We start from the raw sequence: 56,556 nt of genomic DNA, 5'->3' as shown, positions 1-56,556 counted from the left end.
CCATGTCTATAGAAGGACAGAAAGCATGGGTATTATTTCATAACCGTGTAGAACAAGAACTTAGAAGTGGAGGTGATTTTTATGAGGTTCGTGATGTAGCGAGCAAAATTGCAGATAACGTAGCCCGTTTAGCTGCTCTTTTCCATCTGTTTTCAGGAATAGATGGGGATATAGGTCTGGATGCATTAGAGTCGGCAATACAGATTGCTACATGGCATTTAAATGAATCAAAACGTTTTTTTGGTGAACTTGCTTTACCTGAGGAGATAGTAAATGCAATTCGATTGGATAAATGGTTAATTAATTATTGTCGTATGCATGGCTCAAATATTGTTTCACGGCGTGAGATTCAAAGGGGTATTACTCCTGTGAATTTACGTCAAAAGCAAAATCTCGAGAATGCTTTAAACGAATTAATCGAGGCTGATCGTATATTGGTAATATCAGAGGGACGGTGTAAAACTATTTATTTGAACCCAGCACTTTTAAGGAAAATAGTAGATAGCGACTGTCGCAGTCATATATTATTGGTTGTTAAATTATTAATAGTTTTAGGCAAGAAAATAAACATTCAGGAGAGTTTATAATGAATTTACTTGGAACAGAGGATAAACCATTTTCAAATGACTCTTTAAAGGAAAAATTTACCAGGCAGATTCTTCACGAGAGCGCATTGGCCAGCAATAATATGAAAGACACTGGTTTTAATTTAGAGCACGCTAAAGAGGAAGCTAAGAGTGCTTTGCTAGCGTTAGGTGCAAATAATAATGGATTGGAGTCAATGATTGCCGCACAGATGTTGTCTATTCATAAGCTGCAGCAAAAAACAATGTGTTATGCACAAAACATTAATAACTTTAAGTTAGAACAGTATTACATTAATTCTGGCGTAAAATTGGCCAAATGCTTTGTTCAACAAGCAAACCTATTAGCCAAATTACAAGGTATGGGTGGTCAAAAAATAACCGTTGAACGAGTGGAGGTACACCAAGGTGGCCAAGCTATCGTGGGTAATATTCATAGGGGTGTGGGTAATAAGGAAAAAACATGAAAACGACCTCTTGTACCGTAGAAAAAATTTATGCTTTTAGTAAGGCACCAAGATGTGATGCAAGATCAAAGCGTAATGGTAAACCTTGTAAAAACCCAGCTGTTAAAGATAAAAAGCGCTGTAGGCTTCACGGTGGAGCCGTAGGGTCTGGGGCTAGATATGGGAATACTAACGCTTTGAAGCATGGAGAAACAACTGGTGAAGCTAAGGCATTCAGGAAAGAGATTAGACAGGCAATTCAGCGTAGTAAAAATTTTCTCAAAGATCTTGTGTAGCTAATTAAATTGGATTTCAATTTTGAAATTAGCTTAATGATGGGAGGGGGTATCCGGTTTTTTGCGACCAGGGCGCTCATCCGGTGGGGCGTAATATTCTCAAGTCTTCTGCCAGCGCATTTCAAATAATGATCATAATTTGAACTTTCGTGCGTGTTTGGCGTTTTTTGTTTGCGATTATAACCATTTCATAAAAAACACTGTTATTTACAACCAAAAAGTGTTTTTAGCAGCTTTTAGATTTTTTACTAGCTAAATCAAATACATTGATATTTAATTGTAACCAATGTTTCTATACAGCCATATCTTGGATCAAAATTTTGGCATTCAGATGTGCCTCTGTTAAAACGCTCTGCAGACCGATAACCCCAAGATTTGCATCGTGCAGTAGCTTCAGTAAGTGCCTTATCCCACTGAATTTCAGGTTTCTCAAATAAGCCATAGTTGAATGACATTTCAATTATTCCATCTGAACGGCTGCCTCCCGAGGCTTGGGGGACTTTGATTGTTGCACATCCATTGAGAGAAAGAGTAAAAAGGAATATCAATGTTAATTTAAGAAAATTCATACAGGCACCTTATAAATCATACGTTCATGTAATAGTTACGGTTTAATTTAATACTTAAGACTTCAATATATTGATTTTATAATTTAGAAAATATTTTGTTGGATAATTCATCACCATTTCTTCTTTCTTGAGGAGTAAGGATTTCCTGCATCATTTCAATTTCTTGCTGAACAGTTACATATTTCCGTCCTGGAATTTTATTAGTTCCCATTTTCCCAGCTATTTGCATCCAAGCATAAGCTTCAATCAAGTTATTTGGCGTATGAACTAGTGAACCGTATATACTTGCTACGGCATAGGCGCATAGGCCTTCTTTCATATGTGCACAATGCTTAAACTGTTCGATAGCTTTTTTCTTTTCTGGATCATTACCAAATCCTGCAGAATATAAAGCACCCAAATAGAAGGAAGCTGACCAAGCAAGCTTGCCATCCTCTGATCTAAATTCGCAATCTGCATTACTAAGATAATGGAATGCTTTTTCATTATCCTCTTTACGAAAATAAGCGATACCAGTATTTAATGAACAATATTTATTTCCTCGGTTTGCGCATGCTTCTACTGATTTCATTAAAGCATCCTCGTTGAGATGAGATATTTTTGCACCCCCTAAAAGATTATTATATTCTTCAAAATCTTTTAGTGGTGCTTCAATAGCGAATCCAGCAAAACTAATTGTGGCCAAAACAGCCGTTAATAAATTTTTCATATAGACCCTAAAAATCAAATTTAGCGTTTAAATATGGCATGAGCTTTTGTGGCGACATTGCCTATTAGTGAAAGCATAATAATGAGAATAAATGGCCCAAAATATAGTAAAAATGCTGATAGCCAAGACCAATTCCACGCATCAACAGCCCCATACATCCCTACCAGAGTTCCAATGATAGGAACTTGAGCAATAAAAAATGCTAGGATTGTGGCAATAACCCCATGCAGTCCATACCAAATTTCAAGTCCATCAACTATTGCAAAAAACTGCCAAAATCCTATGATTAAATAAATTGGCCAAAGCATTTCAAGCTCCTCTTGTATTAAATAGATTATTTATGCGAACATGAGTTAGTACAGCATGTATTCCCAACGCTAAAGCTACTAAAGCATCCCAAATAGCCCATATCTCTCGAGAAAAATAAATTGGAATTACTGGATTAAAAAGAACAGTGATAAATGCCAATATTACTACGAATGGTGTAATAGATTTGGTATGCGAATACTCATTAATGGTTAAGTAGCCTGCACAACCTGTAACAACTATCCTCAGGAGTCTATAGTAGCCATATGGCCACGGTAGGAATGACAACAGAAGCATACTAACTGGCACTAGCCAGATAACTTTATTTTTCATAAAAAGGAGCTCTTCTAATTAAAATAGTAAAAGTATTTCTCTCTTTTGCGGAAAGAAATTTAGTTTTCCTTGTTTTTATTAAAAGACGATCCGGTCCAATTTAAAGCAGTATACTTAATTAATTTTCTTTTGTATAGGATTACTAAGTATCGAAAATGTTTAAAAACTTAGATTCTCTAAGTTAATTTATAACGATCATAATTTTCGATGACTGATTCGCCTCTCTGTAGAAGGTTAAAAGAAGCTCGCTTAGCAGCTAAATATTCCCAAAAAAAATTGGGTATAGCTGCTGGTATGGATGAGTTTTCTGCAAGTGCGCGCATGAATCATTATGAGATTGGTAGACATACCCCTGATTATTCCACTTTAAATCGTATTGCAACAGTACTTGGGCTTCCTGTAGCTTATTTTTATGCTGATTCTGATGAGTTAGCAATGTTGATTAAGGACTTTAGAAGGCTAGCTGAGACTGATAGAGCTTCAGTTGTAAAGTTGGTTAATTCGTTATCCAATTCTTAAAACCTGGATTAGGATCTACGGTAGCGATATGGTTTACATCTGATCATCTTATACAATGCTATTTTCAATTGAATTGCTAAAAGCTGAAGTAATTTAAAGTTTTAGTGATACCTGATTGATATTATTTTTATCAAGGTAGTCCATTAGCCAAATAATATTCTCTTTAGAACGAGCCAAATTATATTTTTTAATAGAGAAAGTTTTGGGTAAGTGTCCTTTTTCTATACCCTCGTAATAGTCATCAACAGATGGAAAGCGACTGTTTCTTAGGTAAAATGAGCAAGGCTTAGTGAAATAAGTGAAAGTTCCCTCTTGGGCTTCTGCTCTAGGATTATCAATAAGATGGCTTTTAGGCATGACAATCATGGGTGATGGTTCTTCCGATAGTTTTTCATAGACAAATATTGAGAGCTGACCATGATTTTCTAGAGGATTTTTACCAAGAGCAAAGTATATGGATTTCTGAAAATTAAATGTCCAGTCCAATGCAGCTGTTGATGCGCCATAATGTTGTGGATAAGTTTCATCTATTCCAGCTAACTCCTCATCTAGGACACCACCTCTAATTAATTTTCCATCTTCACTAGTTAAGGTTAATAATCTTGGTAAAGTAGTTTCAATGAACCAAATAAAGTTTTCTTGTGTTGTCCAGAATAAGGAGTCCCTAGCGGCTAAGCTTTCTTTGTCAGTTATAATGCTTCCCAGCTTATCTTCATGATATTTATGTAGGTGATAATTATAGATCATTATTATTTGGTAAAGTCTAAAGAGGGGCTTCAAGTTTTCAAATGCGAGAATTTTTTGTGGTGTCACAATAAGTGAATTGTAGGGTGGAAGGTTGTCAAACACTGCTTTTTCTAGGCTGCTACTGTTTATCCAAGGTTCCAGCAAGTCACGAGAGGGATATCGATTGACCAACTGAGTTATATTATTTGGGCGAGAAAAATTTGGTAGTAACCTAAATGTGAAATCTGATTGACCTCGAAAAAGTGTATCTTTTTTTTCAGATTCTAACCAAAGCTTTTCTATCAATTCATTGGCGGTTGCTACTTGTATCCCCTTTATGAGGGCCAGATTAAAACTCATAATTCTAATTTTCTTCCTAGGAGGCTGTTTATAAGTTTCATATTCTCGAGGTTTTGTGTTCTTGATTAATGCCTTCGGGAATGAGTTGAGCCTGCTTACCTCAACTTATAAGCGGTAAAGAGTTCTAAGTAAACCCCTTTATTATGTCTACATTGCGTCTACATGACCTTTTTAAACTTTCTAAAACTACTCGTAACTACTTGATTTTATTGGTGGGCCCACTAGGACTTGAACCTAGGACCAACGGATTATGAGTCCTGTGTTTTTTATAAAAATATTATTAAAAATCAATAGTCATAAGAAGATAAGCCTTTCTGTGGGGCGGCAGTGGGGCACTAAAGAATAATCAATGACAATACATAGTAACAAATTGCAATAATATTTTCAGACAACATTTCCATCTATAAAATTGTATGTTATCTTTGCCAAGCTTTTATGGAAATTGTTATAGCAAAGAGAGTTTTGATTTAAATTAAGTCCAAATGAGGAAATAGTTTCAAACTTGTTTGTTAATTCAAATTTCTAAAGCATTATTTGTTTTAATAACTAAAATGATATGGAAATTATGTTTAATTGCACTTCCTTGGTTAATATACCGGCCTATGATGCCAGTAATAACGGTTTAATTATCGAATTCAAACTCACAGCAACTTCAAGCGATAAACTTCTAATTAACACACGTGGAAAAGTAGCAGAAGCACTTCAACGAAATTTCAAACGCATTATTGAAATAATGTCATCAATGAAAAAATCATGGGAACATTTTGAGTCAATTAGTTACTTATTGGAATGTAATAACGATCACTTTATTGTGAAAGATTCCAAGAGTTCAAGTATGGCGTTAAGCATTGCTTTGATTAATATCAATAGAGCTATACAAGGGAAATTGCCAGTATCTGGGCTTTCAGGAACGGGTGTTCTCAGAATAGATGGGGTGTTTGATAATGCTCATCAAGAAGAAAAAAAATATCTTGCAGCAAGAAACTTAAAAACAATCAATAAATTTATTACTCCAAAAGAGAGTAGAAATCTATTTGAGCTAGAACATTTGATTAATCAGTTTTATTAAAAAGGAGTTAACTATGAAGGTAAATCTAAAAAAATTAGCAGCAACTCTTTGCTTAACAGGGAGTGTTGCAACTGCAAACGCGGGCGTATGTAATATTGTTCCAGGAAGTGTTACCTGTGGCCATGGTACAGTAGAGAGTTTATCTGGCAATGGAATGGTTACCGTTAATGGAACAACTGTTTCCGGTGCAACGCTTGTTAATGGTTTATTAAATGCGGATGATGCGAACTTCTATTCTTTAGATGTAAATGGAAGCGCCAAATTAACGCAATGTACTATCAATGATGTAGCGAGTATTAAAGGGTCTTTAACTGCGTCGTCAACAAAGTTTGAAAAGACACTAGATGTATATTCCAGTGAAACACGTTTTATAAACAGTAAAGTAAGTAATGATTTACATTTAGGACATACTGATTCCAGAAAACAAGTTGTTTATTTGGATAACTTCTCTGAAGTATCTGGCGATATCATTTTTGATGATGGTGACGGAGAAGTGATTTTAAGAGGCCAATCAAAAATTGGTGGAAAAGTAATTGGTGGACATGCCGTTTCAAAATAATGATTTAAGGATTTAACATGACTGGAAGTATAAATAAAAACACTGAAGTTGAAATATTCTTTGGTATGTATAGTGATGGAAAAGAAGGTGGTAGTGATGGTAAAGAAGGGAGCAAGGATGGCGGTCACGATCATCTTTTTGCTTTTCCAACAAATCCTAATGATGTAGAAAAAATTGATTACCAATTCTAATTCCATACATCAAAAAAGCATTGTAATTGTCTCCCATTCTTTGGATGAGACAATTACACAATGCATTAAAAATAATATAAAAAATCTTGAAGCCGACATTAAAATAATTGTGCTTCAAGAACTTATATCTGGTTATGAAATTTTTGATGAAGTTAATGATGTTGGCACAAACATTAAATGGGTTAAAGGACTAAATCAAATATCCAACACAGATTATTATCTTTTAAATAGAGTACTGTATGTACCCAGTTCTCTGTTTACCAATTTTACTAAAGTCGATCAGGAATATGCTCAGCGTGAGTTTGAAGCTTATATTGGCTTTTCTTTTAATGCTTTTAATGGAATTGGAAATCATCTAGCTAATGGCACCTGTGTTGATAATGTGTCATTACCCAAGCAATGGAGCGTAGTTGCTAGAGAATTTGAAATGAACGTCCCTAATTATTATTGGGGTCCATGTGCTTACAATCAACTGAATAATAAAAATAGATTGGTTTATTCGAAAATATTTAACTTCCTAAATTGGTCGATCAATTCTAAACCGATAGAGGAAAATCATATTTTTTGTTTTGAAAAACCAGAGGGATATCCTGTATTTATTCTTTCAATTGGGGACAAATATTTAATTACAGCGGATATTAGCTTACCTAATGAGTTAAAAGATAAGTTGAAATTTTTGGCTAAAAGTATCAACCAATTTTTTAACCATTTTATTTCGGAAATATTAATTTTTATTCATGGTGAGAATCTAATTTTTGGTTGCATAAACCCTGATATTATCAGGTCAAATAAAAATAAAGAGTTTGAACATTTTGTTTGTACTAATTTAGTTAGCGAGTTTTATAAATGCATCAACTAGAAACCTTTATTAGCCCAAAATACCGCCCCGATGTGCTTGGTGGTCGATTAGATAAAGAGCATAAAGCAATTTTTAATATCACAAGCGAAGACGTAAATGAGCCGATATTAACTGTAAATGCTATCTGCTTTGGACCGAGAAAAGATAATGTATTGATTAACTTAGAACATGTAATAAATCGAGATGATAATATTTTCATATTTTATTATGAAGACATCCATTATCGGTGGTCTTATGTTCATAGCAATAATGAGAGCTATTTCTTATTTAAGAAAAATGATATCGAGCAGTATAAAATTAAACCCACTTATCTATATATTAGAGGATGTTATGTAGATCCTGGCGATAGATATTGGCTTTTGCTCGGTGACTTTTTTAACTTTGTTGAATTGTGGGATGGAAAAGTTCTTTGTCCACCTAAAAAGCAACTGTCTAATGAATCCAAGTTATATCAACTAAACAATAGCTTGCGAAAAGCAGCAAATGAAAACTCCTCTATTTCCTTGGGTTTTAGTTACGTTATCAAAGGGAAAAAGCAGCTTAATATATTAGAACAAAATAAATCTTATATTGTTAAATCTCTTTCTGGAGTTAGATCTATTGTAGTAGACGAAAAAGACTATAAAGGGTGGTGTGCCAATAACATAAACAATATTCCAGTGTTATTTCAGGAAAAAGTCAATGGAAATGATTTAAGAGCGCATGTAATTAATAAACAAATTTTTGCTAAGCGTTCTAATGCAAAAGAAAATATTGATTATAGGTATGACTCAAATTTTTTTAAGCTGTCTGATGTTGAAAATTTAGATGAAGAATTGCAGAGTTTTTGTTTGGCAGTAACTGATGAAGAGGATAATAAGCTATTAGGTATAGACTTTATCCAAACTGATTCTGGTTATGTTGTTTTAGAAGCAAATCCTTCCCCTGGATGGTCTGCTTATCACCCTTTTAACGGTATAGATGATGAACCATTTATTACCAAATTACTAAGAGTTCTTAAGAGTGATGAAATTTAATAAACTGGCTAAGCTAAAAACAATTACAACATGTATTGTATTTGTTAAGTATTTATTGTGGTGTTTATTTTTTGTTCTCCAAGGTAAAGCAATAGAGCTCGCTATTGAAAAAAGGGAGATTCCCAGGCAGATTATCTGTACTTTAATAGGATATATTTTTGTAAAAATTCTGGTAATGATTTGTGATATTTTTCAAAAATTTTTAATGGAGCGATATAAAAACGTCGAATTAAGACAGCAGTGGAATTGCCACATGCCCGAATATATTTATAGCGACAATCAAAACAGTAAAAGCAGTATTAATGTATTATTTTTTGACTATCTTCCTAGAATGTTTGAGTTAGAAATTTCTTTGGTAACAAACACAGTAATTATATGTAGTGTTTTTACATTAACGATCACCGCATTTTTATATACAAGGTTCTATGTAGGCATTATTGCATTATTTCTAATATTTATCCTGAATTATTTAAGTAAAAATATATACGTTAAAAAAATTGACGATTCCCAGAAAGACACGTATTACAGTAAAATAAAAATATTAAATTGGGTTGAACAATATTTTTTTTCTTATCGAGAAATATCAAAGAATTGGCAGGGAATTACTAATTCCTCTTGGAAAAATGAGGTTTACAATAAATACTTCATTTCTAAAAAGGCTCAAATTGTCTTTTATTTTTATCGTGATCTATTAGCGCAATTATTAGTTGAATTACCTTTTTTACTTAATACATCCATTGTTATTTTGGGCGTATATTACAAGTATTTATCTTTAACGCAACTTTTTGTTTGGGTAGGTTTTTCTCAATTTATGATCAATGCTTCAAATGCTTATTTAGAAAATAAAATAAATAAAAAGCAGTTAATGACTTTGAATGACCAAACTAAATCAATATTAGAAGGTTTTGATACCAAGTCATTAGACAATGAAAGACATGTTAAAATAGATGATTTTTTATCCCATGAAGTAATAATGAAAGATGGGGTAATCAATCGGCTATCTTTGGAACCAGGCTTGTACCATATAAAAGGAGGTAATGGCTCTGGAAAATCAACGTTAATGAATATTTTTTTGGGCTATGAGCGTGGAAGGTATGATTTTAAGAATAAAAATCTGTCTTCTTTTATTGCAAAAATAGAGCAAAAAAATGTTCGAGTGATTGATAGACACCCAATTATTTTTGAAGATTTAACCGATTTTAATAGTCAAATATGCGGTCCGATAATTTCTCAAGTACAGTGGAAAAAAACAGTCACCTATTCTTTAGGGCAATTGCTTGATGCTAACCAGGCTAATGAATGGATGAAAATATTTATTTCTTTGGAAGCTGAATATACTATTCGTAAAGATAAAGTCTTGTCTTCGGGTGAAAAGGTATTGCTTTCTTTTATGCGGTTTTTATCTTCTTGGAATAACGAAGTTAATTTATTAATCATTGATGAATGTGATTCTTTTCTGGATCAAGAAAAGAAAAAGCTTTTTATTATGACTATAAATGAGCTAGCTTGCCATATGGCAATTTATATTAGTTGCCATGAGACTGTACTGAGTAAATTTTTGAACGATTCTTTTATATGTTCAAAGCCAAATGTGGTGAGTTGTGAGAATTAAAAGCATAAAGAATTGTTTCCTAAGATTTAGAGTGAAAAGTAGCTGATGAATAAAATAAATGCGTTTTTGCTAGCGCTGGTAACTCAATGTTCCATTGCGGGGTTAATTTTCTTTGGGGTCTTTTAGATCCTTTAGTAGGGCTTTGGTTTTTAGGAATTTATTTTTTTGTATTTGGATTTTATTTGATGTACCGTTTCTTTCTGCGTAACGCCATTACAACAAGAAATAAATTTTAAGCCCAATAAATGGACTAATGGATTTTTATTTATTCATTTAACTGAACCGGTTTATTATCAAGTGCCCCTCAAATGCCCCATTAAGGAAAAAATAGTATAAATAATCAATTAAAATCAGGGTAAAATAAAAATAAATCATCGGATTACTTATCCGATGTTGTTATTTGTTGCCACTTATTGTAATCTCTTGCATCTCTAATCTGTTATTGAGAGTTGTTATGGCAAATATTGAAAAGAGAGTCAATCAGGATGGCAAAGTGACTTATCGAGTGAAGGTACGGTTGAAAGGTTTTCCAACTCAAAACGCCACCTTTGAACGTTTAACTGATGCGCGTAAGTGGGCACAAAATACTGAGTCGGCTATTCGTGAGGGTCGACATTTTAAAACCACGGAAGCCAAGCGAAGAACCTTGAGTCAACTAATTGAGCGTTACATTGAAGATATTTTACCCAGCAAGCCAAAGAATAGTAAGAACACATTGCTACATTTAACTTGGTGGAAAGCAGAACTTGGTTCATTCAGCCTTGCAGACATTTCACCTGCCATGATTGCAGAAAAGCGCGACCATTTGGCTTCAGGGATTACCAAACGAAATACAAAACGCTCTCCATCCACAGTTGTGCGCTATATGGCTGCTTTATCTCATGCGTTCACTATTGCAGTAAAAGAATGGGGGTGGCTCGAAGACTCACCAATGCGCCGAGTGACCAAACCTAAAGAGCCTCGTGGGCGTGTTCGGTTTTTAGCTGATGAAGAACGTACACGTTTACTTGAAGAGTGTAAAAACAGTGACAGTGAAACACTTTATTTGGCTGTGGTCTTAGCCTTATCTACAGGTGCGAGGCGTATGGAAATTTTAGGGCTGCAATGGCAAGACATTGATTTGCAAAGAGGCTTTATTACTTTACATGAAACAAAAAATGGCGAACGTCGTGCACTACCTCTAGCGGGCCATGCGCTTGAGTTAATGAAGCAACATGCAAAAGTGCGTCATGTAAATTGCTCGTTTGTATTTCCAAGTAAAAATTTCAAGAACCCCATTGATTTACGTACTCCTTTTGAAAACGCTCTAAAGCGTGCAGAGATCATGGATTTTCGTTGGCATGATTTACGGCATAGCTGTGCGTCATACCTTGCAATGAATGGAGCCAGCCTTGCTGAAATTGCAGAAATTCTTGGACATAAGACTTTACAAATGGTGAAGCGATATGCGCATTTGTCTGAGGCTCATACAAGTAAGGTGGTGGCGAAGATGAATGAAAAAATATTTGGAGTCTAATAGATGTGGGATTGTGAGCTTCATTCAAAATGGGTAAATGATACGCTGGATCAATTTGTTGTAACGCCTGAATTATCTTATGACAATGCTATTGCCTTATTTGATGCTTGGGTAGAGTTGGTTCAAGCAAAGATTGCAAAACAAGAAGAGTTTACTGCGTCTGAATTTTTATTGGCTTGTATTGGATATTTTATTTTTTATGACTTGAAAGATGAAAAATACTGTTTATCTTCTGCGGTAGATGAGCGCAATCGTAGCATCATGCACCACAGATCATTAAATTCTTTGGATGTTGTAGAGATAAAAGAGCGATTTAAGAACATTTCGATCAATTTAATTAGAAAATTATCTGCACATTGCGATCTTAACGAGAAAAAGAGTGCATTTTTTTTATTTGAATTAATCAATGAATTACAACATGAAGGCAAATTTGATCGTTATATTCAACGCGATCGACGGATGTATATTGCTTCAAAGGGTAAACCGCGAGTGATCGCTGGTAAAACACAAGACATCGGATCAATGCATTTAATCCCACCTGAGTTTATCCAATATGTATTGTACGTCCATTATGGCCTCGATCCAAAAATAGTAAAAGATGGTTTGCCAATGGTAAATAGATGCGCAGCAGAAGATGCTGCAAAGAAACTAGGCATCGAAAAGCATAACTTGATCAAAAAATGTTTTGATAATGGAATTGGTGTCTATATTAGTAGCAGCAAGTATAAGTTGAATCATTGTTTGGGTTCTGTGCATAAAGAAATCATAGATGCTAAGGCAGATCCTACCTATCTTTATCCACATCTTGGGCTTGTACGTTTATTTCAATCTGAGATAGAGGCACTTTATAAATCTCCAATTACAACGAATGGTCAGCAATGGCGTAATATCGAATTACAGCCTTCCCTGGCTGATTTAATCCAAGGCTATGCATGGTCTATCGAGCTGCGTGGGGTACAACAAATAACTATAGATGATTTATGGTTTATTGAAGATGAGATACTGGGACATAAACCTGAAGAAGCAACGAGGAGAGCCAATAAATCTAAGACAACGTGTAATGTATATCAAGTTAATGGAAAAAAATCTGCCAAAGCACGAAAAGAAACAGCCATAAATGAATGGGAGCGTGTGAAACCAGCACTCTTGAATATTGCGAAATCTTTAAAAATGAAAGTAACGGCTAATAAAATTGCGCAAACAGCAGTAAAGCGTGACATTATCCAGAAGTGCCAGCTATCTGGTGTGGCAAAAAAAATTCGAGTGGATAGCGATTTTACTCCGTATTTCAAATCCAAAGTCTCTTGATATCTATCTCGGCAACTAAATTTCGGAATGAACAATTTTCGGCGCGAAGACTCGGCTCATTCCGAAAAATATTTTTATGTGTATATGATTATTAATTTAAATTAAATCAATTGGTTATCAACAAACTGTGTGGTGGCTGATAATTATTCGGAATGAACATTTACAGGTTGTTGCCGTTTTTGCCTACTGACTGTGAATTTTAATTTTGGAGAAAATCATGTCAGTACAAAACAATCTACAGGTGTTTTATCCCAAACCTTTAGTTTCTGTAAAAAAAATGCCTGAGCTTTATCCTGGGTTTACACAATCCTCCATTAGATGGCTCATTTTCAATGAAAATAATAATGGATTTAAACGTTGTGTAAAACGTATTGGGAAAAAAATTCTTATAGACCTCGAACAATTTGAACTGTGGGTTGATAGTCAACAGGGAGATGGCAATCATGGCCTATAAAATGAGTGACCCAGTCGGACAACTGGGTAATCTTAAGCAACTTAAGCCTCCCTATGATAATTCAGCTTCGACCCAAAGAAAACGAATTTTAAGTTACCTGAAAAAAAATCACAGGATATCAACCATAGAAGCTCGTGAAAAATTAGGGATTTTACATCCTTGCGGGCGCATTAAAGAGTTACGTGCACAAGGCTATTGGATTGAAACTCACTGGACAAATGAACTTGATTCTAATGGTGTAGTACATCGAGTTGGTCTGTACATTTATAGAGGACGCAAGGAGGTAGCTCATGGAAGATAATCGTTCACAAGTACTAGCAGCGCGATGTAAAGAGTTGCAACGAGAGCTGTCACTCATACAAGCACAGCAAGATACCGAGCATGATCTAGCAGAGGAGCTTAAGCATCATCTTTGGGTAGAAGCAAAGCAGGTGGATGAATTGGTTAATCGTTTACTGGGAGGGCATCATGGCAAGAAATAGGATGATAAAGCCAGAGTTTTGGACAAGCGAGCAGGTTTTAAACTGCTCGCGTGATGCCCGTTTGTTGTTTATTGGTCTTTGGAATTTTGCCGATGATCATGGTGTTCATCCAGCTTCTTTTATCACAATAAAAGCTGAGATTTTCCCAGCGGATGACTTTTCTATTGATGAAGTTAAAAAACTGATTAATGAGCTGATTCAACAAGGATTATTGCGGGAATATAGTGTTGATAGAAAATCCTTTTGGTTGGTGACTGGCTGGCATTTACATCAGAGAATTGATAAACCACGTTCCCGTTATCCTTTACCAGAATCAGATTTAAAATTTCTCTCATACGGAGAAGATTCTGCGAATATTCAGCGATCCGTCAACGATACTTCGACGACTAATCGGCTACTTCTCGGTGCAGAAAAGAAAGGAAAGGAAAAGAAGATAAAAGAAAAATACATACGTGAAGTTGAAACTTCACCTGTTGATGCTTTTGAATCAACTTATTCTGCCAGCATAGAAGAAATATTTAGTTACTGGCAAGAAACAATGAATCATCCTCAGGCCAAGCTCGATAAAAAACGTAAAGGTGTCGTTCATAAGGCTCTGCAGTTGGGTTATAGCGTTGTTGATTTAAAGAAAGCGATCAATGGTTGTGCGCAAACTCCTTTTAATATGGGACAGAATGACCGGTGCCAGACTTATGATGATATCAGTTTAATTCTCCGTGACGCAGAGCATATTGAGCGTTTTATAAATAACGCTACCAATCCGCCCAATGAAAAACAAATCAATAATACGGACAATAATATAATGTTAGGAGTACTTTAATATGATGATGGCTAAAGAAATATCACAATGGCTTGCTCAACAGGCTGAGGACATTGCGAAACATTTATTACCCAATGGAAAACGACAAAGCAATGAATGGTGTATTGGTAGCATCAATGGGGAGGCTGGTGAATCTTTAAAGGTACATCTTGTTGGTGATAAAGCAGGAGTCTGGTGCGATTTTGCCACGGGTGATAAGGGTGATCTACTTGATTTGTGGGCAACAAAACGCAATTTAACGATCGCTGAAGCCATTAAAGAAGTGAGCCATTACCTTGGTATATCAATACCAAAATTTGAGGGTCACAAGCCCTTAAATTTCGTTAAACCGGTAATGAAAAATCTATCTCCGCCACTCAATCAAACTTCGCCCATAATGAGTTATTTAATTAATGAAAGGCAACTAACCCCTGAAACAATACAAGCCTATAAAATTGGTAGTCAGAATAATAAAATTATTTTTCCTTACTGGCGGGATGGTGAGCTCATTTTTGTAAAACAGCTTGATTTAGAGCGCGTTAATGGAAAAAAACAAATAGCGGTAGAAGCAAATTGTGAGCCTTGCTTATTTGGCTGGCATTTAATACCAGCTAACGCGCGCAAAGTGACCATTTGTGAGGGTGAAATCGATGCGATGAGTTTGTATCAATATGGGTTCCCAGCACTTTCAGTTCCCTTTGGTGGGGGCGGTGGCAATAAACAAAAATGGCTTGAGTATGAATTTGATCGGTTGGCAATTTTTGATGAGATCTACCTATGTTTTGATAACGATAAAGAAGGACATACAGCTACTTTAGAATTAGTTGAGCGATTAGGTCGTCATCGTTGCCGTATTATTAAACTGCCATGCAAAGATGCAAATGAGTGTTTGCAAGCGAAAATTACTCAAAAAGTAATAGAGCAATGCTTTCATACCGCGTTTACGCTTGATCCTGAGGAGTTAAAGTCAGCTCATCAATTTGTAGAGCAGGTAATTGATGTGTTCTACCCACCACTTGGGAGCCATCAAGGCTATAACCCGCCTTGGGAAAAAACAAAGGGCAAAATATTGTTTCGACCTGCTGAGTTATCACTGTGGACGGGCATAAACGGTCATGGTAAGAGTCAATTTCTCGGACAAGTTGTACTTCATTCCATGAAAGAAGGAGCTCGTGTTTGTATTGCAAGCCTTGAAATTATGCCCAAAAGACTACTGATGCGCTTAGCACGCCAAGCAGGTGCATTGGAAAAACCCAGTATCGAATATATTCATGCGATCCATAGTTGGTACGAAGATAAACTGTGGCTTTTTGATTTAGTAGGCAATGCAAAATCTAAACGATTATTAGATGTTTTTCTTTATGCTCGCCAACGGTATGGCATTAATGTATTTGTAATTGATTCATTTATGAAGTTGGATATAGCGGAAGACGATTACAAGGCCCAGAAAGCATTTATGGAGCAACTTTGTGATTTTAAAAATCAGAATAATTGCCATATTCATATTATTGTTCATCCACGAAAAGGAGCTGATGAAATGCAGCCTCCCGGTAAATTGGACAATAAAGGTACAGGTGCAATCAGTGACTTAGCAGATAATTGCTTTACAGTATGGCGAAATAAATACAAAGAGATCCTGAAGCAAAAGCAGGCAGTGGGTGAGGAACTAGATAAAAAAGAATTAAAAAAACTTAACGAATCTGACTGTCTTTGGTGTTGTGATAAGCAGCGTAATGGAGAATGGGAAGGGAGATTTGGATTTTGGTTTCATGGTGGTTCTTTACAGTATCTGGGCAGACCGGATCAAAAGCCTATTCGAGTAGTGGATTATTCGAGAAGTATAACTGAAGCTTAGTCATCGGAATTAATATTAGCTGGATTTTCTAGTTTAGACAGCGGGGGGATAAGCTCCCCAACGTCAACATTTAGTATAAAAGCAATTTTTATTAAATTCTGGATCGAAATATTTTGTTCGCCACGCTCAACTCGCCCCATATAAGTTCGGCCCAAAGTAGCGGCAGCAGCAAGCCCTTCCTGAGAAAATCCTTTGGAAGCTCTTATTGTTCGTATTTGATCGCCTAACTTTATAAGGTTTACGTGTTTTCTTATCATTCAACAAGTAAACCGATTGCACCTTATAAGTTCCACACCTAATAAGTGGTATTACTTCTGTTTTTGGTGTATTATTGCGCCGAAGTTCAAAAAAAGAGCATTCCAATAATGCCCCATAACAAAATACAGCTTCTTAAGCGTCTGTCATAAAGACTCGAACGCAACTCAATAATAATAAAAATAAACACGGACTTGTTTTAGCAGGAATATCCCTGAGAGGGTCACTATTGTCTAAATTTTGTTAATTGAGGAAATTTGAATGATTAAGAAGTTAATGGATAATCTTGGTTACATATCAAAAAATGATTGCTTCAAGATGATGCATATAGATGGAAAAGGGTATTTAGAATCGACCAAATCAATTAATTGCTCGACAGTACCTATGTTAATTGCCTGGCATTTATTTGAAGCAGTAATTGAGTTGCTAGAAAACAATATTGAACAATTTAATGAAGAAAATACACCTTATATTCTTTGGCGTAACCAAGGAATTATAGACCCACCAATGGCTTTCGGCTTATTAATGACTTACATAATCAACCATCCTGACGAAAATCACTTATCTTTATTCAATCTTGCCATTAGATGCGTGAAGGCGTCGGAATTTAATGCATCAAAAAATTGAGAAAACCATGGAAATACTAGATCTAGAAGATAAATGGTTCTACAGACTTGTTAAAGTTATGTACATCTTTTTTTTAGCAATAGGATTTATTGGGGTACTATTTATGGGATGGGGTTTAAAACCATATCCATATATCAGCTATGAAGACAGTTATTTAGTCTGTCTTCATGGGTTACATTCATTCAAAGACGCTGAACTATACCTTCCTTCCGACTCAATAAAATTTAGTTCTTATTATGATAAAAAAGCCCGAGGTTTATGCATTAATAATGCTATTAAATATATTAACAATAGAGAGGCTATTAGCAAAAAAGAAAAAGGCATTGATCTTTTAAAAGATGAAATGACACCAGCTTTAGCGCGAGCTGAATTAAAGAGGCGAAAATTACTTCGTCCTACAGATCCAATTGGGCATTATGAAATCAATTTAGAGTATAACAAAACTGGAAGCTGGATAAGCGCAATAAAATTATGGTTTTTGGGTTCTTTGATTGTTTTTTTTATTTTTACTCTAATTAAACAATCTCTACTCTACATCGTGTATGGCAAAAAATTTACTTTAAATTGGTAGAAGAAAATATGAAAGAAAAAAACAGAATAAGCAGATTTTTTAAGTGGTGGGAATGATGGACGCAGTTACTGAGCACTGGTTGGAAACTAAAATATTTTATCGATTTCTAAAAGTATCGCATGTATTTTTCATAGCTATTTTGTCATTCGTACCCATATTAATTAGTGCAGAGCCCTTTATTGAGCATAACTGGGCTAATGCGTTAATGATTCTAATTATTGGGTTGGGTGCAAGCTACTTTATTCCAACATTAATTAAACACTTGTTACTCTATATTGTATATGGCGTAGAAATGGTTTATTGGAATAAATTTATTGCAACAACAAGCACGATACATAAATACATTATTCAAACACTCAATAAATATCCTAAAATTATTTACCTCTCAGGAATTTGTATTTTTTATGCACTGGCTTTTTTAATAGATGATTCTTTTTTTACATTAGTGGGTTTTTGGATGTTCGGCTTTCCACTAATTAAATTTATTCTTTTATGTAAAAAAGCATTTATAGACAAAAATTATGACGCTAAAGGTAAGCTCTGGGATATTTGGGAAAATACAATAACCTATACAATATTAGCTTGTGTTGTCGCTATTTATACGATTTGGAAAGACCCAAATCTTCATTATGTTTTTGAGGCCATATTAAAATATATCAACTATATTTGGTATTTCTTTGGTATATGCTACTGGATTTATATTGTTTGGTTGCTAATAAAATCTTTGACAAATGGAGCCCCAAAAGCCGCGTTTAAGATCTTATTTTCAAATTTAATAGCAGTAGCACTATGGGTAATGATTTTTTATTTCTACGATATAATTAAAAACACAGACTTTCATTTATGGAATTTTAAGTCTCTCGTAAGTTATTTCTCATAAACAAGTGCGGCAATTTTCTACAGTAGAATTTACATCAATTCAGCTCATTAAGAAGCTCTTTACTTAACTGAATAGTTTGCCGCACCTGTTGTTTAAAAGCCCTAGCCTCTGCCGTATTGCCACCATGTACAAGAGCATTAGCGTTACCTAGTGGAGCTCCTGACCCTTTTGCTCCACCATGAAGCCGACAACGTGATTTGCCTTTCATAGCAGGGCAACGGCACGGTTTGCCATTACTCACTTTAGCCCTTGCGCCACACCTTGGTGCCTTATTAAAAGCAAACATATTTTCTCGGTCTATGAGGTTGTTTTAATATTTGCATCTGAACGCCCCATATTGCCCTGAATATTCCCTACTACTGCCTGACCTCCCTGATGTACATCAACACGCTCAACAATTATTTTTTGCCCTCCAACGCCGCGTAGTTTAGCAAGCATGTTTGCTTGTTGAACAAAGCAATTCGCTAACTTTATTGCAGCATTGGTATAGTATGTCTTTAACCCCAGACTATCACTAACATTGGCGTAAGCCATAGAGCGCTGCTGCAATTGATGAACTGATAACATTTGAGCTGCCAGCATTGATTCAAGCCCATTCTGAGCGCCAAGAGCAGTAATTCCTTCTGCACACAAGGACTTTGCTTTTTTAAGATCAAATTTTTCACTACTAATGTTATTGCTAGCTAAGGCTGCCTCATGGATTATGTTTCGAGTAAATTTGTCTTGCTGTTCAATAACAATATTATTTTGTGATTCTGACATAGATGCTACCAATTAATTGATTGAGCTAAAATCGATTATCGCAGCAATCCTACTACTCATGAAGTAGTTTTTCGGCAGTTGTTTCATGGGGCACTGGTGGGGCACTCAGAAATAAAAAACCACGACAAACTGCAATCAGTGGCAATAAGAAAATTCGACTAATTTATTGATTTTACTAGAAATGTTGGTGGGCCCACTAGGACTTGAACCTAGGACCAACGGATTATGAGTCCGCTGCTCTAACCAACTGAGCTATGGGCCCGGAGAGTTGCCATTGTAATGGTTAAATAGATTTAATGCCATAAGATTTTAACTTTTTTATGGGTAATTAAGTATTTTATCTTATTAATTAATCCTATTATATCTCGTCACCTTCCAGGAAGCTGCGTAGTTTTTCGGAACGTGATGGATGACGTAGTTTACGCAAAGCTTTTGCTTCAATTTGGCGAATTCTTTCGCGTGTTACGTCAAATTGTTTGCCTACTTCTTCCAAGGTGTGATCGGTGTTCATTTCTATACCAAAACGCATGCGCAATACCTTGGCTTCTCTTGGTGTTAATGTCTCCAGAATTTCCAGAGTGGCTTCACGTAAACCTTCGGCTGTCGCTCGATCAATGGGGGATTCAATATTATTGTCCTCAATGAAATCACCTAAATGAGAGTCATCATCGTCACCAACTGGTGTCTCCATAGAAATGGGTTCTTTAGCAATTTTTAATACCTTACGTATTTTATCTTCGCTTAAATCCATTTTTTCAGCTAATTCTTCGGGAGTTGCTTCTCGGCCAGTTTCTTGCAGAATCTGACGCGAAATACGATTAAGCTTATTAATTGTTTCAATCATATGAACAGGAATACGAATGGTGCGAGCCTGATCTGCAATTGAGCGAGTTATAGCCTGACGAATCCACCAGGTCGCATAAGTAGAGAACTTATAACCCCGTCGATATTCAAATTTGTCTACCGCTTTCATAAGACCGATGTTACCTTCCTGAATTAAATCCAGAAATTGTAAACCGCGATTTGTGTATTTTTTAGCAATGGAAATAACCAGACGCAGATTTGCTTCGACCATTTCTTTTTTGGCACGTCTTGCTTTGGCTTCACCAATCGACATCTTCCGATTGATGTCTTTAATTTCACTAATGGTTAAACCGTATTCTTCTTCAAAAGAGGCCAGACGGGTTTGTAATTGTTTGATCTCTTCTGCGTGTTCTTCGATACGAGCCATATCAAGTTTTTTGACAGATTGGCTAACCAGATCATCCAGCCATTTTAAATCGGTTTCCTGGCCTGGGAATGTATCAATAAAGAGTTTGCGTGGAATACGTGCTTTCTCGATGCAAAGCCGCATAATGCTACGCTCAAACTCTCGAATATGATTGCGTAACTGCCTGAAGTGGCGGGTAAGCCTATCGACCTGACGTGAAGTTAATTTCAATTTCAGGAAAGAATCAGACATGATTTCCAGTAACTCAATGGTTTGGGGCGTGGTGCGGCCATGCTCCCTTAATGCTACCATGGCGTTATCAAAATTTTCACGCAATTCATCGAAGTAAATTTTCGCTTGTTCCGGATTCGGGCCGTCATCGGTTTCAACGATACCTCCTTCACCCTCTTCGCTTTCTTCATCCTCTATTGCGGCTGAGTCCATAAATTCATCTTGCTGCGACTCATCAAGCATAGATCCTATACTTGCAGCAGGCGCTATTTCTTCTGAATCAGAGAAACCGCTGATAATTTCGCTTAAGCGCATTTCTTCGTCAGCAACGCGATCGTAATCTTCCAGGACTAATTGAACTGTTTCCGGGTAATGAGCCAGGGATTTAAGGACTTGATAAATCCCTTCTTCGATCCGCTTGGCAATACGTATTTCCCCTTCGCGGGTGAGAAGTTCTACTGTACCCATTTCACGCATGTACATACGAACAGGATCGGTTGTCCGTCCAGTTTCCTTATCCACCGAAGCGAGAACAGCCGCTGCTTCCTCAACGTCTTCAGGTGCTTCTTCAGTTGTTCCTAAGAGCGCCAATTCATCATCGCTCGGAGGCAATTCGAATACTTTGATGTTCATGCCTTCCAGCATGCTAATAATAACATCAAAATGTTCGGTATCGACGATATTGGGTAACAAGTCGTTAATCTGTGCGTAGGTCAGATAATTCTGTTCTTTACCCAAGCTGATGACTTTGGTGATCTGTGAGCGCTGTTGTTCTTGGTCATTCATGGTCATAGGCACTTATCAAGTGAGTGATTAAAAGCTACAAAAAGGGTTTGATTATAAACCTGCTATCGCAAACTTGCCAGTATATTTTGAGTTAATTTTTATCATACAAAGTTTGATGTCTTTGTTTCATCATTTCTTGTAATGTTAACTGCTCTGCAATAGTTAAGCCTTGATTACGTGATTTTGCAAGATATTGGTTAATTTTATTTTCTAAATTCTGTTTTTGCAAAAACAAAATGATATCTGTAAATTTTTTTGTCAATTCTTGCTGAGGCTCTTGATGATCCCAGCCGGCTAATTTGGTTAGAGGTTCAAAAAAAGGAGTATTCCTCCAGGCTTCAATAAGAGTTGCTGTTGTTGTTTCGGGAGATTTTTTAACCTGATAGAGCAGTTTCTGCAAGATCTCCTGTCCTTTACCATCAAGTAAATCAGCGTTGATCTGATTTTTACATTGATTGAAAATTTCCGGGTTTTGAATAAGCAATGCGATAGCCAGCCGGATAGGAGAATGAGTAATTTTTTTATTGCTGTTCGCGATTGTTTTTTCTGGCAAATTTTCATTGATAAGCTGAATGATACGATAGCTTTCAATATGGGATAAACGGGCCAATTCATGGAGTAATAATTGTTTATAGGGACCATCCTGCATTTTTAACAGATAAGGTTTTGCTGCATTAATTAACTGACTTTTCCCTGCCATGCTGAAGCGATCAATTCCTTGAGCAATAGTATCAAGAAAAAAGCGATTTAGTGGGGTTGCGTGTTGGATAAAAGTATTAAATTTTTCTCTGCCTTCCTGTCTTACAAGACTATCCGGATCGTACCCATCAGGGAGAAAAATAAAACTCACATCAAGACCTGTATTTAACTCAGACAGGCAATTTTCCAAAGCCCGCCAGGCTGCCTTACGGCCGGCGCTATCTCCATCAAAACAAAAAATTAACTGTTTCGTATATCGGGATAATAACTGGATATGATAGTTGCTTGTTGCCGTGCCCAGTGTTGCGACTGCATTAGTGATCCCATGCTGTGCGAGAGCGATAACATCAATGTATCCTTCAACAATAAGTATATTGTCGATTGTTTTATGCTCTTGTAAAATTTGATGTAGCCCATATAGCTCACGACTTTTCTGGAAAATTACTGTTTCAGGTGAATTTAAATATTTTGGTTTTTGTTCCTCATCGATAGCTCGTCCACCAAAACCAATAATTCGACCCTGTCGGTCGTGAATGGGAAAGATAATGCGATGCCGATAACGATCATAGGTTTTGCCATTTTCTTTTTTAATGAGCATGCCTGTTGCGATGAGTTCAGTTTTGTTCCCTTTAAATAGAGCTTCCAGTGTTTGCCAGTCTGGGGGGGCATATCCCAATTGATATCGTCTGGCTATTTCACCATTAAGGCCACGTTTCCGTAAATAGTCAATGGCAATCTGGCCATTCATTTTCAACGTTTGCTGATAGAATTGACTGACTCGTGCCAATATCTGGTATAACGTTACGACTTGCTGATTTTTTTCAACTTTGCCATCTTTTGGAACTGACATGCCCAATCTGGCAGCCAATGTTTCTACAGCATCAGGGAAACTCTGATTTAAATAAGCCATAATGAAGCTAATAGCGTTACCACTCACTCCACAGCCAAAACAATGATAAAATTGCTTTTTAGCAATTACGTTAAAAGAAGGCGTTTTTTCGTTGTGAAAAGGACAACAGGCAATAAAGCTATTGCCTTGTTTTTTAAGCGGCAGATAACCATCAATAAGCTCTACGAGGTCGGTTCGGCTAAGCAGTTCATCAATAAATGGCTGCGGGATTAAGCCAGACATAAGTGGATGCTAACTCAACTTGGCCTTTATGATCATGCTGATCTCCCCCATATCTGCTCGACCCTGTAACTGCGGCTTTAATAGTGTCATAACTTTGCCCATATCACTTATTTTAGTGGCTGCCGTGTCTGCAAGTGCTTTAACAATCAATGCTTCAATTTCAGCCTTTGTGAGCGGTTCGGGCAGATAATTGCTAATAAGCTCCAGTTCAAACTGTTCCTGGGCTACCAGGTCTTCGCGACCCGCAGCTTGAAATTGAGCAATAGATTCTTTGCGCTGTTTAGCAAGCTTGTCCAGAATAACGAGCATTCGCTCTTCATCAACGACAATGCGTTCATCAACTTCAACCTGTTTGACAGCAGCAGTAATAAGACGCAAGGTATCCAATTTCTTTTTATCCCTGGCTCGCATAGCGTCTTTCAGATCGTTACTAATGCGGTCTTTAATAGCCATGGTTATTTACGTCTGTGTTTAAGGCTACGACGAGCGGTTGTGTCACGAGAAATTTTTTTAAGATGACGTTTTACCGCAGCTGCTTGTTTGCGCTTACGCTCAGCAGTAGGTTTTTCATAAAATTCGCGACGACGTAATTCAGTAAGTATTCCTGCTTTTTCACAGGAGCGTTTGAAACGACGTAGTGCGTATTCAGGATTTTCGCCCTCTTTCACACGAACGGTAGGCATTAATTAGTCCTCTGGTTTAATTGAATACAATAGGCTGGCAATTCTAGTGCCACTTATTGGAATCGTCAAGTTTATATTAACAGTTTATATTAACTATCTTAACCGGAATGTTATTATGATGCGACTGCAATATAGGGATTATAAGCATTTTTAAGGTATAATTAAACGTTTGGATTGTTTATTTTGAGGCAGATTGTTAATGCGAGTTCTGGGAATAGAGTCTTCCTGTGATGAAACGGGTGTGGCTATTTATGATTCTGAACGGGGATTATTGGCTCATGCGCTCCATTCGCAAGTAGCTACACATCAGCAATACGGTGGTGTGGTTCCTGAGCTTGCTTCGCGAGACCATGTAAAATATTTAATCCCTTTAGTGGATGAGGCATTGCAACAGGCTAATTTGGCCAAAACGGCCATTGATGCAATCGCGTATACAGCAGGCCCTGGTCTGATCGGCGCGCTGTTAACGGGCGCCTGTTTCGCAAAGAGTCTTGCACTGGGACTTAATAGACCAGCTTTGGGAATTCACCATTTGGAAGCCCATTTACTTGCTGCAAAACTGGATACTCCGAGCCTTGAGTTCCCATTTCTTGTTTTACTTGTTTCCGGTGGGCATACGCAATTAATAGAGGCGCGTGCGTTAGGCCATTATCAAATTATTGGTGATACACTGGACGATGCGGTTGGGGAAGCATTCGATAAAACCGCGAAATTAATGGGTTTACCCTATCCTGGCGGTGCTGTTTTGGCAGGACTTGCCGATAACTGTCCCGCCTGCGAAGCAAAGACTTTACCTCCTTTTCCTCGACCGATGACAGATAGACCGGGGTTTGATTTTAGTTTTAGCGGTCTTAAAACGCACGTTTTGACTATCTGGAACAATAGTTCCAGGGATGAGAAAGCTCGAAGGATAATTGCCCATGCTTTTCAGGAGGCGGTGATTGCTACTCTTTTTATTAAATGTAAGCGAGCACTTAAACAAACAGCAAGCCATCGTCTTGTTGTTGCTGGAGGAGTAGGGGCGAATCGTAGTTTACGTGCGGCGTTAACTGCTTTAATGCAAGACATCCCTGAAGGAAAAGTTTATTTCCCACGTACAGAATATTGCACCGATAACGGGGCGATGATTGCTTATGCTGGCTGTTTACACCTCTTACGGGGAGATAGAGATGAGAGTTCCGCCATTGCAGTGAAAGCTCGCTGGCCACTTGCATAATTAGAGGCCAGCGCAAGAATTTAATGGTTTTTCTTATTTTGTTTTTTTCTGTCTGAAGGAATATCTTCCAGGTTTTCTTCATCGCTCGGAACCAAGGCTTCGTCCTTGACTTCCTCTACGATAGCCGCGTCAATTTTTGTTTGTAGTGTGCTTCTCGTAAATTGAATCCGGGGTTCTTCGCCATCAATTAATCGCGTAATATTATCGCGATGTTTATAAAGAATAAACAGCGTAATAAAAAACAGGGGAGGGAAGGTATCAAGATGACCAATAGTAATCAGCGAGTAAAAGGGGGCGAGAATCAGGGCCACGATGGAAGCCAGTGATGAATAGCGAGTAAAATTGGCTACTAATAGCCATGTGGCTATAACTACTACGCCGAGAATGAAATGTAAACCAAGTAAAGTACCAATCGCTGTTGCTACTCCTTTACCTCCTTTGAAATCAAAAAAAACAGGGTACATATGACCCATAACTGCTGCAAAACAGGTAAAACTGACTGCAATGGGTCCTGCGCCAAGCACTTTTGCCAGTAGAACGGGAAAAAGTCCTTTTAATAAATCAGCAAATAAAACCATGACAGCATATTTTCTACCGGCTAAACGTAATACATTGGTTGCTCCCGGGTTTTTGGAGCCTTCAGTACGCGGATCAGGAAGAGAAAAAATGCGACTAACAATCACTGCGGAACAAACGGAACCACATAAATAACCCAAGACTACAACGAAAATAAATAGCAGAGCCGCCATGAAGCCTCTCCTCATAAAGTAAAAATCTATTATTAAGGAAAGTCAGCCTCTTGTGAAGAGAGAATCTCCAGTGTTGTTCTTTTGTTAATCAGGTGAAAACGCGGATAATAAGATTTCACGCCGGATCATCAGGTAAAAACATTTCCTGCAAATCATTTGTATAACGACGTCCTAACGAAGTAACTTGCCAGAAATGTTCATTGAGTCTAATAAGTCCTTTTCGCGCGGCTTTATCAAGTAAAGGACGCAAATGTACAAAGGACAGACCTGTTCGTTCATAAAACAGATGATTAGGTATTGGCTGTTCCAGACGGGTAGTATTCAGCATGAATTCAAATATCAGGGAATTCACGCTAACCACCTCCCTTGTTACAAGAGCAGTTTTAGTCGCATGCAAATAATCAGCCGGTTGTCGTTGTTTACGAGTGCGGTAAATCTGTTGAGTATTTTTCGTAGTGATTTTACCATGAGCGCCTGCACCGATACCTAAATAATCACCAAAAAGCCAATAATTCAGGTTATGCCGGGCTTCTTTGTCAGGCTTGCAGAATGCTGAAATTTCGTAGCGTTGATAGCCTTTTTGAGCCAGATTGACAAGGCCAGTTTCTTCTAATAGAGAAGTCTCATTTTCATCAGGCAAAACCGGACGTTGTTTGTAAAAAATGGTATTAGGCTCGATGGTTAACTGATACCAGGATAAATGTTCAGGTTGGTATGATAGTGCCGTATTCAAGTCAGCTAACCCCTGTTCAACGGACTGATTGGGTAAACCATGCATGAGATCTATATTGATATTATCAAAGCCAGCTTGCCGCGCTGTTTCAATAGCTTGATGAGCTCGTTGATCATTATGAATACGCCCTAACGCTTTTAAATGTGTTGCGCTAAAACTCTGAATACCTAAAGATAAGCGATTGATCCCTATCTGACGATAGTCATTAAAACGTTGTTGCTCGACAGTACCGGGGTTTGCTTCAAGGGTAATTTCAATGGCTTTACTAAAAGGTACTCGTTGTTGTAACTGTTCGAATAACAAAGCATAAGATTGTGCAGAAAATAAACTTGGTGTTCCTCCTCCAATAAAAATAGTGTGAATTTCACCTGGAGAGAAAAAGGCCAAATCCGCTTCAAAATCAGCAATTAAAGCATTAACATATTGTTTTTCAGGGATAATTTCCGGGCTTTTATGAGAGTTGAAATCACAATAAGGACATTTGCGAATGCACCAGGGGATATGAATATATAACGACGTGGGTAATATCATTTACAGCAATTCCTGCCACTAAAATAAAACAAAAGAAATTTGGCGTATAACAAGAGGATAACATATATAGTCTGGTTTGTTGCATAATTGATTATGACAGCAGACTGGCTTTATGAAGAGAGAGAATAGTATCATCAGACTATTTAGTAGCGATTTTTGTCAGGATAACAGATCAGAATGCGAGAAAAACCAGTTTGTACGCAAAAAACAGTGATCGCCAAATCAAATTTGTTTACTATTGAGCAGGTACATCTTCGTTTTGCTAATGGAGTGCGCCGTGTGTTTGAGCGTATTCGCAGCCATGGTCATGGTGCAGTGTTGATTGTGGCTATTACTGCAAGCGATTCACTCTTGTTGGTGCGGGAATATGCGGCCGGTATTGATTCTTATGAATTGGCTTTTCCTAAAGGGCTAATTAATCGAGGGGAGTCTTTATTTGCAGCCGCCAATCGGGAATTACAGGAAGAAGTGGGGTTCGGCGCAAAAAAATTGGACTGGCTTAAAACGCTCACTTTAGCACCAGGTTACTTTGGAGCGCGTCTTGATGTCATTGTGGCTCGAGACTTATATCCATCTTCTTTGGTGGGAGATGAGCCAGAACCTCTCGAAGTAGTAGAGTGGCCTTTAAGCGCTATAAATGAATTGTTGGTACGTCCTGACTTTTCTGAGGCGCGCAGCATCGCTGCGCTTTTATTGCTAAATCAATGGTTAGTAGAGGAAAAAAATGATAAATAAACGAGTTAGAGTAGCAGTAACAGGGGCAGCAGGGCAAATTGGCTATGCGTTGTTGTTCAGAATTGCGTCAGGCCAAATGTTTGGTCCCCATACTGAAGTTGAATTACAGTTGCTTGAATTAGAGCAGGCTTTGCCCGCACTGGAAGGTGTTGCTATGGAATTAGAGGATTGTGCCTTCCCGCTATTAAAACGAGTGGTTTGTACCTCTGATCTGAATCAGGCCATGGATCGCATCAATTGGGCTTTATTAGTGGGTTCTGTACCACGAAAACAGGGTATGGAGCGTTCTGATTTGTTGCAAATTAATGGCGGAATTTTTACCAGACAGGGACAAGCGATTAATGACAATGCTGCTGAAGATGTGCGGGTTTTTGTGGTAGGTAATCCTTGTAATACGAACTGCCTGATTGCCATGCATCATGCCAGAGATATACCGAATGATCGATTTTATGCCATGACCAGCCTGGATGAATTAAGGGCTCGTGCTCAACTGGCAAAAAAAGCAGGGGTGGATGTTACTAATGTGAGTCAAATGGCTATTTGGGGAAACCACTCATCAACTCAATTTCCTGATTTTTATAATGCGAAAATCAATGGATTGCCAGCGGCAACAGTAATTGATGATGAAGTTTGGTTAAAAGACAGTTTTGTACCTACCGTGCAACAACGAGGTGCAGCCATTATTAAAGCACGAGGTGCTTCTTCCGCGGCTTCTGCTGCTAATGCAGTAATTTATGGGGTGGGCCAATTAATAAATGATACACCAGCCATGGAATCTTTTTCTGTCTGTCGAAGTTCTCAAGGGGAGTATGGTGTGGATGAAGGTCTGATTTTCTCATTTCCCTGTCGTCATGAACATGGTGAAATTAAGGTTGTTGAAGGATTAACATTCAATGAATACAGCAAACATAAATTTGATGAAACGCTGGCCGAGCTTCGACAAGAGCGCGATACAGTGAAAAGCTTGGGATTATTAGAAGGGTAGCTTATTGTAAGCACTTATAATAAAGGCGCGGTCTAAACAGAGTTAACGTGCGTTGGATAAGTGCAAGGGCCTGCTTGGGGTTATCAAGGCAGGTCCTGCTATTATAAAATTGGCCCATTAAAGTATATAAACTCAGGCCATGTTGGACAAATGAGAGAGCCATCTTATTAAAGCCATTTTAGATGCCAAAATTCAACAAAGTTTATTTTTACTTAATCATACCGTAGTTGAAGGAAATATTACTTGTGAAGGCGGCTCAGCTATTATCTATGTAGATAACACGAGCACAATTCATGACGAAGTCATTGGGGCTGAGATTAAACAGTTTAATCCAAAGTCTGAGACAAATTAACGCTTCACTCTGCAAAAAATGAAGAGCATACAGTTTTTTACAATAATAAAGGAGTCATTATATTTTGGTTCAATGTAACTGGTTACGACAAACGCCTTGATTGCCTTATTTTATAATAAACGGTTGGGACAATAATCATATTGAGAAGTGTAGAGGTAAATAGGCCGCCTAGTAACACTTGAGCTAAAGGTCTTTCTAATTCTTTACCGACAGGAGAGCCCCATAATAAAGGAATTAAACCGAGTGCCGCGGTTGTTGCGGTCATTAATACGGGGATGAGGCGATCAAGCGTTCCTTGTATTACAATTTGTTTCAGCGGTTTTCCTTCTCGCTGGAGTTGATTGTAATGACTGATTAAAATAATACCGTTACGAGTTGCAATACCAAAAAGAGTGATAAATCCAATCATTGCTGCAATACTCATCTCACCACTGAGAAAGAAAAGGGATAAGACGCCGCCAATCAAGGCTAATGGTAAGTTGCAAAGGATTATAAGGGATTCAGTGAGTGTACCGAATGCTTTGTACAACAAAAGCAACATGATAAAAATGACCAGAATTCCCAAAAATAAAATAGTGTGTCTGGCTTGTTGCTGACTTTGAAATTGACCGCCATACTCAATAAAATAACCGGCAGGAAGTTTAATTTCTTCTTGAATTTTTTGCTTGATTGTAGAGATTATATCCGCTAAATCAGCGCCTTCTACGTTAAATCCGATAGTAATCATACGTTGAACATTTTCTCGGCTAATGGCAAAAGGTTGATCTTCTTCTGAAATTTGAGCTACGGCTCGCAAAGGTATCTTGTCGCCATTGTCAATACCTTTTCCATGCGCATCAATTAACATGTCTTGCACAGCCTGAACATTGGCGCGACCAGATTCTGCCATTCTTAAGAAAAGATCAAAACTCCGCTGGCCTTCCAGGATACTGGAAACCCGACGTCCATTTAGTAAAATTTGTACATCCTCAGAAATTTGCCCAATAGTTACACCATAGCGGGCTGCTTTATCACGATTGATCTTGATAATTAACTGAGGCACAGCAATTTGTTGTTCCATGTTAATATCAACAATTCCGGGTAGCTTTTTCAACAAAAGCTCGACCTCTCGCCCTGCCTGATTCAAGGCAGGTAAGTTTTCACCAAAAATTTTAATAGCAACCTCAGAACGTATACCCGATAAAACTTCATCCATGCGATGAGCTATAAACTGTCCCACATTGAAAACAGCGCCTGGAATAAGTGCCAGGTCCTGCCGGATGCGTTTGATTAATTCTGCGGGAGGCACGGATTTATCCGTGTCAAAATCAAGATTGACATCAAATTCACTCACGTTAGGAGGGAGCGCATCCTCATCAACTGTACTTCGCCCGGCCCGTTGTGATATAGAAATAACCTGAGGGTATTTTAATAACTGCTTTCGTACTTCTTCGCCAATACGCATTGATTCGGCAAGTGAAGTGCCTGGTAAGGTGGTCATTGCAATAATAAAATTTCCCTCATGAAACTCAGGCAAAAAAGTGGATCTGAAAAAAGGTAACAGAGCCAAGGTCAAACCCAATGTTATGATTGCAAGGGTAATTACCAGCCAGAAATGATGAAGAGCCCATTGAAGAAGTGGTTGATAATGTTTCTTAAGCCAAAGAGCGAAACGGGTCTCTTTGTTATCTTCATAAGTGCTATTATCAAGCTGCAAATGCTGTTGCTGAGATAAAGGATGTAAATGAACAGAAGGCGTGTCAATGTCCTTTTGTTTTTCCTTGCTATCCACTAAAAGCAGGTAACACAAAGCGGGCACCAAAGTAATTGCCACAACCAGTGAGCCGATTACAGACGCAATATAAGCAATTGCTAAAGGACTAAAAATACGTCCGGCTACGCCAGAAAGGAAAAAAACAGGCAAAAAGACCAGACTAATAATAAGTGTCGCGTAAATAACAGAATTTCTAATTTCAAGTACTGCATCAAAAACAATAGTGATTGCAGGGAAAGGATTAGCCAACAGACGATTTAAACGTAAACGTCGCAGTGCATTTTCAACAGTAATAATACCATCATCAACCACTTCTCCAATTGCGATAGCAATACCGCCTAATGTCATGGCATTAATACCGAAACCCCATAAATGCAGCACCAGAATCCCAATGATGAAAGAAACAGGCATTGCCAAAAAGCTAATAAAAGAAGCACGCAGATTCATCAAAAAAATTAACAAGACAAGGATGACAATAATTGCACCCTCAAGCAGTGCGAAGCTTAAATTTTTAATTGCTGCTTCGATAAAATTGGCCTGACGAAACACGGTCGTATCTAATTTTACGCCGGCAGGGAGCGATTTTTTAATTTCCTCCAGAGTGTGTAACACTTTAGTAGTTGTAGAAAGAGTATCTGCACCATAGGATTTAGAAATAGTACCAATAACAGCTTTATCCAGGTTAAAGGCGGCATCGCCTCGTTTGATTTCGCCGCCGAAAGCAACTGTTGCGACATTGGCAATGGTAATGGGAATTCCTTTTCGGGTTGTTATAATGGTATTTTTAATATCGTCTAATGTTTTGATGCGCCCAATGGTGCCAATCACTAATTCAGTCCCTGATTTTTGCAGAAAGGCGCCTGGAACATTGCGATTGGAGTTCTCAAGGGCCTGGGTTACCTCTTCTACGCTAATACGATAAGCAAGCATGCGTGCCGGGTCAAGAAGAACCTGGTATTGTTTAACCTCGCCACCTATGGAAACTACGGAAGCTACTCCGCCTGATGCGAGTATACGCGGGCGAATGATCCACTCTGAAATAGTTCGTAAATCTTCTGCTGATACCGTGTTGCTGGTTAAAGCATATTTGACAAGCCACCCGACAACAGAAGTTACTGGCAACATAATTGGATTGCTACCCGCAGGTAATTGTCCTTTCACCTGTTGAATACGTTCATTGATCAATTGTCTATCGCGATAAATATCGGTTTTATCATCAAAAACAATAGTAATTGTAGAGAGTCCTACTGCCGTTTTTGAACGTACGTGAGTTACTCCCGGTGTGCCATTAATCGTACTTTCTAAAGGATAAGTAATTAATGCTTCTACTTCTTCCGGGGTCATCCCGGGTGCTTGTGTTTGGACAATAATCTGCGGAGGGGCAAATTCTGGAAAAACGTCAACAGGCATATGTTGAAGGGTATAGATACCAAAAAGACAAAGACAGAAGGTGATTGCTAAAATGAAAAAACGGTTATTAAGTGACCAGGAAATCAGATGATTAAACATCTTGACAGCCCCCTGGTATATCTTCCAATTCGCGAATCCTGGTTGACACTCTGGTTTCTCTCATGAAGAAGTATCTCCTGTTGGCTGAGGTTGATACCCTGTAAGCCAAAGGGTATAAAGCTGCCGGTTTCCTTGAGTAACCACTTCATCACCGGCAGCTAACCCACTAAGAATTTCTGTATAATTATGGGTAGTGATACCTGTTGTTACCGGAACATATCGATAGGTATCCCTCTGACGTTTAAAAACAAATTTTTTTTCGTTGGCTTCAATAATAGCAGCATCAGGGATGGTAAGCGCCTTGGGGTGTTTCTGTAAAATAAGATTAACTCGTGTAAACATGCCGGGTTTTAGTAAATCCTGTGTATTAGTAACCAGTATTTGAGCGTTTACAGTTCGTGTTATGGGGTCAAGATTCGGCTCGATAAGAATCACTTTACCATTAAAAACACGTTGTGGATAACCTAATACTTGCAGCTCGGCTTCTTGTCCTGCTTTTACTTGACCTAAATCTTCTTCATAAACTTTAGCAAGGGCTATAAGTTGGGTACGATTGGAAATGTGGAAAAGGACTGTATTGGGTACCACTGCTTGTCCCAGATTGACATTACGCGCATCAATAATACCTGCCATTGGAGATTTCATCACTACACTGGGAGGAGGATCACCAATCAGGAGAGACTGTACTTTAATCAGTGGCTGACCTACCTTTACTTTGTCGCCTAAATTAGCATACAACGCGGTAACGTTGCCCGAAATTCTGACGCTGACATCAGCTTGTGCATCAGGTAATAATTGCATTTCGCCATTTAAACTTAATCGTCGTTCCAAAGTACGCGGAATTACCTTTACTGTTTTTAGCCCGATCATTTTTCTTTGTTCTTCACTAAGACGTAAAATGCTCTGGCGCTGTGAAGTCATCTCAAAATGTTCACCATGAGCATGGACCAGATTAGTAATAAACAAAGAAAGAAGAAGAACTTTTAAACTTACAGGCAGATAAGATTGATGCCATTTGAAATCAGGAATGCCGTGTGAATGCATATAAATTCCTTTTATTTGTCAGATAAGGACATAACGCATTGTCTCCGTGACCTATGGATGTGCAAAATTGAACCAGAGCTTGCACGTATTTTTCGAGCATGTTGAGATACGCTGTTTGCAAATCATTCTGCTGACGTTGTATTTGTAAAACTTCCAGTAAAGAAATCTGGCCATTTTTATAAGCATTTCTTGCTAATGTAACATTACGAGCGGTCAGTTTTACAGTATTCATCTGTGCTAACTTTATAGCGTCTTGTAACGTTTTTAATTGCGTATAACTGCTTACTATTTCAGTTTGGATGGTTAGTTGCAATGCCTGTATTTTTTTTAATGCTTGGGTGCCAGCAAGACCAGCTTCCATAATACGCCCCTGATTCGAATTAAGTAGAGGTAGGGGAATAGTCACGCCAATACTTACAGCCCGATCGGCAATTTGAGGCGGTGCGCCTTGTACAACCAGTTTGTTTTGTTGGACGCCGATTCCGATGAGCCAGTCAGCCCAGCGTTCACTGCGGGCAAGTTGTTGATTGGCTTTAGCCCGATTTACATTGAACCACAGCATTTGCATGTCGGGACGTTGCTTTATTGCAAGGGCCTGTATTTCAGAGAGTGTTGGCGGGAGGTGTGCCTTGAGGGGCAACGTTTGATCTAATACGACAGGTGCTGTCGCCTCTCGTCCCAGTAATTGATTTAATTGGGTAGTTTGGCTAATGCGTAAATTTTCTAAAAGTTGTTTTTCTTGTCTTATACGCTGAAACTCCAGACTTGCGGTATTGGTATCCAGTTCAGAAACTTCTGCTGCCTGAAAACGATTTTGGGTGACTTGTACCAGCTTCTTGTTGATTGCTAAAAGCGTTTTTAATTGTTTTAAACGACGATCAGTAATAAGAATGGCGTAGTAGTAATCAGCAACCATCCCTTTAAGTTGCCGTTTGGCATTTCTCACTTCGGCTAAGGCAATAGCTATGTCAATGCGAGCAACATCTTTTTGTTTGCTTATGCGACCCGAAACAGGGAATGCCTGACTAAAACTTCCGCTACGGGTATATTCTCCTTCATGAGTTAACCATCGATCGTCTATATCGGCTAAATTTAAACTCGGATTGGGCCATAATCCGGCTTGTACTAAACGTGCTTTCGCTAGTGCAATGTTATATTGGGCGGCTTTTAAATCGTTATTATTTTGAATAGCAATTTTAGTTAATTGACCGATTGTCAAGGCAGGAGTAGCAAAAACAAAAGGTATCAGTAAAAAAAGACTTAAACCTGGAAACCAGCGACTTGAGCCTGAACCGGTCCGGGTGATGGCTACGATTGTTTTTAGAATAGGTTGTCGCACAGGGCACCTGATTTTCGGCTATAAATACATTCTAGCAATGATAATCAGGCAACACTAGAAGCAGCAGAAAGTAAAAGGGGAGGGCTAAATTTAGCTGACTGGGATCGTTATCGCTTATGGCTGAAATTGTATTAATCCAATTTCTGTTCTACATTTGGGTTAAGAGGGTAGGTTGTCTTATCGGTAGTGACAAAAGGAACAAGACCATGATTCTAAAAACATACGAGCTCGATCATATTACCCACTTGATTACACCGAATGAGGATTTTGAGATAACGCTTGATTCACCTGCATTGGATATTTTCACTGATTTTAAAAAGACAGAACCGCGGATAATCGATCAAAATATCGATCTGGTAACGGCTGAAAATTTAATGAAGAAAACGCATGTTAAATTAAAATTAGTCTTAAATCAGCAGGGTGAATTTGTGGGTACCTTGGCTTATGAGGATTTAATTGGTGAAAAAGCAATGTCTCGGGTTAACCATATTCCTCGCTCTGATATTTTTGTCAATGAAGTGATGACACCCAAAAGTTGCTTAAAGGCTATTGATTTTAGAGAAGTAAAGAAAGCCAGAATCAGCGATATTGTGGAGACGCTTAAAAATCAGGGACGACAGCATTTTCTTGTTGTTGATGGGGAGCCTCACCACATTCGGGGTATTTTTTCCGCCTCAGATATTGCCCGCCGTTTGCACGTGCCCATTAGCATAAATAAAATATCCACTTTTATGGATATTTACAATGCTTTGAATGACTAAAGTGCCAACCGTCAGTCGCCTGCTTTTATATCGGGTTGCAAGTTGGTTACCTCATGTCTGATGTAGTCGCTGGTTGTTATTGGCTAACTTACTGCTTTCAATAACGAGTAAAGACGAGCAGCGACCAGCCTTCCTGTTGAGTTAATAATTGATGTGTGAAATCAGCTTGATAGGCCGCAATTAATTCAGGAGCCTGCTCATTTAAAATACCGGATACAACCAATATTCCATTCGGTTTAATTAGTTCTTTAAATCGACTGCATAAACTAACAAGAGGAGTTAGCAGGATATTGGCAATGAGGAGATCACAGGGCTCTTTTAATATCTGCGGAAAATCAGTTTTCAATTGATGATCGGTGATTTGATTAACCAGCGCATTATTGTGGGTAGCCTGCAAAGCCTGTGCATCGATATCGACTGCATGAACTTTTGCTGCCCCCAGTTTTAATGCGGCCAGGGCAAGGATTCCGGAACCACAGCCATAGTCTATAACCGTTTTATTATGCAAATCAGCCTGATCAAGCCAGGTCAGGCAAAGAGAGGTCGTTGGATGAGTGCCCGTGCCAAAGGCTAAGCCTGGATCGAGAATAAGGTTAGCTGCTCCTTTTTCCGGAGGCTCCAGCCATGACGGACAAATCCATAAGCGTTGGCCAAAACGTTGAGGTTTAAAATCGTCCATCCAGACTCGTTCCCAATCTTTATCAGCTAATGGATTAATTGTGAATGATAAATGATCATTTTGTTGTCTTAAAATCTCTTTTGCCCGCTCGGCATCTTCCTTTTCTGTATAAAGTGCATTGATAATGACATCAGGCCACAGAGGTGTTGTACCTGGTTCTGGTTCCAAAACGGGATCATCATTTTTATCCGTTAACGTAATGGACAAAGCACCAGTTTCTTCCAGTGCTTCACTTAAGCCATCGACTTCATCGCGGTGACAATGTTCAATTTGAAGTTGGTACCACACTTCTTTACTCCTTCAACATTTTTTCCAGATAATGAATATTGGTGCCCCCTTGCGTAAATGCCTGATCATGAAGAATGCGATGATGTAGCTCAATATTGGTCTTAATCCCTTCAATGATAATTTCGTCCAGCGCATTTCGCATTCTGGCAAAAGCCTCGGCGCGGGTTTCACCATAGCTGATTAATTTACCTATCATGGAGTCGTAATTAGGCGGTACCGTGTAACTACTGTAAATGTGTGAATCGAAACGTATGCCGGGACCGCCGGGTTGGTGCAAAAGTCTTATCGTTCCGGGGGAGGGCATAAAGGTTTTCGCGTCTTCAGCGTTAATTCGACACTCTATGGCATGACCTCTTAATTGAATATCTTCTTGCTTAAGCGTAAAAGGCAGGTCGCTGGCAATTTTAATTTGCTCTTTAATCAAATCAATGCCGGTAATCATTTCAGTGACAGGGTGTTCCACCTGAATACGAGTATTCATTTCAATGAAATAAAAGCAGCCATCCTGATACAAAAATTCAAAAGTGCCTGCGCCGCGGTATTTTAATTCCTGGCAGGCATTCACTACCGATTCGCCGATTTTTTGTCGTAATTCAGGCGTAATACCAGGTGCAGGCGCTTCTTCCAATACTTTCTGATGGCGACGTTGCATAGAGCAGTCGCGTTCTCCCAAATGAATGGCGTTCCCTTTACCATCCCCTAAAACCTGAAACTCGATATGCCGGGGATTTTCCAGAAACTTTTCCATATAGACAGTTGGGTTATTAAAAGCAGCTTTCGCTTCGCTACGGGTTAAAGCAATTGCATTAAGCAAGTTCGCTTTATTATGAACAACGCGCATACCTCGGCCGCCACCGCCTCCTGCGGCTTTAATAATGACTGGAAAACCAATTTGTTCGCCTAATTCCAGATTTCGGGCGTCATCGTCAGACAGTGGACCATCAGAACCGGGGACACAGGGAACACCGGCTTTTTTCATGGCCGCAATGGCAGATACTTTATCGCCCATTAATCGAATCGTGTCACCTTTGGGACCAATAAAACGAAAACCGCTTTGTTCTACAATATCGGCAAAATCGGCGTTTTCTGCCAGGAAACCATAGCCAGGATGGATGGCAACGGCGTCAGTGATTTCTGCCGCAGAAATAATAGCCGGAATATTCAAATAACTTTTTTGTGAGTTGGCAGGACCAATACAAACGGTTTCATCAGCAAGACGGACATGTAATAAATCCTTGTCGACATCCGAATGTACAGCAACAGTTTGAATACCTAATTCCTTGCAGGCGCGTAAAATACGCAGTGCAATTTCGCCACGGTTGGCGATAACAATTTTACTGAGCATCAATTTTACCCTTTATTCTTCAATGATAAACAGGGGTTGGTCGTATTCAACCGGATCGCCATTGGCAACGAGAATATCGACAATTTTACCCGCTCTGTCTGCTTCAATTTCATTAAACATTTTCATGGCTTCAACGATGCACAGCGTATCTCCTACTTTCACTTTTTGGCCAATGGTCACAAAAGCAGCTGCATCAGGAGATGGGGAAGTGTACATGGTTCCAACCATTGGGGAACGTACTTTATGTCCTGGTTTGGCGGATTGGGCAGGTTTGGCGTCAGTGACACTGACTGGATTGGCTGATACCGCAGGAGCTGGCTGGGCTATAAATTGCTGCGTGGGGGCGGCATAATGTTGCGACCTCTCCGGAGAATAACTGTGACGACTCAAACGTACTGATTCTTCACCTTCTTTAATTTCAATTTCCGAAATGCCTGTTTCTTCCAGCAGTTCGATCAATTTTTTAATTTTGCGGATATCCATTGATAATAACTCTCTATTAATTAAATTCGTTTATGATTGCCTGTAATGCCAGAAAATAACTTCCAACGCCAAATCCACTAATAACCCCCCGCGCTATGTCAGAAAAATAAGAATGCTGACGAAAGGCTTCTCGCGCATGAATATTACTGATATGAACTTCAATGAAAGGTAAGGATGTAGCAAGCAGAGCATCACGAAGCGCAAGGCTTGTATGGGTAAACGCAGCGGGATTAACAATAAGATAGTCAATTTTATTATCAGCTGCCTGATGAATAAGCGCAATTAGCTCTGCCTCCGAATTACTTTGCTGGCAATCTATCTTAAAGTTAGCCGCCTCGGCTTGTTTAACTAATGTTTTATTTAAATCAGTCAAAGTCATTGAACCATAAATTGAAGGTTCGCGTAGTCCAAGACGATTTAAATTAGGTCCATGAAGGACAAGTATCTTTTTCATGGTTGATGCTGATTTTCCCAAAATGGAAGGATTCTGCCTGAACTTTTCAATAATGTCCAGATGTGAGAGGATATCGGCATATTCCTGCATAATCGCAGGAAATTCTGGAATATATCTTTTTTGGGTGCACAATCTGTCATTTTAAATTAAATTCAATGTGCTTACTTTAGGATACTTTGCCAACCCATTTAAAATCAAAAAGACAGTGGATGTATTCATTGATGGTAATCTTATTTTTGTCCGGCTTTTAAAATACGTTCCCTGATACCTTGCCATTGGCTTTGTTCAGGAGGTAATTCAATGGCAATCATGGCGGCCCTTGATTGATCAGCCCGGCGAAGCTGATAATACAACTCAAAAGCCAATTGCTCGGGGTTGTCAGGTAATTGGTAGTATAAATCAGTATTGAGTTGCGGTATTGGAGCAAAAGATAAGACATAAACCGGGCTATTGGTCTGTTGAAAAAACGTTATTATAGCCTCGGGATTTGCAAAACAGTACAATGGTTTTTCTGGTTGATAATGGCTGTCTAATCTGCCGGGTACTCGAAGAGTACTTGTGTTTTTCAATTGCCTTCCTGGTATAATCGTCTCGATAACGGATTCTTCAAGTAATCCATGCCGCAAAATTTGATATCCTTCCGGATTGGTCGCATCAACAATAGTGGATTCAATCCCTATCTGGCAACGTCCGCCATCGAGAATGATTAATTCGTCGTGTTTAAAACTGTCTTGCACGTGCTCAGCAGTGGTCGGGCTGATTTTTCCAAAAGGGTTTGCGGAGGGAGCTACCAGCGGAAAACCGGTTTGTTGTAAAAGCTCCTGAGCCATTGGATGTTTGGGTACACGCAGAGCAACAGTGGTTTGTCCACCGGTTATGAGAGGGCTTACCTCATCGGTACTTTGCATCACCAAAGTAAGCGGGCCAGGCCAGAACTGTTGCATGAGCGTATAGGCATAATCAGGAATAACAGATATCCAGCGCGATAAATCCCAATTTTCAGCGACATGCATAATTAAAGGGTGATTAAGCGGTCTGTTTTTTAAAGTGTAAATTTTTTTAATGGCGTCTTCATTTTCTGCATTTCCGGCAAGACCGTAAACAGTTTCGGTGGGAATAGCAACCACATTACCCGCTTTTAACCGGGAAAGAGCGAGCTGCAAGTTTGTAGTGATGGTACTCATAATAGTTTTAGTCCAGACCAAGTAATAATCAATGAATAATAATAGGTCATTGGGCAAATTGAAATTAAATTATGGGGATGCCCCAATAATCCTGTCATGGCTTGTTGTTTTTGAGATAAGAAAATCAATATCCCTTCATAGGAATTTTTAATAATACATGGGATGCCGGTTTTCGGCGGCAATTCGGTACTCTTTGAATTTTTTGTCCAGCACAAATTCCCGTAACAAAATTCTTTTAATTTATTCAGAGCCTGCTAAAATGGCGTCCCGGATTTAGTTAAGGCCAACCTCAGGAAAATAGCTTTAACCTTAAATTCGAAAATTTGAACTCAGGGAGTAAGTCCAACAAATGTTGCTGACACGCTTTAGCTTCTTCTGTAATTGCCGAAGAGGGTAGAGGGTAGGTCATTTCTATGTTTCTCCCAATAATTTATTGATGGATGTGTTTTGCAGCGCAAATCACAGTGTATCAAATTATTGGTAATCGTATTGATGACTTCGCCAGGTGGGTATAGCAACGGTATGGGCATTCGAATGAGTTTGACCCGTAATTTTAAGGAGAATTAATTAATGAACCCTAATTTTCATTTGCCTTCCCTCGTGCTTTCTCTGACACTGATAACTCCTGCTGTCGGAGCAACTGAAGCGGTTGTATTGCAAAAAGAATCATTTACCAATTTGCAACAGCAATTTCATCTAGTGTTACCAAATTCTAAACAAGTTTCAAATTTTCCCTCGCTGAATAGTCTGGAGTTTATTCGACAACATACTGATCATAATCAAATAACTCATATTCGTATGCAACAAAAATACGCAGGATTTTTAGTCTATGGAGGCTATGCAATTATTCATAGCAGCAGTAAAGCGTCTACTTTGCTCACTAGTCAGGCCAGTGTAAAAATGAATGGTACTGTGTATCGTGGTCTCCAGGATGAATTAGGAGACGCGGCAAACGATTTTGTTAAAAATGGAGCTATGGCGTTGGCCCAATTTAAAAATCAATTCCAAGGCAAAGATATCAGTGAAGAGCAAGTAAAACCTATCGTGTATATTGATGGGAAACAGAAGGCACACTGGGCTTATCGCGTCAGCGTGTATATCCGTCATGACGATAAAATACCGGAAAGGCCAACAGCCATTCTCGATGCCAAATCCTATAAACCGTTTATACAATGGAATGATATTAAAACAATCGCTCAATCTACGCCAGTGAAGGGGATGGGGTATGGGGGTAATAATAAAACAGGCGAGTATGTGTTTGGAAAAACCCATCCTTTATTGGATTTAACACGAGATAACGCTGCAGAAATGTGCTACATGGAAAATAAGGCGGTAAAAGTCATTGATATGCATCATACTTATCGTTCCTCTAATAAAGCCATGAAATTTAAATGCGTGGTGAACAACGATGCAGCCGATCCATTTTTATTCTGGACAGGTTACAAAGCAGACGGTTATGACCGTGAAAATGGTGCTTTTTCACCGAGCAATGACGCGTTGTATGCGGGACAGATCATTAAACGCATGTATCAGGATTGGTATGGCGTGGATGTGTTATCTCAAAATGGTAAATCAATGAAACTGGTGATGCGGGTTCATTATGGCGAAGGCTATGACAATGCCTATTGGGATGGTGAACAAATGACTTTTGGCGATGGCAATTCTGTACTCTATCCTTTGGTTTCTCTGGATATTGGTGCGCATGAAATTAGTCACGGTTTTACGGAACAGCATTCAAATCTTGAGTATCGTAAACATTCGGGCGGTATTAATGAAGCATTTTCTGACATGGCTGCCAAGGCTGCTGAATTTTATGCAACGGGTGCCAACAACTGGGAAATTGCTGCCGAAATTATGAAAGAGTCCAGTGGCAGAGGTGCTTTACGTTATATGGATAAGCCAAGCCGGGATGGTTTATCGATTGATTCTGCTGATAAATATTCCCCCAGACTAAATGTCCATTTTTCCAGTGGTGTCTATAATCGCTTGTTTTATTTGATAGCCAATACGCCAGGTTGGAATACTCGTAAAGCGTTTGATATTATGGTTAAGGCTAATATGGATTATTGGACACCTAATACCACCTTTGATGAAGCAGGTTGTGGCGTTATTAATGCGGCTTATGACTTAGGTTTTTCTATAGACGATGTTAAAAAAGCGTTGGCAAAGGTTGCGGTTAATTACAAAAATTGTGCTATTTAAGGGTTGAAAACTCAATCAGGCGCTGTGCAACGGCGTCTGGTTTCTCCATATGAACATGATGTCCGCCCGCCAGTTCTATCACTTTTAAGTGCTTTACGGCCTGCATGCGCTTACGCATAATTTGATCGTGAAAAGCAAAACCTTGATCAGCCCAAATTAAAAAACTCTTGGCTACAATACCTTCAAGACAAGAAAGGATTTGGTTTTCAGTCATACGAAGAGGACTTGCGTTTAGAAGACGCCTGTCGTGGCGCCAATAATAGACCTCTCCTTTTTTTTCTAATCCTCGCTGACAAAGAATTTCTATATATTCCAATGATAAATAACCCTGTTTGGCTCGCGCTTGGGCTGCCAATAGTGGCGAGGAGTAGGATCTTGCTCTTTTGGCGTTACTTTTTAAATAGTGTCCATAATAAGCTAATTGTTCACGACATGTTTGTTCCGGGCTGGAAAAAGGGCCTAAACCTTCTATCAACATTAACGAGAGAATGTGCTCAGGTGCTACACCTGCAACAAGACTGGCCAGACAAGCTCCCATGGAATGGCCTAGTAAATGGACTTGATCAAAACCTAGTGCTTTAATAATTTGCAGCGTAACAAAAATAGCATCGGTAAAATGGTAATAACATCCTGAAGGTAAATGGGATGAATAACCATGGCCAGGTAAATCAATTGCTATCAGATGAAAATGTTCAGATAAATAAGAAGCCAGTGGATCAAAAGAATTTGCATTATCAAGCCAGCCGTGCAAGGCGAGTAAAGGAGGCAGGTTGACATCTCCCCAGCTCTTGTAGGCAATGGTAAATCCGGGGATAGAGAGCGTTGAGGTGTGCATGGTATTCATCAGAAAAATAATAATTCATAGTAATATTAGTATATTGCATGAAAGCTACAAGTGATATGCTTGTATGACTTCCTTTAATAAATTCTGCCATGCAACAAAATCTGCGAAGTTTATCGTTGATCACCTATAATATTCACAAGGGATTTGGTTTAGGAAAAGTGCGTTTCCTATTACCAGAGATGCGTGAAGCATTATCCGCGTTAAATCCGGATTTTGTTTTTCTGCAAGAAGTGCAAGGGGAGCATCGTCGACGGGAAAAACGTATTCATGCCTGGCCTGAAACGCCACAATTCGAATACATTGCGGAGGAAATCTGGCCGCATTTTATTTATGCAAAAAACGCTATTTATCAATCAGGCCATCATGGTAATGCCATCCTGAGCAAATATGTTTTTGAACGATTTGAAAATATTAATTTATCTTCTATAAACCGTGCTTCTCGAAGTATTTTACATGGACAAATAAAAATAGAAGGGAATGGGGCACCTGTCACTGTGCATTTACTCTGTGTTCATTTGGGTTTATTTAAAGCAGAGCGCGCTTCCCAATGTCGTGCGTTAATGCAACGTATCAGTGAAATGGTACCCGAACATGAACCTTTATTAATAGCCGGTGATTTCAATGACTGGCGTCATCATCTCTCTGATTTATTAGCTGATGAGTTAGATATTAAAGAGGCTTTTTATAGTTTAAAAGGGCGACATGCGCGTTCCTTTCCTGCAATTAAACCTGCTTTCTGTGTCGATCGTATTTATTATCGCGGTATGCAGGTTGTGGATGTGCAGTGTTTACAAGGAAAACCATGGCGTATGTTATCGGATCATATTCCTTTACTGGCGCGCTTTGAGTTTGTTGATAAATTGCAGCCTGAATAAATAAATTATCCACCCAGGCTATTGCAATTACGCTATATTGGTGCGTTAAAATAAACTCAAATTATTCCATATTGTCCTGGTATTCACCAAAGCAGGCTGCGCTGTTTAACCGAGCGCGTTTAAGCAAGGCTTCCTGAGCTATTTTAATATTTTCTTTTTTCCCTGCCCAGGCTTGCAAACAATCTTCTTGTAAGGCACGCCCATAAGAAAAACTCAGATTCCAGGGCTGATAACCTGTGCTGTTAATAGCATTTAAATTGGCTGTTGCCTGTTGTGGTGTCTGGCCGCCGGAAAGAAAGTTAATAGTAGGTACGGCAGCAGGCACATTGCTACGAAATACGCTGATTGTATAATCGGCCACTTCGTCAGGAGCGCTGAAGGAAGGCGCGTTTTTACCGCAGGTTACCATGCTTGGTTTAAGCACAATATGTTCCAGTTCTACTTGATGGATAAATAATGCATGGAAGAGTTCATGTAAAACCATTTCACAGGCTTCCGCACATTGTTCAATAGAATGGTCGCCATCCATCAAGACTTCAGGTTCAACGATGGGAACAATGCCTGCTGATTGACAAATTGCCGCATAGCGAGCCAGCATTTCCGCACCTGCCTTAATTGCAGTCAAACTGGGTGTAAATTCGCTGATACTATAAACATTCCGCCATTTTGCAAAACGTGCGCCTGAATTTTTGAAATGTTGTAAACGTTCGGCTAATCCATCCAGACCCTGAGTTACTTTTTCATTGTCCGTGTTAGCGAGAGTCACTAATCCTTTGTCTACTTTAATGCCAGGTACAATACCTTTTTCAGCAAATAAAGCGGGAATTGCAATGCCTTTTTCATCTTTATGAGTAAAGGTTTCTTCAAATAAGATAACGCCATTAATATATTGTTCGAGATCAGGTGTTGATGCGAGTAACAGGCGATAATCACGACGGTTTTCTTCCGTATTTTCAATACCAATTGAGTCAAAGCGCTTACCAATGGTCCCCTGGCTTTCATCCGCAGCTAAAATACCTTTACCGTCCTGTAATAACTGCTCCATAGTGGCCGATAATTCATCATAATACATATTATTAATTCTCCTATTTATTTTGTTGGTGCTGAAATATATTTTTCACGAATAATGCGCTGCATACTAAAGCCTTGTTCTTTCAGATAGCTAAATGCCTCGTCGATCATACCGGGATTTCCACATAAATAAACAAGATCCTCCTCGGGATTAAGCGAAAGAGAAGGAAATGCATGTTGTACATAGCCTGAATGCTCGCAGGCGCTTAATGTTTCGCTTGCAGGGCGACTCAGATGGGCGCGAAAACTGACTTGTTGAGGGTATTCAGCGGCAAAACGAACAAAATCATCGCCATAAAGAATATCTGCTTGTGTCCGCACACCTTGCAAGATAATGACTTGTAATTCAGGATTGATTTGCAGACGCTGTTTTAACTCCTCCAGCATGGCCCGATAAGGCGTTACGCCCGTGCTGGTTGCCACTAAAATATAGCGTTTAGGCATGTCTTCTTTAAGAATTAAACGCCCAAAAGGTCCGGTAATATTAATTGTGTCTCCTGGTTTTAAATTAAATAGTAACTCTGTACCAGGTCCACCTTCAACATAGCCTGCCGCAAATTCAATGCGGTTGTTTTGTGTGGGCACATTAGCGATACTGTAACTGCGTTTAAGAATTTTACCGTCTCGTTCAAAATGAATGGTAATAAACTGACCTGCCAGGTAAGCAAAGGGAGGGGATTGTTCTACACTAAAAACAAAGTGCTTCACGTAAGAAGAAAGCATAAAACTATCTTCCAGGACAATTGGAAAGGTGTTGACTTGCATAATAATTACAACATTGTGAGAAAGTCACTAATATAGGGGAAAAATTATGCATTGCAAGAGCTGGCCAATGAATTGAGATATAATTAGACTATGAATAGTACTGATTTGACCCAAATGATTGGCAATCTAAGCCGATCCCTTTTCCCTATCCAACACCTTCTTTCAGGTCTGGCATACCTCATGGGTATCGTTTTTTTTATGATAGCGTTGTCAAAACTTAAAAAGATAGGGGGCGCAGGTGGCCATTCTCAGGAAAAAATTTTTGTACCTTTAGCCTATTTTATAGGAGGATCTGCCCTTCTTTTTATGCCTTCTGCTTTTTCTGCATTGACTAATACGGCTTTTGGTGTTGGAAATATTCTCCAATATGCCAACTACAATCCTTATGATATTTATAATTCAATGGGATTGATTATTCAAACGGCGGGTGTTCTTTGGTTTATTCGTGGTTGTGTGCTATTAGTGCATGCTAGCGAACCCGGAGTACAGCATGGGCCTAAAGGTTTGGCTTTCCTCTGTGCCGGGGTTCTGGCTATGAATTTTGAGAATACCGCCTCTTTTTTAAATTATGTATTGGAACAATTAACCTCTTTGACCCTGACAGTCAAAAATATGCAGGGCTATTAAGACGTATTGATTTCACTATTTCCCTAATCGTTTTCACCGCAGATTTTTAAGTTGTTGGTTTTTGCGAAATCTAAAATCGCCTGATAGATGTGGGGACTGGATTCTTTAAGCGTTGGGTCCAGCAGGATGCATTTATAGCCTTCTGTATTAACACTGGGCTGTAGCAAGGGCGAGTAATGGATGCGGCTGTTTTTAAAACTGGCCATCGTTCCGCTCATACGTTCCGCCCAATCACTGGGACGAAAAGGCTTGCCCTGGGAAGTAACACCTTCGATAACAATTTTTTTGTTTCCGGAACCGGTCATTATTGCCATACATTAAAAACAGTTTGCCTAGTATAACACCATCCTGGTTAAATAACGAAGTAATGGTAAACAGAGTGTCTGCTATGCTAGCATATAGATGATTTAATTTGTATGAGATCCGATTTGTGAATAAAAAAGAGAGTCCTTCGGGAATATATTTGTTGCCTAACTTATTTACTACAGCCAGTTTGTTTACAGCTTTTTATTCAATTGTTGCTTCATTGAAATCGCAATATGAAATCGCAGCTATTGCGATTTTTATTGGCATGATTGCTGATGGCCTGGATGGACGTATTGCCCGTTTGACAAACACTCAAACGGCATTCGGGGCTGAATATGATAGTTTATCGGATATGGTCACTTTCGGGGTTGCTCCAGCATTACTGCTTTATAGCTGGGATCTCCATCTTTTAGGTAAAGTAGGCTGGTTAATCGCATTCATGTATACAGCCGCGGTCGCTTTACGTCTTGCACGTTTTAATACCCAGGTAGCTACTGCTGATAAACGTTATTTCCAGGGATTGGCGTGTCCGGCCTCTGCTGCTATCGTTGCTTCATTTACCTGGTTTTGCCATCAAAATCAATTTGAAAATGGCGTTGTTACGTTATTAACAGCGATCATTACAGTCATTGCCGCAGTGTTGATGGTCAGCAATATCCGTTATTACAGTTTCAAGAAAGTGGATTTCAAAGGAAAGGTACCTTTTTTATACTTTTTATTAATGATAATCCTCTTTGTGGCTATTGCGGCAGATCCGGCGGTTGTTTTATTTACAGGTTTTGTGCTTTATGCGTTGTCAGGTCCCGTGCACATGCTGATCACCTTGCGGCGTGTGCGCAAATCTCACAAAGATTTAATTCGGGAGCGGGAGCATAGAAAAAAAGAGTAAGTGTTCACGGAGTATGTAATTAAGAGTATATAACGTCAATGTCTTTCCCGCGCAGGCGGGAAACTATCTACAAATTAGACATGGTGCTAATTTTATGGATGGATTCCCGCCTGTGCGCGGGAAAGACAAGTCATGGAACAAAGTTTGGAAGAGAAAATTTGCATATCCCGTGAAGCTTACAAAAAGATTAACTTAATTACTTATTCAGTCTCCCCGAAGTAGTTGTTAATTAGCTCAACGATAGCTTCTCCCATTTCTACTTCGTCTGGCCCTTCAATCTGTAAAGTTAATTCGCTGCCTTTGTTGGCAGCAAGCATCATAATACCCATAATACTTTTACCATTAACCGTTTTAGTGCCTTTAGTAACATCAATGTGGCTTTGAAATCGAGAGGCAAGAGAAACGAATTTCGCAGAAGCTCTAGCATGCAAACCTAACTTGTTAATGATGGTAATTTCAATTTTTATCATAGCGCCAACAATGTAACATGTGTTGTTATTTTCTACAATGAATGCATCAGTTATTTTTATGTAAAATATCAGATGGGTAAAAACGCCTCCAGTCTTTGAATTCCCGCTGCTTGACAGCGGGAATTCGGACAGTGAGAGCAAGTTAAGTTAAGTGGAGTGTGAGTGGTTTTGCCAAGCCACCTAATCAATTATTACTCAGAGCGATCCTTAATCGCGCTCATTAAGTTTTGACAATACTCTTTTTGTCTCTGCGATTATTCGCGATGATCACGAATTTTTTCTTTGTGTTTTATAAGTTGTCGATCTAATTTATCGATTAAGGCATCAATGGATGCGTACATATCTTCAGACGTTGCATGAGCATGCAATTCACCTTTGGCAATCATAATAGTTGCTTCAGCCATTTGGCTTAATTTTTGAACATCAAAGATGACGTGAATGGAAGTAATTTTGTCGAAATGCCGCTCCAGCTTGTTGAATTTATCTTCTGTGTAAGCTTTTAAAGCGGGTGTAACTTCGACATTATGACCAGTGAAGTTGATTTGCATAACATTCTCCTTCGATTAATAAAACTAACAACGAATTGTTTTGCGCTTATTAGAGGGATCAATCCCCATTGCTTCGCGGTATTTTGCTACCGTTCTGCGTGCAACCTGAACACCTTGCTCGCCAATAAGCTGAGCAATTTTACTGTCACTCAATGGTTTTTTTCGATTTTCTGCTGCAATTAGTTTTTTAATTACTGCCCGGATGGCTGTTGATGAGCATTCTCCACCATTTGCTGTAGTGACATGGCTTGAGAAAAAATATTTTAGTTCAAACACTCCGCGTGGGGTATGCATAAATTTTTGGGTGGTAACTCGTGAAATAGTGGATTCATGCATATCTAAAGCAAGTGCTACATCATTGAGAATGAGTGGTTTCATTGCTTCATCGCCTTGTTCAAAAAAATCTTGCTGATAATCCACAATACAACGGGCGACTTTTAGCAACGTTTCCTGACGGCTTTGTATACTTTTTAAAAACCAACGGGCTTCCTGGAGATTATTTTTTAAAAATTGATTATCCGCACTATTATCCGCGCGTTGTATGAGGGCGGCATAATGATTATTAATACTTAGACGGGGCAGGGTATTTTGATTCAAATGAACCTGCCAGACGCCCTCAATTTTTTTTACAATAAGGTCCGGGATGATATACTCAGTTACTTCCTGTTGAATCAGACTTCCAGGTTTGGGATTCAAGCGTTGAATAATATGAAGTGCTTTGTCCAGATTTGCTTCATTAATCTGATAATTCTTCATTAACTGACGATAATTATGTTCACCCAGTAATTCAATGTCATTACGGATAATCTGTTTGGCCAGATTGACTTCGGTACTGGTTTTGGGGAGTTGTTCCAATTGTACCAGCAAGGTTTCCGCTAAATTAGTGGAGGCACAGCCCACAGGATCAAAATGCTGTAAGCGATGGCGAACCGCTTCTATTTCTTCCATTTCTATAGGATAGGCTTCACTGTGTAAACAGGCATGAAGCTCTGTGAGCGGTAGTGTTAAAAACCCGTCATCATCAATGGCATCAATAAGTGAAGTAGCAATAACTCTGTCTACATCAGACATGGGGGTTAAACCCAGTTGCCAGCGTAAATGTTCCTGTAAGTTAGTGGTTGAGCAATGCAGGTTTTCATAATTAAAATCAAAATCATCAAAACTGGCTCTTTTGCTTGACTGACTATAAAGTTGGGACCATTGGAAATCAGCGAACTCATCGTGATTTTTTTTATCTTCCAATCGATGTTCTTCTTTGTCCTCATGGGGAATTACTTCAAGCATTGGATTAGATTCGATAGCCTGCTGAATCTCTTGTTGCAAATCCAGAGTTGAGAGTTGCAACAGACGAATTGCTTGTTGGAGTTGAGGGGTAAGTGTTAGTTGTTGACTAATACTAAGTTGCAACGATGGCTTCATGCAATTCCTCTTTGTTTTTTCATCGCCTTTCCTTAAGTTTAACTGATTCGGAATGATTATCCAGTAGGGTTTTGAAGGATTTTAAGAAAGCATTTTTTTAAGGACACAATAATTTGCTAGTATGAAAAATAATTAATCAAAATAGTTGATTCAAAAGAAAAATAGAATCAATGTTTAAGTGATTATGATGATGAAGCGACAAAAAGCGCTGCTCCTTGATGTCGCTGATTGCTTCATCAAGGTACAAAAATTACTTGATTTTGGTTTCTTTAAACAGGACGTGTTTACGAAGCTCAGGGTTATACTTCCGCAGTTCCAATTTTTCAGGATTTTCCCTGGGGTTCTTTGTGGTGGTATAAAAATAACCCTTCCCTTCTGTAGATACCATCTTAATCTTAACTCTAATCTTGCTGGCCATAGTATTTTCCTCTCACTTACACTTTTTCGCCGTTAGCACGAAGCTTGTCCAGAACAACTTTGATGCCCAATTTATCGATAATACGCATACCCTTTGTGCTTACCTTAAGGGTAACAAATCGATTTTCCTCTTCAACCCAAAAACGATGCTTTTTGATATTAGGGAGAAAACGTCTTCTTGTTTTATTGTTAGCATGCGACACATTGTTGCCAGTAATTGGTCGCTTGCCAGTAACCTGACATACTCTTGACATGGTATACTCCAAAGTGTTCGGTAGATTTTTATTTTGTAAAAATTAATTGCATTCGCCAGGCGAATTGACCGGGTGTAAAATACAAGAGCGGTTTTATAGCAAAAAATGGCACATTATGCAATGTTTTCACTTATTTTCTACAGAGAAGGTGAAAATTTTTATCACTAATGAATGATTCCATGATCCAATCATTTTTGATCATTAAGTAAACAAAAATGATTTGCTTGTTATTTTATCCTGCTAGTAGCGCGTAATTATTTTTTTCAAGATAATGGTTCGCCCCAAAATTAAGCGTAGGAAGAGTAAAGAAAAATGCAACGAACCATTAAAAGTTTTGTTTTGCGTGCTGGTCGGGTCAGCAACCGACAACAACAGGCGCTTGATCACTGGTTAGATCATTATGAACTGACTTTAGAAGATAGTCCCTGGGATTTACAGCGTGTTTTTACCAGAGAAGCACCTGCTATTGTTGAAATTGGTTTTGGCATGGGGGCTTCGTTGTTAACCATGGCCCGGCAACAACCTGAACACAATTTCATTGGGATTGAAGTGCATAAAGCAGGTATTGGTAGCCTGGTTGCGGATCTTCATGATCATGAAATAACCAATGTGCGGATTGTTACGCATGATGCTGTTGACGTGTTAAAGCATCATTTAGCAGATAATTCATTAACAGGGGTGCAAATTTTTTTCCCTGATCCCTGGCATAAAAAACGCCATCATAAACGACGTTTAATCCAGCCAGAATTTATCAGTTTACTGGTAAAAAAAATAAAACCGGGTGGTTTTATTCATTGTGCGACCGATTGGCAAGACTATGCGGAGCACATGCTTGCTGTTTTATCGGCTGAAACGGGGCTAGTGAATAGTCAGTCAGAAGGTGGTTACTCGCCGCGACCTCTCAGCCGACCATTAACCAAATTTGAAGAGAGAGGTAAACGTTTGGGGCATGGTGTCTGGGATTTAATATATATCCGGCGGTAATTGATCCGCACCCCCGATAATATAAGTCTTAATTCCATTTGTTGGCTTGCTTAAACGGAGCATACCTCCTAGAATTCTATTTTCTGTAGATCAGTGGGGGAAATAGATGGGATGGAATGAGCCTGATAAGGATAAAGATCCGTGGAGCGGAAAAAATCAGCCGCCGGATTTGGATGAAGCGTTAAAGCGTTTTCAGGAAAAATTAAAAAAAACTTTTTTTGGTAGTTCCGGTCAATCTGATAAAAATTCATCGTCAAATAAAAATAGTGGTTTTCTTACTTTATTGGCTGTCTTGATTATTTTTATCCTGTGGGCGCTTTCAGGTGTATTTATCGTTGATGAAGGTGAGCAGGCAGCAATTCTTCGTTTTGGTAAATACGTGAAAACAGTAGGGGCCGGGCCACATTGGATTCCACGCATTATCTCTTCAAAAATTGTGCAGAATGTGGAGCGTGTTTCCGATTATTCTTATGCTGCTCAAATGCTGACAAAAGATGAAAATCTCGTAGCGGTTTCTCTTGTTGTACAGTATCGTATTGGTGATCTTCAAGACTATCTGTTTAATGTTACCGATCCACAGGAAAGTTTACAGCAGGCAACCTCCAGTGCTTTAAGGCAGGTTGTCGGAACAACTACCCTTGATCAGATTATTACTGAAGGACGTGAAGCCTGGGGTTCCAGTGTACAGGATTCTTTAACCAGGATTCTCGAAAAATACAAGACGGGTATTGTGATAGTGAATGTATCGCCACAACCTGCCAGGGCGCCAGAAAACGTTCAGGATGCGTTTGATGATGCGATTAAGGCACAGGAAGATGAAAAGCGATTCAAGGAGCAGGCTTTTGCCTATCAGGCACGGGTGGTTCCTATTGCTGAGGGAAATGCCAAGCGTATCAGCGAAGAAGCACAGGCTTTCGCACAGCAGGTGGTTCTTAAAGCCAAGGGTGAAGTGGCAGAGTTCCTGGCTTTGTTACCCCAATATATTCAGGCACCTGGTGTAACTTCCGAACGAATGTATCTGGAAATGATGCAACGGGTTCTAACCCAAAGCAGTAAAATTATTGTTGATAATAAAGCGAATAACCTTTTATATTTGCCTCTCGACAAATTAATGAAGCCTATCAATGTTCTGCCTAAAGCAGCGGACGCGATAGGTAGTGCTCATTCGGTTGCGAATGATGAGGGCACAGAGAGTCTGGCAGTTCGTAGTCGTGATATTACACGGCGCACTTATAGTGGCGATATTGGGAGAAATTAGTCAATGAATGCAAAAAAAACAACCTTGGGCATTCTGGCATTTATCATTCTTATGATCCTGCTTGCCAGTGTCTTCACTATTAATCAGGGACAGCATGGTATTTTGCTGCGTTTGGGACGTTTGGTGAATGACAATGGAAATACCAAAATATTAGGACCTGGATTGCATATTAAAATGCCATTTATTGAAAACATTCGTGTTTTTGATACTCGTATTCAAACGTTGGATATCAAGTCATCGCGTATAGTTACAAAGGAAAAAAAGGATGTGATTGTTGATTATTATGTCAAGTGGCGAATTGATGATTTGGCACGTTACTACAAGTCAACAGGAGGAAATGAGCTGAAAGCGGAAACTTTGCTGGAACAACAGTTAAATACTTCTTTGCGGGCGCAGTTTGGTAAACGTACTATTTCCGAGGTTGTATCAGGTGGCCGTGATGATGTAATGGATGCTTTACGTGATAATGCGGAGGAGCGGGCTGCTGAGCTTGGTATTTCAGTCGTTGATGTTCGTATTAAAGGGATAGAACTCCCGGAAAATACAAGCAATGCTATTTATCAACGAATGCGTGCTGATATGCAAAAAATTGCTAATCGACATCGTGCGGATGGTAATGCAACTGCCGAAGCCATTAAAGCCTCAGCAGATGCGGAAGTAACAGTTCTCCTTGCCAAGGCACAAAGTGAAGGACAAATGGTTAAAGCGCGTGGTCAGGCAGAGGCAGCAGCAACTTATGCTGAAGCATTCAGTAAGAATAAAGACTTTTTTTCTTTTTATCGTAGCTTGAAAGCTTATGAAAATAGTTTTAATTCCAAAGAAGACCTTTTGGTTCTTGATCAAAGCTCCGCATTTTTTGATTATTTTAAGCACGCTTTGTCTGGTACCAGCGTCAAAAAATGATTATAATGGCAAATTTTGCTGAATGGGGTTAAGCATGCTTAACCCTTTTTTATTTGCAATGCTGTGTGTATTTATCAATTTGCAGAGTAAAGAGTCTGATTATGGGTAAAAATGTAGTTATTATAGGAACGCAATGGGGCGATGAGGGAAAAGGCAAAATCGTTGATCTGTTAATGCATGATGCACAAGCGGTCGTGCGCTATCAAGGTGGGCATAATGCCGGGCATACCTTAAAAATAAAGGGGGAAAAAACAGTATTACGCTTAATTCCTTCGGGTATGTTGCGTCCTCATGTGCAGTGTTATATTGGCAATGGGGTTGTTCTTTCTCCTCAAGCCTTGCTTGATGAGATTAAAGAACTGGAAAATAAGGGAATTAATGTTCGGAGTCGCCTGCGTATTAGCCAGGCTTGCCCTTTAATTTTGCCTTGTCATGTTGCTTTGGATAAGGCGCGTGAAAATTCTAAAGGGGCTACTGTAATTGGTACTACAGGTCGCGGTATTGGCCCTGCTTATGAAGATAAGGTAGCAAGACGGGCATTGAAAGTCAGTGATCTAGTCCATTTTGAACGCTTTAAAACAAAACTTCCTGATTTATTACAATATCATAATTTTGTATTAAAAAATTATTACAATCAGCCAGAAATTGAACTACAGCCTTTACTTGATGAGGCGCAAATCTGGGCTGAGTCTTTGAAAGACATGATTTGTGACGTAACCACTTGTTTACATGAACATCGCACAAAAGGAGATACTGTTCTTTTTGAAGGAGCGCAGGGTGTTTATCTTGATATTGATCATGGAACCTATCCTTTTGTTACGTCCTCCAATACCTGTGTAGGCAGTGTAATTAATGGCGCTGGTTTTGGCCCGCGTTATCTGGATTATGTTTTAGGAATCACCAAAGCCTATACTACTCGAGTGGGAGGAGGTCCTTTTCCGACAGAGCTTTTTGATGAGATTGGTAAAGGATTAGCCAGCCGAGGTAATGAATTTGGTGCTGTGACGGGTCGTCCTCGCCGATGTGGTTGGTTTGATGCAGTATTACTACGGCGTTCCATTGAGCTTAACAGTATCACTGGCTTGTGCATGACCAAACTTGATGTTTTGGACGGTCTGGATACTATTCGCATTGCTGTTGCTTATCGGGATAGTAATGGTCAGTTATTATATCGCCCCCCCCAGGCAGCAGAAGATTTTAAGGGATTGGAACCTGTCTACGAAGAAATGCCAGGCTGGTCAGAGTCGACTGCGGATGTAACAGAATTAAAACAGTTACCTGCTAATGCATTAGCTTATATTAAGCGTATTGAAGCGCTGTTGGACGTTCCTATTGATATGCTTTCAACGGGTCCTGAGCGAGATTCGACCATTATTCTTCGCAGCCCTTTTGAATGAAATAGAGACAAATAGCGTAAATATAAGTTCTTGTTGAAAAGTTACTTAAGGAATAAATAAGCAATGAGCCTGGAGCAATTTCAGATACCGATATTCTAAAAGCTTAATGAGAAGTTGGTTCTGGAGTGCTCTGCAAGTCACTTTCATTGTAATTGTTCACGGGATATGCAAATTTTCTCTTCCAGACTTTGTTCCATGACTCGTCTTTCCCGCGCACAGGCGGGATCTGTCTTTCAATCAGAACAACCGTGTAATTTGAGAAATAGATTCCCGTTTTCACGGGAATGACCTGAAAATAATTGAAAAGGTGTTTAACAATAACACAAAAAAATGAGAGAATCACTCAGCGCTTGCGCGGGAAAGACAGTGACGTTATATACTTCTTAATTCCCTATTCCGTGGACACCTGCCTTCATTTCGATTTTAGAGATAGATTAATAATCTTGGTTTCGAGTGTTTTGAAACCCCAGTAATGGGTTTTAAACTTTAATAAAGCATTATAGATCAAAAGGTTAATTTGTTTTGAAATAGAAAAAGGTAGCTGGAACATTGTAATATCGCAATTTTTTCCCGACGAAAGGAATTTGTGATATGGACATGCACCAGCTGGTTAATATTTTCTGCGAAATAGACGATTTCTGCAACGAGTTAGATAAACATTGTGAACATTATATGCTAACAGGCCCGACAAAAAGCAAGCGCGGTCCGGCTTGCAGCTTATCGATTAGCGAGATTATGACTATCTTGGTTATGTTTCAAATGTCCAGATTTAGAGATTTTAAA

63 protein-coding genes, 1 tRNA gene and 1 pseudogene (1 of these 65 only partly in view) are annotated in these 56,556 nt (G+C 38.9%); 33 read left to right on the top strand and 32 right to left on the bottom strand.

Features of this window, described 5'->3' with window-relative positions:
* The 3 genes in view from T345_RS0106605 to T345_RS0106595 are tightly spaced (each overlapping or abutting the next) and all read left to right on the top strand, a layout consistent with a single transcriptional unit that may run on beyond the window.
* Positions 1-587, top strand: the final stretch of a protein-coding gene (locus tag T345_RS0106605) for a YfjI family protein (protein WP_028388651.1). Its footprint begins 1,027 nt before the window's first position; the window shows 587 of its 1,614 coding nt (coding positions 1,028-1,614); its start codon lies beyond the left edge, outside the window; the stop codon is at positions 585-587.
* Positions 587-1,051 carry a hypothetical protein gene (locus T345_RS0106600; RefSeq protein ID WP_028388650.1) on the top strand — a complete coding sequence of 155 codons (465 nt, stop codon included), beginning with the start codon at positions 587-589 and terminating at the stop codon, positions 1,049-1,051. The genes T345_RS0106605 and T345_RS0106600 overlap by 1 nt, the downstream gene beginning before the upstream one ends.
* Positions 1,048-1,326 (top strand): HGGxSTG domain-containing protein, encoded by a 279-nt coding sequence (locus tag T345_RS0106595; RefSeq protein ID WP_051555167.1) that lies wholly within the window; start codon positions 1,048-1,050, stop codon positions 1,324-1,326. The genes T345_RS0106600 and T345_RS0106595 overlap by 4 nt, the downstream gene beginning before the upstream one ends.
* 257 nt (positions 1,327-1,583) lie before the next feature.
* Here T345_RS0106595 and yecR read toward each other — a convergent pair whose 3' ends face one another.
* The 4 genes from yecR to T345_RS13735 all read right to left on the bottom strand — a co-directional run bounded on the left by yecR (position 1,584) and on the right by T345_RS13735 (position 3,243).
* Positions 1,584-1,895 carry a YecR family lipoprotein gene (gene yecR / locus T345_RS0106590; protein ID WP_028388648.1) on the bottom strand — a complete coding sequence of 104 codons (312 nt, stop codon included), beginning with the start codon at positions 1,893-1,895 and terminating at the stop codon, positions 1,584-1,586.
* Positions 1,896-1,971: 76 nt separating this feature from the next.
* Positions 1,972-2,604, bottom strand: coding sequence for an SEL1-like repeat protein (locus T345_RS0106585; protein WP_028388647.1), 633 nt, complete (start codon positions 2,602-2,604; stop codon positions 1,972-1,974).
* A 20-nt stretch (positions 2,605-2,624) separates the two neighbouring features.
* Positions 2,625-2,912: a hypothetical protein gene (locus T345_RS13740; RefSeq protein ID WP_051555166.1), complete on the bottom strand. Its 288-nt coding sequence runs from the start codon at positions 2,910-2,912 to the stop codon at positions 2,625-2,627.
* Between the two features lies 1 nt (position 2,913).
* The gene (locus T345_RS13735; RefSeq protein ID WP_051555165.1) at positions 2,914-3,243 is read right to left on the bottom strand and encodes a DUF6804 family protein; all 330 of its coding nucleotides are present in this window, start codon (positions 3,241-3,243) and stop codon (positions 2,914-2,916) included.
* Between the two features lie 207 nt (positions 3,244-3,450).
* Here T345_RS13735 and T345_RS0106570 point away from each other — a divergent pair, with 207 nt between their 5' ends.
* Complete coding sequence (locus T345_RS0106570) at positions 3,451-3,762, top strand: helix-turn-helix domain-containing protein (RefSeq protein WP_028388646.1); 312 nt, start codon at positions 3,451-3,453, stop codon at positions 3,760-3,762.
* A gap of 93 nt (positions 3,763-3,855) precedes the next feature.
* On the opposite strand, the gene T345_RS0106565 is transcribed toward T345_RS0106570, so the two are convergent.
* Entirely contained in the window at positions 3,856-4,848 is a 993-nt protein-coding gene (locus T345_RS0106565; protein WP_028388645.1) for a hypothetical protein, read from the bottom strand.
* Positions 4,849-5,413: 565 nt separating this feature from the next.
* Between T345_RS0106565 and T345_RS0106560 the strand changes: the two genes are divergently transcribed.
* The 13 genes from T345_RS0106560 to T345_RS0106500 all read left to right on the top strand — a co-directional run bounded on the left by T345_RS0106560 (position 5,414) and on the right by T345_RS0106500 (position 16,568).
* Positions 5,414-5,917 (top strand): hypothetical protein, encoded by a 504-nt coding sequence (locus T345_RS0106560; RefSeq protein WP_028388644.1) that lies wholly within the window; start codon positions 5,414-5,416, stop codon positions 5,915-5,917.
* A gap of 13 nt (positions 5,918-5,930) precedes the next feature.
* Positions 5,931-6,476, top strand: coding sequence for a hypothetical protein (locus tag T345_RS0106555; protein ID WP_035918345.1), 546 nt, complete (start codon positions 5,931-5,933; stop codon positions 6,474-6,476).
* A gap of 17 nt (positions 6,477-6,493) precedes the next feature.
* Positions 6,494-6,667: a hypothetical protein gene (locus tag T345_RS15180; protein WP_165476852.1), complete on the top strand. Its 174-nt coding sequence runs from the start codon at positions 6,494-6,496 to the stop codon at positions 6,665-6,667.
* Positions 6,651-7,526, top strand: a complete 876-nt coding sequence (locus tag T345_RS0106545; protein ID WP_028388642.1) for a hypothetical protein — start codon at positions 6,651-6,653, stop codon at positions 7,524-7,526. Before T345_RS15180 ends, T345_RS0106545 begins: the two co-directional genes overlap by 17 nt.
* Positions 7,514-8,542: an ATP-grasp domain-containing protein gene (locus tag T345_RS0106540; protein ID WP_028388641.1), complete on the top strand. Its 1,029-nt coding sequence runs from the start codon at positions 7,514-7,516 to the stop codon at positions 8,540-8,542. Before T345_RS0106545 ends, T345_RS0106540 begins: the two co-directional genes overlap by 13 nt.
* Positions 8,532-10,154, top strand: a complete 1,623-nt coding sequence (locus T345_RS0106535) for an ATP-binding cassette domain-containing protein (protein ID WP_028388640.1) — start codon at positions 8,532-8,534, stop codon at positions 10,152-10,154. The genes T345_RS0106540 and T345_RS0106535 overlap by 11 nt, the downstream gene beginning before the upstream one ends.
* A 454-nt stretch (positions 10,155-10,608) precedes the next feature.
* Positions 10,609-11,670: a tyrosine-type recombinase/integrase gene (locus tag T345_RS0106530; protein WP_028388639.1), complete on the top strand. Its 1,062-nt coding sequence runs from the start codon at positions 10,609-10,611 to the stop codon at positions 11,668-11,670.
* A 3-nt stretch (positions 11,671-11,673) separates the two neighbouring features.
* On the top strand, positions 11,674-12,978 hold the full coding sequence (locus tag T345_RS0106525; protein WP_028388638.1) for a hypothetical protein: 1,305 nt from the start codon (positions 11,674-11,676) through the stop codon (positions 12,976-12,978).
* A 217-nt stretch (positions 12,979-13,195) separates the two neighbouring features.
* A complete protein-coding gene (locus T345_RS13730; RefSeq protein WP_035918342.1) occupies positions 13,196-13,432 on the top strand; it encodes a hypothetical protein in 237 nt (78 codons plus the stop codon).
* Entirely contained in the window at positions 13,422-13,733 is a 312-nt protein-coding gene (locus T345_RS13725; RefSeq protein ID WP_207385050.1) for a helix-turn-helix domain-containing protein, read from the top strand. Before T345_RS13730 ends, T345_RS13725 begins: the two co-directional genes overlap by 11 nt.
* Positions 13,723-13,914: a hypothetical protein gene (locus T345_RS0106510; protein ID WP_028388637.1), complete on the top strand. Its 192-nt coding sequence runs from the start codon at positions 13,723-13,725 to the stop codon at positions 13,912-13,914. The genes T345_RS13725 and T345_RS0106510 overlap by 11 nt, the downstream gene beginning before the upstream one ends.
* Positions 13,901-14,734: a helix-turn-helix domain-containing protein gene (locus T345_RS14540; protein ID WP_131777741.1), complete on the top strand. Its 834-nt coding sequence runs from the start codon at positions 13,901-13,903 to the stop codon at positions 14,732-14,734. The genes T345_RS0106510 and T345_RS14540 overlap by 14 nt, the downstream gene beginning before the upstream one ends.
* A gap of 1 nt (position 14,735) precedes the next feature.
* Positions 14,736-16,568: a bifunctional DNA primase/helicase gene (locus T345_RS0106500; protein ID WP_051555163.1), complete on the top strand. Its 1,833-nt coding sequence runs from the start codon at positions 14,736-14,738 to the stop codon at positions 16,566-16,568.
* Here the strand turns inward: T345_RS0106500 and T345_RS0106495 are convergent.
* Positions 16,565-16,825 (bottom strand): helix-turn-helix domain-containing protein, encoded by a 261-nt coding sequence (locus tag T345_RS0106495; RefSeq protein WP_207385049.1) that lies wholly within the window; start codon positions 16,823-16,825, stop codon positions 16,565-16,567. The genes T345_RS0106500 and T345_RS0106495 overlap by 4 nt on opposite strands.
* A gap of 259 nt (positions 16,826-17,084) precedes the next feature.
* Between T345_RS0106495 and T345_RS0106490 the strand changes: the two genes are divergently transcribed.
* From T345_RS0106490 to T345_RS0106480, 3 genes are read left to right on the top strand one after another with little or no spacing between them, the layout of a single operon-like run.
* Positions 17,085-17,450: a hypothetical protein gene (locus T345_RS0106490; RefSeq protein WP_028388634.1), complete on the top strand. Its 366-nt coding sequence runs from the start codon at positions 17,085-17,087 to the stop codon at positions 17,448-17,450.
* Positions 17,434-18,021: a hypothetical protein gene (locus tag T345_RS0106485; RefSeq protein WP_028388633.1), complete on the top strand. Its 588-nt coding sequence runs from the start codon at positions 17,434-17,436 to the stop codon at positions 18,019-18,021. The genes T345_RS0106490 and T345_RS0106485 overlap by 17 nt, the downstream gene beginning before the upstream one ends.
* Before the next feature lie 52 nt (positions 18,022-18,073).
* Positions 18,074-18,901, top strand: coding sequence for a hypothetical protein (locus T345_RS0106480; protein ID WP_156935627.1), 828 nt, complete (start codon positions 18,074-18,076; stop codon positions 18,899-18,901).
* 34 nt (positions 18,902-18,935) lie between these two features.
* Here the strand turns inward: T345_RS0106480 and T345_RS0106475 are convergent, their stop codons facing one another.
* From T345_RS0106475 to rpsU, 7 genes are all read right to left on the bottom strand, one after another.
* Complete coding sequence (locus T345_RS0106475; protein WP_028388631.1) at positions 18,936-19,187, bottom strand: HGGxSTG domain-containing protein; 252 nt, start codon at positions 19,185-19,187, stop codon at positions 18,936-18,938.
* Positions 19,188-19,198: 11 nt separating this feature from the next.
* Positions 19,199-19,663 carry a hypothetical protein gene (locus T345_RS0106470; protein WP_028388630.1) on the bottom strand — a complete coding sequence of 155 codons (465 nt, stop codon included), beginning with the start codon at positions 19,661-19,663 and terminating at the stop codon, positions 19,199-19,201.
* Positions 19,664-19,848: 185 nt separating this feature from the next.
* Positions 19,849-19,925 (bottom strand) — tRNA-Ile (locus tag T345_RS0106465).
* A gap of 96 nt (positions 19,926-20,021) precedes the next feature.
* On the bottom strand, positions 20,022-21,896 hold the full coding sequence (rpoD, locus tag T345_RS0106460) for an RNA polymerase sigma factor RpoD (RefSeq protein WP_028388629.1): 1,875 nt from the start codon (positions 21,894-21,896) through the stop codon (positions 20,022-20,024).
* 85 nt (positions 21,897-21,981) lie between these two features.
* Positions 21,982-23,721, bottom strand: coding sequence for a DNA primase (gene dnaG / locus T345_RS0106455; RefSeq protein WP_028388628.1), 1,740 nt, complete (start codon positions 23,719-23,721; stop codon positions 21,982-21,984).
* A gap of 9 nt (positions 23,722-23,730) precedes the next feature.
* Positions 23,731-24,174, bottom strand: coding sequence for a GatB/YqeY domain-containing protein (locus tag T345_RS0106450; protein ID WP_028388627.1), 444 nt, complete (start codon positions 24,172-24,174; stop codon positions 23,731-23,733).
* Between the two features lie 2 nt (positions 24,175-24,176).
* Positions 24,177-24,404, bottom strand: coding sequence for a 30S ribosomal protein S21 (gene rpsU / locus T345_RS0106445; protein WP_028388626.1), 228 nt, complete (start codon positions 24,402-24,404; stop codon positions 24,177-24,179).
* A gap of 199 nt (positions 24,405-24,603) precedes the next feature.
* Between rpsU and tsaD the strand changes: the two genes are divergently transcribed.
* Positions 24,604-25,620, top strand: a complete 1,017-nt coding sequence (tsaD, locus tag T345_RS0106440) for a tRNA (adenosine(37)-N6)-threonylcarbamoyltransferase complex transferase subunit TsaD (protein WP_028388625.1) — start codon at positions 24,604-24,606, stop codon at positions 25,618-25,620.
* 20 nt (positions 25,621-25,640) lie between these two features.
* On the opposite strand, the gene plsY is transcribed toward tsaD, so the two are convergent.
* Both plsY and hemW read right to left on the bottom strand, forming a co-directional pair.
* On the bottom strand, positions 25,641-26,369 hold the full coding sequence (gene plsY, locus T345_RS13715) for a glycerol-3-phosphate 1-O-acyltransferase PlsY (RefSeq protein ID WP_084273750.1): 729 nt from the start codon (positions 26,367-26,369) through the stop codon (positions 25,641-25,643).
* Positions 26,370-26,484: 115 nt separating this feature from the next.
* Positions 26,485-27,630 (bottom strand): radical SAM family heme chaperone HemW, encoded by a 1,146-nt coding sequence (gene hemW / locus T345_RS0106430; protein ID WP_028388624.1) that lies wholly within the window; start codon positions 27,628-27,630, stop codon positions 26,485-26,487.
* 180 nt (positions 27,631-27,810) lie between these two features.
* Here hemW and nudE point away from each other — a divergent pair, with 180 nt between their 5' ends.
* Entirely contained in the window at positions 27,811-28,368 is a 558-nt protein-coding gene (gene nudE, locus T345_RS0106425; RefSeq protein ID WP_028388623.1) for an ADP compounds hydrolase NudE, read from the top strand.
* A complete protein-coding gene (locus T345_RS0106420; protein WP_028388622.1) occupies positions 28,358-29,353 on the top strand; it encodes a malate dehydrogenase in 996 nt (331 codons plus the stop codon). The genes nudE and T345_RS0106420 overlap by 11 nt, the downstream gene beginning before the upstream one ends.
* Positions 29,354-29,787: 434 nt before the next feature.
* On the opposite strand, the gene T345_RS0106415 is transcribed toward T345_RS0106420, so the two are convergent.
* From T345_RS0106415 to T345_RS0106405, 3 genes are read right to left on the bottom strand one after another with little or no spacing between them, the layout of a single operon-like run.
* Positions 29,788-32,967 (bottom strand): efflux RND transporter permease subunit, encoded by a 3,180-nt coding sequence (locus T345_RS0106415; RefSeq protein ID WP_028388621.1) that lies wholly within the window; start codon positions 32,965-32,967, stop codon positions 29,788-29,790.
* A 60-nt stretch (positions 32,968-33,027) separates the two neighbouring features.
* Positions 33,028-34,011: an efflux RND transporter periplasmic adaptor subunit gene (locus tag T345_RS0106410; protein ID WP_051555162.1), complete on the bottom strand. Its 984-nt coding sequence runs from the start codon at positions 34,009-34,011 to the stop codon at positions 33,028-33,030.
* Positions 33,989-35,317: a TolC family protein gene (locus tag T345_RS0106405; RefSeq protein ID WP_028388619.1), complete on the bottom strand. Its 1,329-nt coding sequence runs from the start codon at positions 35,315-35,317 to the stop codon at positions 33,989-33,991. Before T345_RS0106405 ends, T345_RS0106410 begins: the two co-directional genes overlap by 23 nt.
* Before the next feature lie 239 nt (positions 35,318-35,556).
* Between T345_RS0106405 and T345_RS0106400 the strand changes: the two genes are divergently transcribed.
* Positions 35,557-36,111 carry a CBS domain-containing protein gene (locus T345_RS0106400; protein WP_035918339.1) on the top strand — a complete coding sequence of 185 codons (555 nt, stop codon included), beginning with the start codon at positions 35,557-35,559 and terminating at the stop codon, positions 36,109-36,111.
* Positions 36,112-36,208: 97 nt separating this feature from the next.
* Here the strand turns inward: T345_RS0106400 and prmA are convergent, their stop codons facing one another.
* The 5 genes from prmA to T345_RS0106375 form a co-directional block, all read right to left on the bottom strand.
* The gene (prmA, locus tag T345_RS0106395) at positions 36,209-37,078 is read right to left on the bottom strand and encodes a 50S ribosomal protein L11 methyltransferase (RefSeq protein ID WP_028388617.1); all 870 of its coding nucleotides are present in this window, start codon (positions 37,076-37,078) and stop codon (positions 36,209-36,211) included.
* Between the two features lie 4 nt (positions 37,079-37,082).
* Complete coding sequence (gene accC / locus T345_RS0106390; RefSeq protein ID WP_028388616.1) at positions 37,083-38,423, bottom strand: acetyl-CoA carboxylase biotin carboxylase subunit; 1,341 nt, start codon at positions 38,421-38,423, stop codon at positions 37,083-37,085.
* 12 nt (positions 38,424-38,435) lie between these two features.
* Positions 38,436-38,906: an acetyl-CoA carboxylase biotin carboxyl carrier protein gene (gene accB / locus T345_RS0106385; protein ID WP_028388615.1), complete on the bottom strand. Its 471-nt coding sequence runs from the start codon at positions 38,904-38,906 to the stop codon at positions 38,436-38,438.
* A gap of 16 nt (positions 38,907-38,922) precedes the next feature.
* Complete coding sequence (aroQ, locus tag T345_RS0106380) at positions 38,923-39,360, bottom strand: type II 3-dehydroquinate dehydratase (RefSeq protein WP_028388614.1); 438 nt, start codon at positions 39,358-39,360, stop codon at positions 38,923-38,925.
* Between the two features lie 230 nt (positions 39,361-39,590).
* Positions 39,591-40,544, bottom strand: a complete 954-nt coding sequence (locus T345_RS0106375; RefSeq protein WP_028388613.1) for an L-threonylcarbamoyladenylate synthase — start codon at positions 40,542-40,544, stop codon at positions 39,591-39,593.
* A gap of 570 nt (positions 40,545-41,114) precedes the next feature.
* Between T345_RS0106375 and proA the strand changes: the two genes are divergently transcribed.
* Positions 41,115-42,746 carry a zinc metalloprotease ProA gene (proA, locus tag T345_RS0106365; RefSeq protein WP_028388611.1) on the top strand — a complete coding sequence of 544 codons (1,632 nt, stop codon included), beginning with the start codon at positions 41,115-41,117 and terminating at the stop codon, positions 42,744-42,746.
* Here the strand turns inward: proA and T345_RS0106360 are convergent.
* Positions 42,739-43,581, bottom strand: coding sequence for an alpha/beta fold hydrolase (locus tag T345_RS0106360; protein WP_028388610.1), 843 nt, complete (start codon positions 43,579-43,581; stop codon positions 42,739-42,741). The genes proA and T345_RS0106360 overlap by 8 nt on opposite strands.
* Positions 43,582-43,679: 98 nt before the next feature.
* On the opposite strand from T345_RS0106360, the gene T345_RS0106355 reads away from it, so the two are divergent.
* Positions 43,680-44,465, top strand: coding sequence for an endonuclease/exonuclease/phosphatase family protein (locus T345_RS0106355; RefSeq protein WP_028388609.1), 786 nt, complete (start codon positions 43,680-43,682; stop codon positions 44,463-44,465).
* Positions 44,466-44,526: 61 nt separating this feature from the next.
* On the opposite strand, the gene T345_RS0106350 is transcribed toward T345_RS0106355, so the two are convergent.
* Both T345_RS0106350 and T345_RS0106345 read right to left on the bottom strand, forming a co-directional pair.
* On the bottom strand, positions 44,527-45,537 hold the full coding sequence (locus tag T345_RS0106350) for a class I fructose-bisphosphate aldolase (protein ID WP_028388608.1): 1,011 nt from the start codon (positions 45,535-45,537) through the stop codon (positions 44,527-44,529).
* A gap of 17 nt (positions 45,538-45,554) precedes the next feature.
* Entirely contained in the window at positions 45,555-46,301 is a 747-nt protein-coding gene (locus T345_RS0106345; RefSeq protein ID WP_028388607.1) for a ferredoxin--NADP reductase, read from the bottom strand.
* A gap of 90 nt (positions 46,302-46,391) precedes the next feature.
* Here T345_RS0106345 and T345_RS0106340 point away from each other — a divergent pair, with 90 nt between their 5' ends.
* Complete coding sequence (locus T345_RS0106340; protein WP_028388606.1) at positions 46,392-46,928, top strand: hypothetical protein; 537 nt, start codon at positions 46,392-46,394, stop codon at positions 46,926-46,928.
* 23 nt (positions 46,929-46,951) lie between these two features.
* On the opposite strand, the gene T345_RS0106335 is transcribed toward T345_RS0106340, so the two are convergent.
* Entirely contained in the window at positions 46,952-47,233 is a 282-nt protein-coding gene (locus tag T345_RS0106335; RefSeq protein ID WP_028388605.1) for a DUF3579 domain-containing protein, read from the bottom strand.
* A 125-nt stretch (positions 47,234-47,358) separates the two neighbouring features.
* Here T345_RS0106335 and pssA point away from each other — a divergent pair, with 125 nt between their 5' ends.
* The gene (gene pssA, locus T345_RS0106330; RefSeq protein WP_028388604.1) at positions 47,359-48,123 is read left to right on the top strand and encodes a CDP-diacylglycerol--serine O-phosphatidyltransferase; all 765 of its coding nucleotides are present in this window, start codon (positions 47,359-47,361) and stop codon (positions 48,121-48,123) included.
* Between the two features lie 200 nt (positions 48,124-48,323).
* On the opposite strand, the gene T345_RS0106325 is transcribed toward pssA, so the two are convergent.
* The 5 genes from T345_RS0106325 to rpmB form a co-directional block, all read right to left on the bottom strand.
* Positions 48,324-48,593: an HPr family phosphocarrier protein gene (locus tag T345_RS0106325; protein WP_028388603.1), complete on the bottom strand. Its 270-nt coding sequence runs from the start codon at positions 48,591-48,593 to the stop codon at positions 48,324-48,326.
* A 254-nt stretch (positions 48,594-48,847) separates the two neighbouring features.
* Entirely contained in the window at positions 48,848-49,141 is a 294-nt protein-coding gene (hpf, locus tag T345_RS0106320; protein ID WP_028388602.1) for a ribosome hibernation-promoting factor, HPF/YfiA family, read from the bottom strand.
* 24 nt (positions 49,142-49,165) lie between these two features.
* On the bottom strand, positions 49,166-50,560 hold the full coding sequence (locus T345_RS0106315; protein ID WP_028388601.1) for an RNA polymerase factor sigma-54: 1,395 nt from the start codon (positions 50,558-50,560) through the stop codon (positions 49,166-49,168).
* 250 nt (positions 50,561-50,810) lie between these two features.
* The gene (rpmG, locus tag T345_RS0106310; RefSeq protein ID WP_028388600.1) at positions 50,811-50,978 is read right to left on the bottom strand and encodes a 50S ribosomal protein L33; all 168 of its coding nucleotides are present in this window, start codon (positions 50,976-50,978) and stop codon (positions 50,811-50,813) included.
* A 16-nt stretch (positions 50,979-50,994) separates the two neighbouring features.
* Positions 50,995-51,231, bottom strand: a complete 237-nt coding sequence (gene rpmB, locus T345_RS0106305; protein WP_028388599.1) for a 50S ribosomal protein L28 — start codon at positions 51,229-51,231, stop codon at positions 50,995-50,997.
* A 312-nt stretch (positions 51,232-51,543) separates the two neighbouring features.
* Here rpmB and trmB point away from each other — a divergent pair, with 312 nt between their 5' ends.
* The 5 genes and pseudogenes from trmB to T345_RS15330 all read left to right on the top strand — a co-directional run.
* The gene (gene trmB, locus T345_RS0106300) at positions 51,544-52,215 is read left to right on the top strand and encodes a tRNA (guanosine(46)-N7)-methyltransferase TrmB (RefSeq protein WP_028388598.1); all 672 of its coding nucleotides are present in this window, start codon (positions 51,544-51,546) and stop codon (positions 52,213-52,215) included.
* 106 nt (positions 52,216-52,321) lie between these two features.
* A complete protein-coding gene (gene hflK / locus T345_RS0106295; RefSeq protein WP_028388597.1) occupies positions 52,322-53,473 on the top strand; it encodes an FtsH protease activity modulator HflK in 1,152 nt (383 codons plus the stop codon).
* 3 nt (positions 53,474-53,476) lie between these two features.
* Positions 53,477-54,376, top strand: a complete 900-nt coding sequence (gene hflC, locus T345_RS0106290; protein ID WP_028388596.1) for a protease modulator HflC — start codon at positions 53,477-53,479, stop codon at positions 54,374-54,376.
* A gap of 101 nt (positions 54,377-54,477) precedes the next feature.
* Positions 54,478-55,773, top strand: coding sequence for an adenylosuccinate synthase (locus T345_RS0106285; protein WP_028388595.1), 1,296 nt, complete (start codon positions 54,478-54,480; stop codon positions 55,771-55,773).
* Positions 55,774-56,364: 591 nt separating this feature from the next.
* Positions 56,365-56,556: pseudogene (locus T345_RS15330) on the top strand (IS982 family transposase); the annotation flags it as partial.

The organism is Legionella fairfieldensis ATCC 49588 (genome assembly GCF_000621525.1).
Lineage (GTDB): Bacteria > Pseudomonadota > Gammaproteobacteria > Legionellales > Legionellaceae > Tatlockia > Tatlockia fairfieldensis.
Note: the sequence above shows the minus strand (reverse complement) of the source record. Positions and strands in the feature narration are given on the sequence as shown.

Bases quoted from the DNA above. Each gene is read 5' to 3' on its own strand.
- T345_RS0106285 (WP_028388595.1), top strand. From the start codon at position 54,478: ATGGGTAAAAATGTAGTTATTATAGGAACGCAATGGGGCGATGAGGGA.
- T345_RS0106410 (WP_051555162.1), bottom strand. From the start codon at position 34,011: ATGCATTCACACGGCATTCCTGATTTCAAATGGCATCAATCTTATCTG.
- hflC (WP_028388596.1), top strand. From the start codon at position 53,477: ATGAATGCAAAAAAAACAACCTTGGGCATTCTGGCATTTATCATTCTT.
- rpoD (WP_028388629.1), bottom strand. From the start codon at position 21,896: ATGACCATGAATGACCAAGAACAACAGCGCTCACAGATCACCAAAGTC.
- T345_RS0106400 (WP_035918339.1), top strand. From the start codon at position 35,557: ATGATTCTAAAAACATACGAGCTCGATCATATTACCCACTTGATTACA.
- yecR (WP_028388648.1), bottom strand. From the start codon at position 1,895: ATGAATTTTCTTAAATTAACATTGATATTCCTTTTTACTCTTTCTCTC.
- T345_RS0106490 (WP_028388634.1), top strand. From the start codon at position 17,085: ATGATTAAGAAGTTAATGGATAATCTTGGTTACATATCAAAAAATGAT.
- T345_RS0106450 (WP_028388627.1), bottom strand. From the start codon at position 24,174: ATGGCTATTAAAGACCGCATTAGTAACGATCTGAAAGACGCTATGCGA.
- T345_RS0106510 (WP_028388637.1), top strand. From the start codon at position 13,723: ATGGAAGATAATCGTTCACAAGTACTAGCAGCGCGATGTAAAGAGTTG.
- T345_RS0106495 (WP_207385049.1), bottom strand. From the start codon at position 16,825: ATGATAAGAAAACACGTAAACCTTATAAAGTTAGGCGATCAAATACGA.
- aroQ (WP_028388614.1), bottom strand. From the start codon at position 39,360: ATGAAAAAGATACTTGTCCTTCATGGACCTAATTTAAATCGTCTTGGA.
- T345_RS0106355 (WP_028388609.1), top strand. From the start codon at position 43,680: ATGCAACAAAATCTGCGAAGTTTATCGTTGATCACCTATAATATTCAC.
- T345_RS0106350 (WP_028388608.1), bottom strand. From the start codon at position 45,537: ATGTATTATGATGAATTATCGGCCACTATGGAGCAGTTATTACAGGAC.
- T345_RS0106485 (WP_028388633.1), top strand. From the start codon at position 17,434: ATGCATCAAAAAATTGAGAAAACCATGGAAATACTAGATCTAGAAGAT.
- T345_RS0106475 (WP_028388631.1), bottom strand. From the start codon at position 19,187: ATGTTTGCTTTTAATAAGGCACCAAGGTGTGGCGCAAGGGCTAAAGTG.
- hpf (WP_028388602.1), bottom strand. From the start codon at position 49,141: ATGCAAATCAACTTCACTGGTCATAATGTCGAAGTTACACCCGCTTTA.
- T345_RS15180 (WP_165476852.1), top strand. From the start codon at position 6,494: ATGACTGGAAGTATAAATAAAAACACTGAAGTTGAAATATTCTTTGGT.
- T345_RS0106375 (WP_028388613.1), bottom strand. From the start codon at position 40,544: ATGAGTACCATCACTACAAACTTGCAGCTCGCTCTTTCCCGGTTAAAA.
- T345_RS0106480 (WP_156935627.1), top strand. From the start codon at position 18,074: ATGATGGACGCAGTTACTGAGCACTGGTTGGAAACTAAAATATTTTAT.
- T345_RS0106315 (WP_028388601.1), bottom strand. From the start codon at position 50,560: ATGAAGCCATCGTTGCAACTTAGTATTAGTCAACAACTAACACTTACC.
- T345_RS0106540 (WP_028388641.1), top strand. From the start codon at position 7,514: ATGCATCAACTAGAAACCTTTATTAGCCCAAAATACCGCCCCGATGTG.
- plsY (WP_084273750.1), bottom strand. From the start codon at position 26,369: ATGGCGGCTCTGCTATTTATTTTCGTTGTAGTCTTGGGTTATTTATGT.
- T345_RS13730 (WP_035918342.1), top strand. From the start codon at position 13,196: ATGTCAGTACAAAACAATCTACAGGTGTTTTATCCCAAACCTTTAGTT.
- T345_RS0106600 (WP_028388650.1), top strand. From the start codon at position 587: ATGAATTTACTTGGAACAGAGGATAAACCATTTTCAAATGACTCTTTA.
- T345_RS0106470 (WP_028388630.1), bottom strand. From the start codon at position 19,663: ATGTCAGAATCACAAAATAATATTGTTATTGAACAGCAAGACAAATTT.
- T345_RS0106335 (WP_028388605.1), bottom strand. From the start codon at position 47,233: ATGACCGGTTCCGGAAACAAAAAAATTGTTATCGAAGGTGTTACTTCC.
- accC (WP_028388616.1), bottom strand. From the start codon at position 38,423: ATGCTCAGTAAAATTGTTATCGCCAACCGTGGCGAAATTGCACTGCGT.
- T345_RS13740 (WP_051555166.1), bottom strand. From the start codon at position 2,912: ATGCTTTGGCCAATTTATTTAATCATAGGATTTTGGCAGTTTTTTGCA.
- T345_RS0106500 (WP_051555163.1), top strand. From the start codon at position 14,736: ATGATGATGGCTAAAGAAATATCACAATGGCTTGCTCAACAGGCTGAG.
- hflK (WP_028388597.1), top strand. From the start codon at position 52,322: ATGGGATGGAATGAGCCTGATAAGGATAAAGATCCGTGGAGCGGAAAA.
- proA (WP_028388611.1), top strand. From the start codon at position 41,115: ATGAACCCTAATTTTCATTTGCCTTCCCTCGTGCTTTCTCTGACACTG.
- T345_RS13735 (WP_051555165.1), bottom strand. From the start codon at position 3,243: ATGAAAAATAAAGTTATCTGGCTAGTGCCAGTTAGTATGCTTCTGTTG.
- rpmB (WP_028388599.1), bottom strand. From the start codon at position 51,231: ATGTCAAGAGTATGTCAGGTTACTGGCAAGCGACCAATTACTGGCAAC.
- T345_RS0106555 (WP_035918345.1), top strand. From the start codon at position 5,931: ATGAAGGTAAATCTAAAAAAATTAGCAGCAACTCTTTGCTTAACAGGG.
- trmB (WP_028388598.1), top strand. From the start codon at position 51,544: ATGCAACGAACCATTAAAAGTTTTGTTTTGCGTGCTGGTCGGGTCAGC.
- T345_RS0106415 (WP_028388621.1), bottom strand. From the start codon at position 32,967: ATGTTTAATCATCTGATTTCCTGGTCACTTAATAACCGTTTTTTCATT.
- T345_RS0106595 (WP_051555167.1), top strand. From the start codon at position 1,048: ATGAAAACGACCTCTTGTACCGTAGAAAAAATTTATGCTTTTAGTAAG.
- tsaD (WP_028388625.1), top strand. From the start codon at position 24,604: ATGCGAGTTCTGGGAATAGAGTCTTCCTGTGATGAAACGGGTGTGGCT.
- T345_RS0106535 (WP_028388640.1), top strand. From the start codon at position 8,532: ATGAAATTTAATAAACTGGCTAAGCTAAAAACAATTACAACATGTATT.
- accB (WP_028388615.1), bottom strand. From the start codon at position 38,906: ATGGATATCCGCAAAATTAAAAAATTGATCGAACTGCTGGAAGAAACA.
- T345_RS13725 (WP_207385050.1), top strand. From the start codon at position 13,422: ATGGCCTATAAAATGAGTGACCCAGTCGGACAACTGGGTAATCTTAAG.
- dnaG (WP_028388628.1), bottom strand. From the start codon at position 23,721: ATGTCTGGCTTAATCCCGCAGCCATTTATTGATGAACTGCTTAGCCGA.
- rpmG (WP_028388600.1), bottom strand. From the start codon at position 50,978: ATGGCCAGCAAGATTAGAGTTAAGATTAAGATGGTATCTACAGAAGGG.
- nudE (WP_028388623.1), top strand. From the start codon at position 27,811: ATGCGAGAAAAACCAGTTTGTACGCAAAAAACAGTGATCGCCAAATCA.
- rpsU (WP_028388626.1), bottom strand. From the start codon at position 24,404: ATGCCTACCGTTCGTGTGAAAGAGGGCGAAAATCCTGAATACGCACTA.
- T345_RS0106560 (WP_028388644.1), top strand. From the start codon at position 5,414: ATGTTTAATTGCACTTCCTTGGTTAATATACCGGCCTATGATGCCAGT.
- T345_RS0106340 (WP_028388606.1), top strand. From the start codon at position 46,392: ATGAATAGTACTGATTTGACCCAAATGATTGGCAATCTAAGCCGATCC.
- T345_RS0106420 (WP_028388622.1), top strand. From the start codon at position 28,358: ATGATAAATAAACGAGTTAGAGTAGCAGTAACAGGGGCAGCAGGGCAA.
- T345_RS0106325 (WP_028388603.1), bottom strand. From the start codon at position 48,593: ATGATAAAAATTGAAATTACCATCATTAACAAGTTAGGTTTGCATGCT.
- T345_RS0106585 (WP_028388647.1), bottom strand. From the start codon at position 2,604: ATGAAAAATTTATTAACGGCTGTTTTGGCCACAATTAGTTTTGCTGGA.
- T345_RS14540 (WP_131777741.1), top strand. From the start codon at position 13,901: ATGGCAAGAAATAGGATGATAAAGCCAGAGTTTTGGACAAGCGAGCAG.
- T345_RS0106360 (WP_028388610.1), bottom strand. From the start codon at position 43,581: ATGCACACCTCAACGCTCTCTATCCCCGGATTTACCATTGCCTACAAG.
- T345_RS0106530 (WP_028388639.1), top strand. From the start codon at position 10,609: ATGGCAAATATTGAAAAGAGAGTCAATCAGGATGGCAAAGTGACTTAT.
- T345_RS0106570 (WP_028388646.1), top strand. From the start codon at position 3,451: ATGACTGATTCGCCTCTCTGTAGAAGGTTAAAAGAAGCTCGCTTAGCA.
- T345_RS0106345 (WP_028388607.1), bottom strand. From the start codon at position 46,301: ATGCAAGTCAACACCTTTCCAATTGTCCTGGAAGATAGTTTTATGCTT.
- T345_RS0106565 (WP_028388645.1), bottom strand. From the start codon at position 4,848: ATGAGTTTTAATCTGGCCCTCATAAAGGGGATACAAGTAGCAACCGCC.
- T345_RS0106525 (WP_028388638.1), top strand. From the start codon at position 11,674: ATGTGGGATTGTGAGCTTCATTCAAAATGGGTAAATGATACGCTGGAT.